The organism is Variovorax sp. 278MFTsu5.1 (assembly GCF_048305045.1).
In the GTDB taxonomy this organism is placed as follows: Bacteria; Pseudomonadota; Gammaproteobacteria; order Burkholderiales; family Burkholderiaceae_C; genus Variovorax; species Variovorax guangxiensis.
In genome coordinates this window covers 5383094-5439291 of the sequence record NZ_CP157622.1, presented here as the reverse complement: position 1 = coordinate 5439291, position 56198 = coordinate 5383094, and the positions used below count along the sequence as shown (strand labels likewise).

The 56198-nt window shown below is 67.0% G+C and carries 54 protein-coding genes and 1 tRNA gene (1 of these 55 cut by a window edge); 38 read left to right on the top strand and 17 right to left on the bottom strand.

All coding sequences use genetic code 11. From position 1 onward, the window contains the following. The first annotated feature begins 60 nt into the window (after positions 1-60). From ABL844_RS25165 to ABL844_RS25155, 3 genes are all read left to right on the top strand, one after another. Positions 61-1401 carry an MFS transporter gene (locus ABL844_RS25165; RefSeq protein ID WP_418117606.1) on the top strand — a complete coding sequence of 447 codons (1341 nt, stop codon included), beginning with the start codon at positions 61-63 and terminating at the stop codon, positions 1399-1401. Between the two features lie 66 nt (positions 1402-1467). Further along, positions 1468-2151: an HAD family hydrolase gene (locus ABL844_RS25160; RefSeq protein WP_418129406.1), complete on the top strand. Its 684-nt coding sequence runs from the start codon at positions 1468-1470 to the stop codon at positions 2149-2151. A gap of 4 nt (positions 2152-2155) precedes the next feature. Further along, positions 2156-2491, top strand: coding sequence for a hypothetical protein (locus ABL844_RS25155; RefSeq protein ID WP_056593793.1), 336 nt, complete (start codon positions 2156-2158; stop codon positions 2489-2491). Here the strand turns inward: ABL844_RS25155 and ABL844_RS25150 are convergent. The 5 genes from ABL844_RS25150 to ABL844_RS25130 form a co-directional block, all read right to left on the bottom strand. Continuing rightward, entirely contained in the window at positions 2434-3435 is a 1002-nt protein-coding gene (locus ABL844_RS25150; RefSeq protein WP_418129405.1) for an isopenicillin N synthase family dioxygenase, read from the bottom strand. The genes ABL844_RS25155 and ABL844_RS25150 overlap by 58 nt on opposite strands. Then, positions 3432-4175, bottom strand: coding sequence for an amino acid ABC transporter ATP-binding protein (locus ABL844_RS25145; protein WP_418129404.1), 744 nt, complete (start codon positions 4173-4175; stop codon positions 3432-3434). Before ABL844_RS25145 ends, ABL844_RS25150 begins: the two co-directional genes overlap by 4 nt. Next, a complete protein-coding gene (locus ABL844_RS25140; protein WP_126023262.1) occupies positions 4172-4882 on the bottom strand; it encodes an amino acid ABC transporter permease in 711 nt (236 codons plus the stop codon). The genes ABL844_RS25145 and ABL844_RS25140 overlap by 4 nt, the downstream gene beginning before the upstream one ends. Positions 4883-4898: 16 nt before the next feature. Beyond that, a complete protein-coding gene (locus ABL844_RS25135; protein WP_184640997.1) occupies positions 4899-5594 on the bottom strand; it encodes an amino acid ABC transporter permease in 696 nt (231 codons plus the stop codon). A 111-nt stretch (positions 5595-5705) separates the two neighbouring features. Beyond that, positions 5706-6536, bottom strand: a complete 831-nt coding sequence (locus ABL844_RS25130) for an ABC transporter substrate-binding protein (RefSeq protein ID WP_369661065.1) — start codon at positions 6534-6536, stop codon at positions 5706-5708. A 194-nt stretch (positions 6537-6730) separates the two neighbouring features. Between ABL844_RS25130 and fabV the strand changes: the two genes are divergently transcribed. From fabV to ABL844_RS25115, 3 genes are read left to right on the top strand one after another with little or no spacing between them, the layout of a single operon-like run. Then, positions 6731-7927: an enoyl-ACP reductase FabV gene (gene fabV / locus ABL844_RS25125; RefSeq protein WP_418129403.1), complete on the top strand. Its 1197-nt coding sequence runs from the start codon at positions 6731-6733 to the stop codon at positions 7925-7927. Positions 7928-7954: 27 nt separating this feature from the next. Next, positions 7955-8374 (top strand): group II truncated hemoglobin, encoded by a 420-nt coding sequence (locus tag ABL844_RS25120; protein WP_126023266.1) that lies wholly within the window; start codon positions 7955-7957, stop codon positions 8372-8374. A gap of 50 nt (positions 8375-8424) precedes the next feature. Then, a complete protein-coding gene (locus tag ABL844_RS25115) occupies positions 8425-9648 on the top strand; it encodes an NAD(P)/FAD-dependent oxidoreductase (protein ID WP_418129402.1) in 1224 nt (407 codons plus the stop codon). Positions 9649-9662: 14 nt separating this feature from the next. Here the strand turns inward: ABL844_RS25115 and ABL844_RS25110 are convergent, their stop codons facing one another. After that, a complete protein-coding gene (locus ABL844_RS25110) occupies positions 9663-10319 on the bottom strand; it encodes a Smr/MutS family protein (RefSeq protein ID WP_126023268.1) in 657 nt (218 codons plus the stop codon). Further along, complete coding sequence (gene radC, locus ABL844_RS25105) at positions 10319-10996, bottom strand: RadC family protein (RefSeq protein WP_126023269.1); 678 nt, start codon at positions 10994-10996, stop codon at positions 10319-10321. The genes ABL844_RS25110 and radC overlap by 1 nt, the downstream gene beginning before the upstream one ends. A 105-nt stretch (positions 10997-11101) precedes the next feature. On the opposite strand from radC, the gene ABL844_RS25100 reads away from it, so the two are divergent. The 6 genes from ABL844_RS25100 (at position 11102) to ABL844_RS25075 (ending at position 15475) form a co-directional block, all read left to right on the top strand. Beyond that, complete coding sequence (locus tag ABL844_RS25100; RefSeq protein ID WP_019656687.1) at positions 11102-11545, top strand: FKBP-type peptidyl-prolyl cis-trans isomerase; 444 nt, start codon at positions 11102-11104, stop codon at positions 11543-11545. Further along, positions 11542-12510 (top strand): 4-hydroxy-3-methylbut-2-enyl diphosphate reductase, encoded by a 969-nt coding sequence (gene ispH / locus ABL844_RS25095; RefSeq protein WP_418129401.1) that lies wholly within the window; start codon positions 11542-11544, stop codon positions 12508-12510. Before ABL844_RS25100 ends, ispH begins: the two co-directional genes overlap by 4 nt. Further along, positions 12507-13472, top strand: coding sequence for a threonine/serine dehydratase (locus ABL844_RS25090; protein ID WP_418129400.1), 966 nt, complete (start codon positions 12507-12509; stop codon positions 13470-13472). The genes ispH and ABL844_RS25090 overlap by 4 nt, the downstream gene beginning before the upstream one ends. Positions 13473-13578: 106 nt before the next feature. After that, positions 13579-14910, top strand: coding sequence for a serine--tRNA ligase (gene serS / locus ABL844_RS25085; RefSeq protein WP_369661071.1), 1332 nt, complete (start codon positions 13579-13581; stop codon positions 14908-14910). Between the two features lie 58 nt (positions 14911-14968). Next, positions 14969-15058 (top strand) — tRNA-Ser (locus ABL844_RS25080). Positions 15059-15160: 102 nt separating this feature from the next. Beyond that, complete coding sequence (locus tag ABL844_RS25075; protein WP_369661072.1) at positions 15161-15475, top strand: I78 family peptidase inhibitor; 315 nt, start codon at positions 15161-15163, stop codon at positions 15473-15475. 17 nt (positions 15476-15492) lie between these two features. On the opposite strand, the gene ABL844_RS25070 is transcribed toward ABL844_RS25075, so the two are convergent. The 8 genes from ABL844_RS25070 to flgA all read right to left on the bottom strand — a co-directional run bounded on the left by ABL844_RS25070 (position 15493) and on the right by flgA (position 24096). Continuing rightward, the gene (locus ABL844_RS25070; RefSeq protein WP_418129399.1) at positions 15493-16404 is read right to left on the bottom strand and encodes a hypothetical protein; all 912 of its coding nucleotides are present in this window, start codon (positions 16402-16404) and stop codon (positions 15493-15495) included. Positions 16405-16476: 72 nt separating this feature from the next. Further along, positions 16477-19797: an EAL domain-containing protein gene (locus ABL844_RS25065; RefSeq protein WP_418129398.1), complete on the bottom strand. Its 3321-nt coding sequence runs from the start codon at positions 19795-19797 to the stop codon at positions 16477-16479. Between the two features lie 367 nt (positions 19798-20164). After that, positions 20165-20959: a 4'-phosphopantetheinyl transferase family protein gene (locus tag ABL844_RS25060; protein WP_418129397.1), complete on the bottom strand. Its 795-nt coding sequence runs from the start codon at positions 20957-20959 to the stop codon at positions 20165-20167. A gap of 186 nt (positions 20960-21145) precedes the next feature. Then, a complete protein-coding gene (locus tag ABL844_RS25055; RefSeq protein ID WP_126023277.1) occupies positions 21146-21973 on the bottom strand; it encodes a winged helix-turn-helix transcriptional regulator in 828 nt (275 codons plus the stop codon). Between the two features lie 54 nt (positions 21974-22027). After that, entirely contained in the window at positions 22028-22450 is a 423-nt protein-coding gene (locus ABL844_RS25050; protein ID WP_418129396.1) for a YadA-like family protein, read from the bottom strand. 4 nt (positions 22451-22454) lie between these two features. Then, on the bottom strand, positions 22455-22922 hold the full coding sequence (locus tag ABL844_RS25045; RefSeq protein WP_184641051.1) for a flagella synthesis protein FlgN: 468 nt from the start codon (positions 22920-22922) through the stop codon (positions 22455-22457). Beyond that, positions 22919-23281, bottom strand: a complete 363-nt coding sequence (gene flgM, locus ABL844_RS25040) for a flagellar biosynthesis anti-sigma factor FlgM (protein ID WP_418129395.1) — start codon at positions 23279-23281, stop codon at positions 22919-22921. Before flgM ends, ABL844_RS25045 begins: the two co-directional genes overlap by 4 nt. Before the next feature lie 86 nt (positions 23282-23367). After that, on the bottom strand, positions 23368-24096 hold the full coding sequence (gene flgA, locus ABL844_RS25035; RefSeq protein WP_418129394.1) for a flagellar basal body P-ring formation chaperone FlgA: 729 nt from the start codon (positions 24094-24096) through the stop codon (positions 23368-23370). Between the two features lie 220 nt (positions 24097-24316). On the opposite strand from flgA, the gene flgB reads away from it, so the two are divergent. The 25 genes from flgB to ABL844_RS24910 all read left to right on the top strand — a co-directional run bounded on the left by flgB (position 24317) and on the right by ABL844_RS24910 (position 53813). Continuing rightward, on the top strand, positions 24317-24724 hold the full coding sequence (gene flgB / locus ABL844_RS25030) for a flagellar basal body rod protein FlgB (RefSeq protein WP_184641054.1): 408 nt from the start codon (positions 24317-24319) through the stop codon (positions 24722-24724). Between the two features lie 18 nt (positions 24725-24742). After that, positions 24743-25165 (top strand): flagellar basal body rod protein FlgC, encoded by a 423-nt coding sequence (gene flgC, locus ABL844_RS25025; RefSeq protein WP_126023283.1) that lies wholly within the window; start codon positions 24743-24745, stop codon positions 25163-25165. A 49-nt stretch (positions 25166-25214) separates the two neighbouring features. After that, a complete protein-coding gene (locus tag ABL844_RS25020; protein WP_184641055.1) occupies positions 25215-25901 on the top strand; it encodes a flagellar hook assembly protein FlgD in 687 nt (228 codons plus the stop codon). Between the two features lie 70 nt (positions 25902-25971). Then, positions 25972-27192 (top strand): flagellar hook protein FlgE, encoded by a 1221-nt coding sequence (gene flgE, locus ABL844_RS25015; protein ID WP_126023285.1) that lies wholly within the window; start codon positions 25972-25974, stop codon positions 27190-27192. 37 nt (positions 27193-27229) lie between these two features. After that, positions 27230-27976, top strand: coding sequence for a flagellar basal-body rod protein FlgF (gene flgF / locus ABL844_RS25010; protein WP_184641056.1), 747 nt, complete (start codon positions 27230-27232; stop codon positions 27974-27976). A gap of 46 nt (positions 27977-28022) precedes the next feature. Beyond that, the gene (gene flgG / locus ABL844_RS25005; RefSeq protein WP_093197930.1) at positions 28023-28805 is read left to right on the top strand and encodes a flagellar basal-body rod protein FlgG; all 783 of its coding nucleotides are present in this window, start codon (positions 28023-28025) and stop codon (positions 28803-28805) included. Positions 28806-28822: 17 nt separating this feature from the next. Next, on the top strand, positions 28823-29542 hold the full coding sequence (locus tag ABL844_RS25000) for a flagellar basal body L-ring protein FlgH (RefSeq protein ID WP_418131951.1): 720 nt from the start codon (positions 28823-28825) through the stop codon (positions 29540-29542). 140 nt (positions 29543-29682) lie between these two features. Further along, complete coding sequence (locus ABL844_RS24995; protein WP_418129393.1) at positions 29683-30753, top strand: flagellar basal body P-ring protein FlgI; 1071 nt, start codon at positions 29683-29685, stop codon at positions 30751-30753. 13 nt (positions 30754-30766) lie between these two features. Then, positions 30767-31747 carry a flagellar assembly peptidoglycan hydrolase FlgJ gene (gene flgJ / locus ABL844_RS24990; RefSeq protein ID WP_418129392.1) on the top strand — a complete coding sequence of 327 codons (981 nt, stop codon included), beginning with the start codon at positions 30767-30769 and terminating at the stop codon, positions 31745-31747. Between the two features lie 34 nt (positions 31748-31781). Beyond that, positions 31782-32300 carry a chemotaxis protein CheW gene (locus tag ABL844_RS24985; RefSeq protein ID WP_126023289.1) on the top strand — a complete coding sequence of 173 codons (519 nt, stop codon included), beginning with the start codon at positions 31782-31784 and terminating at the stop codon, positions 32298-32300. 63 nt (positions 32301-32363) lie between these two features. Further along, the gene (locus ABL844_RS24980) at positions 32364-33929 is read left to right on the top strand and encodes a methyl-accepting chemotaxis protein (RefSeq protein WP_418129391.1); all 1566 of its coding nucleotides are present in this window, start codon (positions 32364-32366) and stop codon (positions 33927-33929) included. A 6-nt stretch (positions 33930-33935) separates the two neighbouring features. Next, positions 33936-34235 carry a hypothetical protein gene (locus ABL844_RS24975; RefSeq protein ID WP_418129389.1) on the top strand — a complete coding sequence of 100 codons (300 nt, stop codon included), beginning with the start codon at positions 33936-33938 and terminating at the stop codon, positions 34233-34235. Then, positions 34232-35950 (top strand): methyl-accepting chemotaxis protein, encoded by a 1719-nt coding sequence (locus ABL844_RS24970; protein ID WP_418129388.1) that lies wholly within the window; start codon positions 34232-34234, stop codon positions 35948-35950. Before ABL844_RS24975 ends, ABL844_RS24970 begins: the two co-directional genes overlap by 4 nt. Before the next feature lie 104 nt (positions 35951-36054). Further along, a complete protein-coding gene (locus ABL844_RS24965) occupies positions 36055-37767 on the top strand; it encodes a methyl-accepting chemotaxis protein (protein ID WP_418129387.1) in 1713 nt (570 codons plus the stop codon). 109 nt (positions 37768-37876) lie between these two features. Next, positions 37877-38029: a hypothetical protein gene (locus tag ABL844_RS24960; RefSeq protein ID WP_165909652.1), complete on the top strand. Its 153-nt coding sequence runs from the start codon at positions 37877-37879 to the stop codon at positions 38027-38029. An 18-nt stretch (positions 38030-38047) separates the two neighbouring features. Next, positions 38048-39664, top strand: coding sequence for a methyl-accepting chemotaxis protein (locus ABL844_RS24955; RefSeq protein ID WP_418129385.1), 1617 nt, complete (start codon positions 38048-38050; stop codon positions 39662-39664). A gap of 61 nt (positions 39665-39725) precedes the next feature. Next, positions 39726-40220: a chemotaxis protein CheW gene (locus ABL844_RS24950; RefSeq protein WP_126023294.1), complete on the top strand. Its 495-nt coding sequence runs from the start codon at positions 39726-39728 to the stop codon at positions 40218-40220. A gap of 70 nt (positions 40221-40290) precedes the next feature. Then, the gene (locus tag ABL844_RS24945) at positions 40291-41892 is read left to right on the top strand and encodes a methyl-accepting chemotaxis protein (RefSeq protein WP_126023295.1); all 1602 of its coding nucleotides are present in this window, start codon (positions 40291-40293) and stop codon (positions 41890-41892) included. Between the two features lie 26 nt (positions 41893-41918). Continuing rightward, a complete protein-coding gene (locus ABL844_RS24940) occupies positions 41919-43616 on the top strand; it encodes a methyl-accepting chemotaxis protein (protein WP_418131950.1) in 1698 nt (565 codons plus the stop codon). Between the two features lie 68 nt (positions 43617-43684). Next, on the top strand, positions 43685-45406 hold the full coding sequence (locus tag ABL844_RS24935; protein WP_418131949.1) for a methyl-accepting chemotaxis protein: 1722 nt from the start codon (positions 43685-43687) through the stop codon (positions 45404-45406). Positions 45407-45426: 20 nt separating this feature from the next. Further along, positions 45427-47142, top strand: coding sequence for a methyl-accepting chemotaxis protein (locus ABL844_RS24930; RefSeq protein ID WP_418117585.1), 1716 nt, complete (start codon positions 45427-45429; stop codon positions 47140-47142). 108 nt (positions 47143-47250) lie between these two features. Beyond that, the gene (gene flgK, locus ABL844_RS24925) at positions 47251-49215 is read left to right on the top strand and encodes a flagellar hook-associated protein FlgK (RefSeq protein WP_418129384.1); all 1965 of its coding nucleotides are present in this window, start codon (positions 47251-47253) and stop codon (positions 49213-49215) included. A 68-nt stretch (positions 49216-49283) separates the two neighbouring features. Next, positions 49284-50495, top strand: a complete 1212-nt coding sequence (gene flgL / locus ABL844_RS24920) for a flagellar hook-associated protein FlgL (RefSeq protein ID WP_418129383.1) — start codon at positions 49284-49286, stop codon at positions 50493-50495. Positions 50496-50702: 207 nt separating this feature from the next. Then, positions 50703-52700, top strand: a complete 1998-nt coding sequence (locus ABL844_RS24915) for an EAL domain-containing protein (protein ID WP_184641068.1) — start codon at positions 50703-50705, stop codon at positions 52698-52700. Positions 52701-52778: 78 nt separating this feature from the next. Next, on the top strand, positions 52779-53813 hold the full coding sequence (locus ABL844_RS24910; RefSeq protein WP_418129382.1) for a GGDEF domain-containing protein: 1035 nt from the start codon (positions 52779-52781) through the stop codon (positions 53811-53813). 11 nt (positions 53814-53824) lie between these two features. On the opposite strand, the gene ABL844_RS24905 is transcribed toward ABL844_RS24910, so the two are convergent. Beyond that, positions 53825-54151: a hypothetical protein gene (locus ABL844_RS24905; protein WP_418122216.1), complete on the bottom strand. Its 327-nt coding sequence runs from the start codon at positions 54149-54151 to the stop codon at positions 53825-53827. A 242-nt stretch (positions 54152-54393) separates the two neighbouring features. Between ABL844_RS24905 and ABL844_RS24900 the strand changes: the two genes are divergently transcribed. Next, complete coding sequence (locus ABL844_RS24900) at positions 54394-55419, top strand: hypothetical protein (RefSeq protein WP_418129381.1); 1026 nt, start codon at positions 54394-54396, stop codon at positions 55417-55419. Between the two features lie 37 nt (positions 55420-55456). Here ABL844_RS24900 and fliR read toward each other — a convergent pair whose 3' ends face one another. Then, on the bottom strand, positions 55457-56198 hold the 3' portion of the coding sequence (gene fliR / locus ABL844_RS24895; protein ID WP_165909663.1) for a flagellar biosynthetic protein FliR. Its footprint extends 44 nt past the window's final position; only the last 742 of its 786 coding nucleotides appear in the window; its start codon lies off the right edge, out of view — the gene reads right to left on this strand; it ends in the stop codon at positions 55457-55459.

Sequence of the window (56198 nt, the reverse complement as noted above, 5' to 3'; positions counted from 1 at the left end):
GGGGTCTCCCATGGTCTTATGGTGTCGCGCCGCGGCGTTACACCTGAATTACAGCAAGCAATGACGACGTCCAGCATCATTTCGCAAGGCGCACAGCCGCTGCCGAACCCGGCCGATCACGGCGGCGCCCGGCAGGGCGACGACCACTCGCACATCGCCCCCGGCGAGATCGCGGTCGGTGTGGTCATCGGCCGCGCCTCCGAATATTTCGACTTCTTCGTCTACGGCATCGCCTCGGTGCTGGTGTTTCCGGCGGTCTTCTTCCCGTTCGAGCAGCACCTCGAGGGTGTTCTCTATTCGTTCCTGGTCTTCTCCTTCGCCTTCATCGCGCGTCCGTTCGGAACTGTCATCTCAATGATGATCCAGCGACGTTTCGGGCGGGAAGCCAAGCTCACGCTGGCGCTCTTCGTGCTCGGCACCTCCACCGCCGGCATCGCCTTCCTGCCGGGCTATGCGAGCCTGGGCTTCACGGCCATCGTGCTGCTGTCCGTGTTCCGCTTCGGCCAGGGCCTGGCGCTGGGCGGCTCCTGGGACGGCCTGCCGTCGCTGCTGGCGCTGAACGCGCCGGCCAACCGCCGCGGCTGGTACGCCATGCTGGGCCAGCTGGGCGCGCCCATCGGCTTCTTCATCGCCAGCGCTCTGTTCGCCTACCTGTATTCCAGCCTGCCGTCGGAAGACTTCCTCGACTGGGGCTGGCGCTACAGCTTCTACGTGGCCTTCGCGATCAACGTGGTGGCGCTCTTCGCCCGCCTGCGCCTGGTGGCCACCGACGAATACTCGCGCCTGCTCGAAGAGCGCGAGCTCGAACCCACCAGCGTCACCGAACTGGTCAGCTCGCAGGGCAGCAACATCCTGATCGGCGCCTTCGCCGCGCTGGCCAGCTACGCGCTGTTCCACCTGATCACGGTGTTCCCGCTGTCGTGGATCACGCTGTATTCCGACCAGTCGGTCACCGAATTCCTGGTGATCCAGATGATCGGCGCGGCCTTCGGCGCCGCCGGCATCGTGGCCTCGGGCCTGCTGGCCGACCGCATCGGCCGCCGCTTCACGCTGGGCGGCCTGGCCGCGGTGATCGCCGCCTTCAGCGGCTTCGCCCCCACGCTGCTCGACGGCGGCCGCATCGGCCAGGACATCTTCATCCTGCTGGGCTTCGTGATCCTGGGCCTGTCGTACGGCCAGGCGGCCGGCGCCGTGACCTCCAACTTCGCGCCCAAATACCGCTACGTCGGTGCTGCGCTCACGGCCGACGTGGCCTGGCTGATCGGCGCGGCCTTCGCTCCGCTGGTGGCCCTGGGGCTCTCGGCCCACTTCGGCCTCGCCTATGTCAGCGTCTACCTGCTGTCGGGCGCCATCGCCACGCTGGCGGCGCTGGGCCTGAACCGGGCACTGGCGCGGGACTGAGACTTTCCGCGCAGCAACGAAAAGGGGCCTTACGGGCCCCTTTTCGTTTTTCATTACGATGCCTCGATGTTCGCCGCTGCAATCTTCGACATGGACGGGCTGCTGATCGATTCGGAGCGCCCCATCATGGCCGCCTGGATCGACGTCGCCCGCACGCTCGGCATCGAGCTTTCACACAGCCAGTACCTGCAGGTGGTGGGGCTGTCCACGGTGGAGTCCGAAGTCGTCCTGGCTTCGCTGCTGGGCGGGCCGGCCGTCTACACCCACGCGGTGGGCCTCGTGCGACAGCGCCTGCAGCTGGAGCGCTCCGACGGTACGCCACTGTTCCCGATCAAGCCCGGCGCGGCTGAATTCCTGGCGGCGCTGCGCGAACGCGGCACGCGCTGCGCCGTGGCCTCTTCATCGACCAGCGTGCAGATCCAGGCCTGCCTCGGCAGCCTCGACGTGCTGCACCACTTCTCGGCCTTCGCGGGCGGCGACGAAGTGGCGCGCGCCAAGCCCGATCCGGCGCTCTACCTGCTCGCGGCCGAACGGCTGGGCGTGGACCCCGCCGACTGCATCGCCTTCGAGGACAGCGAGAACGGCGCCAAGGCGGCACTGGCGGCGGGCCTGCGGGTGGTGGTGGTGCCCGACCTCAAGCATCCGCCCGCATCGATCGTCGAGCGGGCCTTCCACGTGCTCGATTCGCTGCACGACGCACTGGCGCACCTGCCGCGCTGGTTTCCGCAACAGGCCATGCAAAAGGTGTAACGGCATGATCAAGATCGGCACCCTCTGCCACGTGGTCGACAGCTGCCTGGCGTCGCCCTTCACGGAGCGTGCCGTGGGCCGGATCGTGGAGGTGGTGTCCGCGCCCTATGAGGCGCCCAGCGAGCGCTACCTGCCCGGCACTTACTACGACGTGCTGTTCGAGGGCTGGACCTTCTACTGCCGCAGCGACAAGCTCGTGCCCATTTCCGACCCCGATGCCGAGGTCGAGCGCTGGGAGGACGTTTTCCTCGAGGAGCCCGGCCTCCTGCCGGCGCCCGCCCCTCAGAGCACCTCGTCGCGCAGCTGCGGAAAAACCTTCGACACCTTTGCCAGCAGGTAGTCGCCGTAGCGCCCGCTGAAGGCGTGCACGTTGGCGCGGTCCCAGCGCTCGGCGCTGTCGTCGCGCGCTTCGGCGCCCGCGAGGCCCTCTATGCGCTGCACCCGCGCCTCGAAGTTCGGATCGAAGAAGAGCGGAAACGACAGCCGGTCATGCCCCGAGGTGTTGCGCCTCACCCGGTGCGGCGTCGACTTGTAGAGCCCGCCGGTCATGCGGTCGAGCATGTCGCCGATGTTGCAGACGAAGGAGCCCGCAACCGGCGGCGCGTCGATCCAGCCGCCGGGCGTGTGCACCGCCAGGCCGCCGATGTGGTCCTGGTGCAGGATCGTCAGCAGCCCGTAGTCGGTGTGCTCGCCCACGCCCCATTGCACGTCCAGGCCCTCGGGCACTGGCTGCGAGGGGTAGTTGAAGAGCCGGAACAGGATCAGCGGGTCGGCCGTGTAGCGCTTCGCGAAGTAGCCCGCCTCGAGGCCCAGGCTCAGCGCGATGCCTTCCATCAGCCGGTGGCCCAGCTGCGTGACGGCGGCCATGTAGTCGAGGATGGTCTCGCGAAAGCCCGGCACTTCGGGGAACAGGTTGGGCCCGTGCACCGGCGTCTTCGCCTGCACCAGCGGATGCGTGGCGGGCAGCTCCGTGCCCAGGTACAGGCCTTCCTTCCAGTCGGGCCGGCCCGAGGTCAGCTCGCCGCCCAGCGGAAAGTAGCCGCGCCAGGCGCGCCCGCCCAGGGCCATGCGCCAGCGCATCTTGGTTTCCTCGGGCAGCTCGAAGAAGCGGTGGCTGAGTTCTTCGAGCCGCTTCACCAGCGCCGGGTCGACGCCATGGCCGGTCACGTAGAAGAAACCGTGGGCGCGGCAGGCGGCGCCGATCTGCGCGGCGACGGCGTCGCGCCCGGCGGTGCCGGCAATGAGCGCGGAAACATCGATGAGGGGAAGGGCTGCGTCGGTCATGCGTCTCTCGCGAAGGGGGAGCGGATGTCGGCCAGGAACTGCTGCGCGCGCGGATGCTGCGGCCGGTTGAAGAAGTCGTCGGGTGTGGCGCGCTCCAGCACCTTGCCTTCGTCCATGAAGAGCACGCGGTCGGCCACCTCGCGCGCGAAGCCCATCTCGTGCGTCACGCAGACCATGGTCATGCCGTCGCGCGTGAGGTCGCGCATCACCAGCAGCACCTCGCCGACCATCTCGGGGTCGAGCGCGCTGGTGGGCTCGTCGAACAGCATCAGCGGTGGCTGCATCGCGAGCGCGCGGGCGATCGCCACGCGCTGCTGCTGGCCACCCGAGAGCTCGCCGGGCCAGGCGTTGGCCTTGTTCGACAGGCCGACGCGGCTCAGCAGCGCCATCGCGCGCTCGTCGGCCTGCTTGCGCGTGAGGCCGCGCAGCTGCATCGGCGCCATCGTGCAGTTCTGCAGCACCGTGAGGTGCGGGAACAGGTTGAACTGCTGGAACACGAAGCCGATGCGCGAGCGGAATTCGTTCACGTCCAGTCCCGGCGCGTGGATGTCCTGCCCGTTCACCACGATGCGGCCCGACTGGATCGGCTCCAGCCGGTTGAAGGTGCGGATCAGCGTCGACTTGCCCGAGCCCGAGGGCCCGCACACCACGACCACCTCGCCCTTGTGGATGGTTTCGGTCACGTCGACCAGCGCGTGGTAGCTGCCGTACCACTTGTTGACTTTTTCGAGTTCGATCATGCGGACACCTTGGTGGCGGCGGTGGAGATGCCGCGGCGCGCGAGCCGGCGTTCGAGCCAGTAGGCGAAGCGCGAGAGGCCGAAGCAGAGAATGAAGTACGTCCCGCCCAGGATCAGGTAGATCTGCGCGGGCTTGGTGAACACCTGCGTGTTGATCTGCGTCGCGATGAACGACACCTCGGCCAGCCCGATGATGTAGCCCAGCGAGGTTTCCTTGATGGTCGAGACGAACTGGTTCACCAGCGAGGGCAGCATGCTGCGCAGCGCCTGCGGCAGCACCACGAGGCGCATCGCGCTGCCATAACTCAGGCCCAGCGCACGGGCGGTTTCCATCTGCCCGCGCGGCAGGCCCTGGATGCCGGCGCGCACGATCTCGGCGAGGTAGGCGGCGTCGAACACCACCAGCGCGATCAGCATGGTGGTGAACTGGTCGGTCTTCACGCCGGTGACGCTGGGCAGGAAGAAGTAGGCCCAGAAGATCACCATCAGCAGGGGCAGCCCGCGCACCACGAACACGAAGCCCGTGACCGGCCAGCGCAGCCAGCGCCACGGGCTCACCCGTGCCAGCCCCAGCACGATGCCCAGCGGCAGCGCCAGCACCAGGCCGCAGGAGGCCAGCAGCAGCGTGAGCACCAGCCCGCCGAGCGGGCCGTTCGGGTACTGCCCGATGAGAAAGTAGACCCAGTAGTCGTTGATGATCTGAAGCATCGCGCCGTCGCCTTCCTCAGATCGTCCGCACCGGGTAACGGTGGTGGTACCAGGTGGCAAGCCCCGTGATCGCCAGCGACACCGTCAGGTACGCCGCGCTCGCGAACGCGAAGGACTCGAAGCTGCGGAAGGTCGCGCTCTCGACCTGGCCGGCCTGGTACATCAGCTCGGCCACGCCGATCACGGTGGCGATGGAGGTGTTCTTCCACAGGCTCAGCGTCTGCGAGATGAGCGGCGGAATGGTCACGCGCAGCGCCTGCGGCAGCACCACGCGGCGCATGGTGGCGAGGTAGCTGAAGCCCATCGCGCGGCCGGCCTCGAACTGCACTGTGGGAATGGCGCGGATGCCGCTTCGGATGTCCTCCGCCATGAAGGCCGCCGTGTACAGCGCGAGCGCGATGATCGCGCTGTAGGCTTCGATGTGCCCCGCGTAGAGCCATTGCTTGATGTCTTCCGGCAGCAGCTCGGGCGCGCCGAAGTACCAGAAGAGCATGTGCGCCAGCAGCGGAATGTTGCGGATCGACTCCACGTACGCGAAGCCGAGCCAGCGCAGCGGCGCGAAGGGCGACAGCCGCAGCAGCGCCACCACCAGCGCGATGGGCAGCGCCAGCGCCAGCGAGGCCGCGAGCAGCTGCAGCGACAGCAGCAGGCCCGCGACAAGCATGTCGTGGTACTTGCCGGTCAGCAGCAAGGAATAGTCGAACAGGGGCATGGGGGGCGACAGTATCACCGCCGCGGGGAAAGAAGAGCCGGGAGCCCGTCGTCCGGCCTCATCCTGTCGTCTCTCCGGCCTTCCCCGAGGGCGAAGGCCGGGGATTCAGGCTCAGTCGATCTTGTCGCTCTCGAGCTTGAAGTCGCGCGACTGGAAGCCCGAAGCCGTGTTCGGGCCGTACCACTTGATGAAGATCTTCTCGGCGTCGCCCGACTTCTCGAGCTCGCGCAGCGTGTCGTCCACCACTGCCTTCAGGCCGCTCTCGCCCTTCTTGATGCCGATGGCCAGCGCCTCGGTGCTCAGGTTCTGCTTGAGCACCACGTACTGCGCCTTCTGAGGACCAAGCTTGGCGTAGCTGCGCAGCAGCGCGGCCTCGTCGTCGACGTAGCCCACGCCCTTGCCCTGCTGCAGGGCCTGGAAGGCCTGCTGGCTGGTGTCGAAGGTCACGACCTCCACGTTGGGCACGGCCTTGCGGATGTTGGGCTCCTGCGTGCCGCCACGGATGGTCAGCACCTTCTTGCCGGCGAGCTGCGGCACCTCGGTGATGCCGCTGTCCTTCTTCACGATGGCCTTCTGGCCGGTGACGAAGGTGGTGAGCGAGAAGTCGATCTGCGCCTCGCGCTCCTTGTTGTGCGTGAGGCCGGCGGCCACCAGGTCGACGTGGCCCTGCTGCAGCTCCGGAATGCGCGCGGCCACCGCGATCTGCTTGAGCACCGGCTTCACGCCGATCTTCTTCGCGATGGCGTTCACCAGGTCCACCTCGTAACCGACGATCTGGCGGGTCTTGGGGTCGACGAAGGTCGCGGGCTCGTCCGTGCCGAGCACGCCGACGACCAGCTCGCCCTTCTTCTTGATGTCGGCCAGCTGGTCGGCATGGGCGACGGTGCCGAACAGGAAGGTGGAGGCGGCGAGGGCCGCGGCTGCAATCAGTTTCATGCGCATGTTCTTCTCCTTGATGGAAAGCGTAAGGGGCGGGACCATATCAATAAAACCGCTGATTATTAAATCGTCAATCGACATATGCATATGGTCAGGCTGAAGGCCGCTTTTGCGGGCTGGGTTAAATTCGCGGCGCAAAAACGCGCTTCCGGCGTCTTTCCTCCGCCTCCCTCCGCATCTCTTCGAGCGAGATCCTCATGATCATCAAACCCCGCGTGCGCGGCTTCATCTGCGTCACCACCCATCCCGCCGGCTGCGAAGCCAACGTCCGCCAGCAGATCGAATACGTCAAGGCCAGGCCCGCCATCGAGGGCGGCCCGAAGAAGGTGCTGGTGATCGGCGCATCGACCGGCTACGGCCTCGCCGCGCGCATCACCGCCGCCTTCGGCTGCGGCGCCGGCACGCTGGGCGTCTTCTTCGAACGCCCGGGCAGCGAGACCAAGCCCGGTTCGCCCGGCTGGTACAACACCGCCGCCTTCGAGCGCGCCGCGCACGCCGAGGGCCTCTATGCGAAGAGCATCAACGGCGACGGTTTTTCCGACGCGATGAAGCAGCAGGTCATCGATACCATTCGCGCCGACCTGGGGCAGGTCGACCTCGTCGTCTACAGCCTGGCCGCACCGCGGCGCACGCATCCGAAGACCGGCCAGGTCTTCAACTCGGTGCTCAAGCCCGTGGGCAAGGCGGTGAACCTGCGCGGCCTCGACACCGACAACGAGACCGTGAAGGAATCGGTGCTCGAGCCCGCCACGCAGGAGGAAATCGACAACACCGTGGCCGTGATGGGCGGCGAGGACTGGCAGATGTGGATCGACGCACTGCAGCAGGCCGGCGTGCTGGCCGACGGCGCCAAGACCACGGCCTTCACCTACCTGGGCGAGAAGATCACGCACGACATCTACTGGAACGGCTCCATCGGCGCGGCCAAGAAGGACCTCGACCAGAAGGTGCTGGGCATCCGCGCGCAGCTCGCGGCCAAGGGCGGCGACGCGCGCGTGTCGGTGCTGAAGGCGGTGGTCACGCAGGCCAGCTCGGCCATTCCGATGATGCCGCTGTATCTGTCGCTGCTGTTCAAGGTGATGAAGGAGCAGGGCGTGCACGAGGGCTGCATCGAGCAGGTGCAAGGGCTCTACGCCGAGAGCCTCTACGGCAGCGCGCCGCACATCGATGCCGAAGGCCGCCTGCGCGCCGACTACAAGGAACTGGCGCCGCAGGTGCAGTCGCGCGTGCTCGAGCTGTGGCCGCAGGTGACCAAAGAGAACCTCTACGAGCTGACCGATTTCGCGGGCTACAAGACCGAGTTTTTGCGGCTCTTCGGCTTCGCGGTGGAGGGCGTGGACTACGAGGCCGACGTGAACCCCGATGTGGGCATTCCGGGCATCGTGCAGCTCTAGCAGGCCCCTCAAGGGATACTCCCGCCCATGCAGATACAAGAAAAGCCGCCCGCCGGCACGCCCTTCGACTGGATCGGCGGCGAACCGAAAGTGGAGGCGCTGGTCGAGCGCTTCTACGACCTGATGGACCTCGAACCCGCCTACGCGCAGCTGCGCGCGGTGCACGGAACCAGCCTCGACAACGCGCGCCAGCGCCTGTTCTGGTTCCTCTGCGGCTGGCTGGGCGGGCCTCAGTACTACACCGACCGCTTCGGCCACCCGATGCTGCGCGCGCGCCACCTGCCGCAAAGCATCGGCGGCCACACCATCGGCATCAAGGAGCGCGACCAGTGGCTGGCCTGCATGGACCAGGCGATGGGCGAGACGGGCGTGCCCGAGGACTTGCGCGCGCGCCTTCGCGACTCCTTCTTCAAGACCGCTGACTGGATGCGCAATAGAGGCGAATGATCGCCGGCCAGACACACGAGCAACGATTTCCGAAAGACGCTTCTTCCATCATGAATTCCATCGTCATCATCGGCGGCGGCCACGCCGCGGCCCAGCTCTGTGCGGGGCTTGCGGAAGCCGGGCAGGGCGCGCGCGTGCATCTGGTCTGCGAGGAGGCCTGCGAGCCCTATCACCGGCCGCCGCTGTCCAAGGCCTTCCTGAAGAGCGCGGAAGAAACCACGCAGCCGCACAAGGCCGCCGACTGGTATCGCGAAGCCGGCATCACGCTGCACCTGGGCGATGCGGCCGTGGCCATCGACCGCGAGGCGCACACCGTCACGCTGCGTTCGGGCGCGGTGCTGCCGTGGCAGCAGCTGGTGCTGGCCACCGGCACGCGCGCTCGCCAGATGCCCGACCTGAAGCCGGGCCTGGAGAACGTCGCCAGCCTGCGCGCGGCCGACGAGGCGCATCGCCTGCGCACGCGCCTCGCGGCGGCAGAGAAGGTGACGGTGCTCGGCGGCGGCTTCATCGGGCTCGAAGTGGCGGCCACTGCCAAGGCGCTGGGCAAGACGGTGCAGGTCATCGAGAGCGCGCCGCGCCTGCTGGGCCGCGCCGTGTCGCCCGAACTCTCGGCGCACGTGCTGGCCACGCATCGCGCGGCGGGCATCGACATCGTGCTCGGCGCGCAGACCGGTGCCTTCGAGGTCGAGGGCGACCGGCTGGTTTCGCTGCAGGTCAATGGCGTGAAGCAGCCTGTCGACCTGCTGCTGCTGGGCATCGGCGCGGTGCCGGAGACCGCGCTCGCGCAGGCAGCCGGCATCGAGTGCGCGGACGGCATCGTGGTCGACGGCCACATGCGCACCAGCGCGGCCGACGTGCTCGCGGTGGGCGACTGCACGCGCTTCCCCGATCGCCGCGCGGGCCGCGCGCTGCGGCTCGAATCGGTGCAGAACGCCAACGACCAGGCGCGCACGGCCGTTGCCACGCTCACCGGCGAGCCACGCGCGCACGACGCAGTCGCGTGGTTCTGGTCCGACCAGGGCGGCATGCGCCTGCAGATGGTGGGCCTGATGCCCGCCGAAGGAACTCCCGGCCTGAGCAGCGTGCGCCGCGCGGGCCCGAAGCCCGATGCGTTCTCGTTGTTCCACTACGTCGACGGCCAGCTCGTGTGCGTGGAATCGGTGAACGCGCCGGTCGACCACATGATGAGCCGCAAGCTGCTCGAAGCGGGCCGCAATCCCGATGCGGCGTCGGTGGCGGATGCCTCGGTGCCGCTGAAGAACCTGCTGGCCTGAGCCGAAGAAGGTGCTCAGCGCCGCGCGGGCGCCAGCAGCACCACCAGCGCGCCGGCGCCGCCTTCGGCCGGCTTCGCCTGCACGAAGGCGATCACCTCGTTCTTCTGGATCAGCCAGCGCTGCGTCTTGGTCTTGAGCACCGGCTGCTTGCCCGGCGAGCCCAGGCCCTTGCCGTGCACCACGCGCACGCAGCGCAGGCCCTGCTTGTAGGCGTTGCGGATGAAGCCGCCCAGGGTTTCGCGCGCCTCGTCGCTGCGCAGCCCGTGCAGGTCGACCTGTGCCTGGATGGCCCAGTCGCCCTTGCGCAGCCGCGCGGTGACGTCGGTGCCGATGCCGGGGCGGCGGAAGCTCATGGCGTCGTCCACGTCGAGCAGCGTGGTCACGTCGAACTCGTCCGAGAGCGATTCGCGCAGCACGCGCTGCTCGTCGAGCTGGTGCTGCACCGGGATGGGCGCGGGCGGCTCCGGCGCGAGCGGCACCACGGCCTTGCGGCGCAGCGGCTCGGTGGCGCCGATGGCGCGGGTGAACAGGTCTTTCTCGGCCGCGCGCTTGCGCTCGGCCTGCGCCTTGGCCGCGGCCTCGGCGGCTTCGCGCTCGCGGGTTTCGGCGAGTACGCGCTGCACCTGCTTGAGGTCGGCGAGGTTCTTGATCGAGGGCGCGCGCGCGGGCATCAGAGCAGTCCTTTCTCGGCCATGGAGAAACTCTGCCCGGGGCTCACGATGATGTGGTCGAGCACCCGCACGTCCACCAGCGCCAGCGCGGCGCGCAGCGTCTGCGTGAGCGATTCGTCGGCGCGCGAGGGCTCGATGCTGCCGCTCGGGTGGTTGTGCGCCAGCACCACGGCAGCGGCGTGATGATGGATGGCGCGCGTGACCACTTCGCGCGGGTAGACGCTGGTCTGCGTGAGCGTGCCGCGGAACATTTCCTCCAGCGCGAGCATGCGGTGCTGCACGTCGAGGAACACCACCGCGAACACTTCGTAGGGGCGCGGGCCGATGTGCAGCTGCAGATACTGCTTGACCGCGTCGGGCGAGTCGAACACTGCGCGCTCGCGCAGCTTCTCGCCCATGGCGCGGCGCGCCAGCTCGAGCACCGCGATCAGCTCGGAGCGCTTGGCGCTGCCGCCCAGTCCCTTGACCGATTTGAGGTCGTCGGCGCCGGTGTGCAGCAGTCCCGAGAGCCCGCCGAAGCGCTCGAGCAGTTGCTGCGCGAGCTGCAGCACGTTCTTGCCCGCCACGCCGGTGCGCAGCAGCAGGGCCAGCAGTTCGGCGTCGGCCAGCGCAGCCGCGCCGCGCGCGATGAGCTTTTCGCGCGGACGGGCATCGAGAGGGAGATCCTTGAAAGACATGAAACCCCGGGTGAAACCTTGGCGGAGCCGGGTGGAAGCCCCGGTCCTTAAAATGAGGCCAGTTTATCGGGACACCTCCCTGTCTCCGCACACCTCCGCTGCACCATGTCCCAAGTCGTGAATTCCGGCTCCTTTCTCACCCTGCACTACCGGCTGGCCGGTCCGGCGGGCGACATCATCAACACCTTCGCCGACAAGCCAGCCACGCTTTCGCTGGGCACCGGCGAGCTTTCTCCCGCCATGGAGCAGCGCCTGATGGGCCTGGAGGAGGGCACGCACGCCACCTTCGAGCTGCCCGCCGGCGAGGCCTTCGGCGAGCGCAATCCCGACATGCAGCAGTGGGTGGCCAGGAAGCTGCTCGCGCAGATGGGCGACCCCGACGAGCAGTACGCCGTCGGCGACGTGGTGCAGTTCCCCACGCCCGACGGCACGGGCAGCTACGCGGGCGCGGTCATCGAATCGAACGACACCGCGGTGCGCTTCGACTTCAACCATCCGCTCGCGGGCCAGCCCGTGACCTTCGAAGTGAAGCTCATCGGCGTGCTATGAACCCCGGAATCTCCGAAGTCATCCTGGCCGAGCCGCGCGGATTCTGCGCGGGCGTGGACCGTGCCATCGAGATCGTCGAGCGCGCCATCGCGAAGTTCGGCGCGCCCATCTACGTGCGCCACGAGATCGTGCACAACACCTACGTGGTGAACGAGCTCAAGGCCAAGGGCGCGATCTTCATCGAGGAGCTCTCCGACGTGCCGTCCGGCGCCACGCTGGTATTCAGCGCGCACGGCGTGAGCAAGGCGGTGGAGCAGGAGGCGCGCGACCGCGGCTTCTCGATCTTCGACGCCACCTGCCCGCTGGTCACCAAGGTGCACGTCGAGGTCGCCAAGCTCGCGAAGGAAGGCTACGAGTTCATCATGATCGGCCACAAGGGGCACCCCGAGGTCGAGGGCACGATGGGCCAGCTCTCCAGCGGCATCCACCTGGTTGAAGACGTGGAAGACGTCGCCAGGGTCTCGCCGTCGCAGACCGACAGGCTCGCCGTGGTCACGCAGACCACGCTGAGCGTGGACGACGCCGCCGACATCGCCGCCGCCGTGCGCGAGCGCTTTCCCAAGGTGCGCGAACCCAAGCAGCAGGACATCTGCTACGCCACGCAGAACCGCCAGGACGCGGTGAAGATCATGAGCCCGCAGGTCGACCTCGTGATCGTGGTCGGCAGCCCCACCAGTTCCAACAGCAACCGGCTGCGCGAACTGGCGCAGCGCCTGGGCACCCAGAGCTACATGGTCGATTCGGCCGCCGAGCTCAAGCCCGAGTGGTTCGAGGGCAAGGCGCGCATCGGCATCACGGCCGGCGCCTCGGCGCCCGAAGTGCTGGTGCGCGAGGTGATCGACCGCGTGCGCGCCCTCGGCGCGGTGTCGGTGCGCAAGATGGACGGCATCGAGGAAACCATCAAGTTTCCGCTGCCCAAGGGCCTCAAGCTCGACGACATTCCTCCCCCTGGACACATCTCTTGAACACCACGCAGACCGCTGGCTGGCGCTCCGAAATAGATAGCGCATCGCAACGCCTGGCCGAGCGTGCCGGCCACTTTCTGCGCCAGACCCCGCTGTGGAAGCTGCCGGCGTCGGCCTTCGGCATCGACGCGAGCGGCGCGGAAATCTGGCTCAAGCTGGAGCACATGCAGGTCAGCGGCAGCTTCAAGGCGCGCGGCATGATGAACCGGCTGCTGGCCAATGAGATTCCGCCAGGCGGCGTGATCGTGGCCTCGGGCGGCAATGCGGGCATCGCCACGGCTGCGGCGGCGCGCGCGCTGGGCGTGCCCTGCCAGGTGTTCCTGCCGGGCGTGTCGCCCGAAGCCAAGCGCGCGCGGCTGCGTGCGCTGGGCGCCGAGGTCGTGGTGGTCGGCGAGCTGTACCCCGACGCGCTGGCCGCCTGCCTGACACGCCAGAAGGAATCGGGCGCCTTGCTCACCCACGCCTACGACCAGCCCGAAGTGGTGGCCGGCGCCGGCACGCTGGGCCGCGAGATCGAAGAGCAGGGCGGCCTGCCCGACGCCGTGCTGGTGAGCGTGGGCGGCGGTGGGCTGATCGGCGGCCTCGCCGGCTGGTTCGAGAAGCGCTCCCGCGTGGTCGCGCTCGAACCCGATAAGGCGCCGACGCTGTTCCGCGCCCGCGAGGCCGGCGAGCCGGTCGACGTGGAGGTGGGCGGCATCGCGGCCGATTCGCTGGGCGCGCGCCGCATCGGCGCCATCGCCTGGGAAATCACGCAGCAGCAGGTGCAGGACGCGCTGCTGCTGTCAGACGAGTCCATCCGCGCGGCCCAGCAGTGGCTGTGGAAGGAACTGAAGCTGGCCGTGGAACCCGCCGCCGCGCTGCCGCTGGCGGCGCTGCAGACCGGTGCCTACAAGCCGCGCGCGGGCGAGAAGGTCTGCCTGATCGTCTGCGGGGCGAATGTCGATCCCGCTACGGTCGCCTGACGGCTTCCGGCTTCTCGCAGTTCACCCTCCGGGCCACGCCGACCCTGTCGGCGGGCATCGTCAGCCTGCCGCCTTCGGCCAGCGTACGCCCACCTAAAATCCCCCCATGCTCGACATCACCCTGCTCCGCAAAGACCTGGCCTCCGCAGTGGCCGGCCTCGAAAAACGCAAGAAGAACCAGCCGTACCTCGACGTTTCGGCATTCACCGCGCTCGAAGCCGAACGCAAGACGCTGCAGACCCGCACCGAGGAAATCCAGGCCCGCCGCAACGCGCTGAACAAGCAGATCGGCCCGCTCAAGGCCAAGGGCGAATCGACCGATGCGCTGATGGCCGAAGTGAATGCGCTGAAGGCCGAGCAGGAATCGCAATCCAAGCGCCTCGACGAGATCCAGCCCGAGCTGCACGCGCTGCTGCTGGCCGTGCCCAACCTGCCGCACGCCAGCGTGCCGGTGGGCGAGGACGAGACCGGCAACGTCGAGATGCGCCGCTGGGCTCCGAAGGGCGGTGCGGGCGCCAACGCCACGCCGCTGGGCTTCGCGCCCAAGGACCACGTCGACCTCGGCGCGCCGCTGGGCCTGGATTTCGAAACGGGCGCCAAGCTCGCTGGCTCGCGCTTCACCGTCATGAAGGGCCCGATCGCCCGCCTGCATCGCGCGCTCGCGCAGTTCATGCTCGACATCCAGACCGAGAAGCACGGCTACAGCGAGTGCTACGTGCCCTACATCGTCAACGCCGCCACCCTGAGCGGCACCGGCCAGCTGCCCAAGTTCGAGGGCGACCTGTTCGCCGCGAAGAAGGGCGGCCAGGACGGCGAGCCCGCGCCCGACCACTCGGCGCTGTACCTCATCCCGACCAGCGAGGTGCCGCTGACCAATTTCGTGCGCGACGAGGTGGTGCCCGAGTCGCAGTTGCCGATCAAGCTCACCGCCCATACTCCGTGCTTCCGCTCCGAAGCGGGCAGCGCTGGCCGCGACACGCGCGGCATGATCCGCCAGCACCAGTTCGACAAGGTCGAGATGGTGCAGATCGTGCACCCCGAGAAGAGCTACGACGCGCTCGAGCAGATGACCGGCCACGCCGAAGCCGTGCTGCAGGCCCTGGAGCTGCCGTATCGCGTCGTGCTGCTGTGCACCGGCGACATGGGCTTCGGCTCCACCAAGACCTACGACCTCGAAGTCTGGCTGCCCGCGCAGGACACCTACCGCGAGATCAGCTCGGTCTCGAACTGCGAAGCCTTCCAGGCGCGCCGCCTGCAGGCCCGCTTCAAGAACGCGCAGGGCAAGAACGAACTCGTGCACACCCTCAACGGCTCGGGCCTGGCAGTGGGCCGCACGCTCGTGGCCGTGCTCGAGAACCACCAGAACGAAGACGGCTCGATCAACGTGCCCACGGCGCTGCGTCCGTACCTCGGCGGGCTCGAAGTTTTGAAGGCTTGATGGCGAGGGCTTCAAAAGCCCCGTTTTTGTCTGCTAGAATCGCAGGCTCGACAGCACCGGAGAGGTGGCAGAGTGGTCGAATGTACCTGACTCGAAATCAGGCGTACTAGCGATAGTACCGAGGGTTCGAATCCCTCCCTCTCCTCCAAAAAATGACGGCCTGATCCATGTAGAACGTGGATCAGGCCGTTTTCTTTTGGATCGACGGTCTGCCCGCAAGACTCTGCGTACTCCCAGGAAAGGATCCGCCATGAAGCTCCATCCCAGGTTGATTTCCAGCGCCGCTGCGGCGTTGGCGATCCTGTCGATCGCCGCCTGCTCGGTGCCGCAGGCGAAGGATGCCGCCGCGGCACCCACAGCGCCCGCAGCGTGTCGCCAGGACGCCGCAGCCGCCCTGACGGGCAAGAGCCGCATCAGCGACGCCGATGCCCGGCAGGCGACAGGCGCGTCCATCGTGCGCCAGATCCAGCCGGGACAGCCCGTGACGATGGACTATCGCCGCGAGCGCGTGACCATCGAGACGGACGCGGCCAGCGGCAAGATCGTCCGCGCCTACTGCGGATAGTCCGGCTCCTGCCGGTCTCAGCCGTTCGCCGCAGCGCCCGTGCCGGCCTGCGCCGAAGGGCGGGCGGTGGCGACCGTGCCTTCCTTGTCGAGCGAGCACCACGCGGCCTGAGGCTGAGCCTTGCCCGCTTCGAGCGAGCACCATGCGGCCGAGGTCCTGGTGGCCTCCGCCGAACACCATGCGGCCGAGGTCCTGGTGGCCTCCGCCGAACACCATGCGGCCGAGGTCTTGGCGGCCTCCGCCGAGCACCATGCAGCCGAGGTCCTGGCGGCCTCCGCCGAGCACCATGCGGCCGAGGTCTTGGTGGCCTCCGCCGAACACCATGCAGCCGAGGTCTTGGCGGCCTCCGCCGAACACCATGCGGCCGAGGTCTTGGCGGCCTCCGCCGAGCACCATGCAGCCGAGGTCTTGGCGGCCTCCGCCGAGCACCATGCGGCCGAGGTCTTGGCGGCCTCCGCCGAGCACCATGCAGCCGAGGTCTTGGCGGCCTCCGCCGAGCACCATGCGGCCGAATCCTTCGCAGCCGCCGGCGTCGGCTCGCCGAACTCCTCGGCAAGCAGGCGCTGCATCTGCTGGAAGGCCGCTTCGAGGGCCTTCGCGTCGTCCTCGCCGCGCAGGCCAAGGTATGGGAAGTGATGCAGGAAATATCCGAAGGTGGCTTCGCAATCGGCGGCGTATTTCCTCGTGTCGAGGATGTGCATGTGCCAGAAGCGGTCGACGTCCTGTTCGGGCGCGAGGGTCAGCTCGGGGTGCTTCGCGTGCAGGATCAGGTAGCGCTTGTATGCCACTTCCATCTGGTCCGCGTAGCTTGCCGACCAGCCGTAGCCGTCCTCCTTGCGGGTGGCCTTGAACTTGATCGGCGTCAGGTCGAGCGCGTGGATCGCCGCGATCGTCTGTTCCAGCGGCTTGTTCTGGGTTGAATCGGTCATGAATGCTCCTGTGAAGTTTCGGGGAAGCCCGAGCGAACGTGCCCGGTAACGATTGCCGCGAAGGCGCGGCCTTCAGGCCAGCGCCGACGGGGCAAATTGGGTGCGCAGGTGACGCGCCATGAAATCGCGTGCCTCGTCGGCCGGCACAGGCTTGCACAGCCAGTAGCCCTGGGCTTCGTCGCATCCGTGGCTGTGCAGGTAGTTGAACTGGACGGGCGTCTCCACCCCTTCGGCCACCACCTTCATCCGCAGCCCGTGGGCCAGCGTGATGATTCCGTCGATGAGAGCGCGCGCGTCCGCGTCCTGCGAAAGGTCGTTGATGAAGGAGCGGTCGATCTTGACCGTGGAGAGCGGAAAGTGCTTCAGGTACGACAGCGACGAGTACCCCGTGCCGAAGTCGTCGATGGCCAGGCCTACGCCCATGTCGCGGATGGTCCGCAGCAGTTTTGCCGCGTGCTCGGGGTTCGCCATCATCGCGCTCTCGGTGATCTCCAGCTCGAGCAGCGAAGGATCGAGGCCCGACGACTCCAGGATGGCCTTGACGTCGGCCACCAGCGTGCGGCTCTCGAACTGGCGCGGCGACAGGTTGACGCTGGTCAGCACCTCCGGCAAGCCGTGCTTCTGCCATGCGAGCGCGTCGGCACAGGCTCTTTCCAGCGCCCACTTGCCCATCGACACGATCAGGCCGAGCTCCTCGGCGATCGGAATGAACTGCACCGGCGGGATCATGCCCAGCACCGGATGGCGCCAGCGCATCAGCGCCTCCACGCCGACGATGCGCTGCGTCTGCAGGTTCATCTTCGGCTGGTAGTGCATTTCCAGTTCGCCGCGCTCCAGGGCGTGGCGCAGGGCGCTTTCCAGCATGAGCTGCTCGGTGCTCTGTGCGTTCATCTTCGCCGCGTAGAAGCGGTAGGTGTTGCGGCCCTTTTCCTTGGCGCGGTACATGGCGGTGTCGGCGTTCTTCAGCAGCGTCTCGGCATCGCCGCCGTTCTCCGGGTAGATGCTCACGCCCACGCTGGCGCTCACATGCAGCTCGCGGCCCTCGATGATGAAGGGCTCGGCGCAGCGGTCCAGCACCTTCTCGGCCAGCACCGCGGCGTCGTTCGCGCTGTCGAGGTTTTCCATCAGCAGCACGAATTCGTCGCCGCCGAAGCGCGCCACCACGTCGCTGTCGTGCAGCAGCTTCCTCAGGCGCTTGCCGCAGGTCTTGATCATCTCGTCGCCCACGCCGTGGCCGAGCGTGTCGTTGATGTGCTTGAAGCGGTCCAGGTCGACGAACATCACGGCGAACTGCTTCTGCTGGCGGTTGCTGCGCCTGATGGCCCGGGCCAGTTCGTGCTGCAGCGCCGAGCGGTTGAGCAGCCCCGTCAGCTCGTCGTGGCTGGCCATGAAGCGCAGGGTCTTCTCGGCCTGCTTGCGCTGCCGGTACTGGACGATCTGCAGTGCGATGACGCGCAGCGACTCCAGCGTCTCGGCGTCCGCGACGTACGGACTGGCGCCGAAGAGTTCCAGCGCCGTGGTCGCCTCGGGCGCGACCATGGGTACCACCAGGCCGGTGGTCAGCCCCGCCTCGCGCGCCATCGCGTCGCGGGTGAAGTGGCTCGGCGATGCCTGCGTGTCGATGCGCACGACGCTGCCGATTCCCCACGCGCGGCCCAGCGAGCCTTCGCCGGAGCGGTAGGTGAGCAGGCGGCTGGCCTCGACGAAGCCCCGCACCGCCGGGTCGTTGTCCACATGCCAGGCCACGGCGCAATGGGCCAGGCCGTCCTCGCCGACGCTCCACAGCGCGCCGCAGTCCCAGCGCAGGTCGGTGCATATCGCTTCAAGGGCCAGCGCGATCACCGTCTCGGTCCTGCCGTCACCGGCCAGCAGGCGCGCGATCTTGTATTCGAGCTTCTGGCGCAGCGCATCCTTGCGCGGCCGCGTGGCGTCGCGCACCGTGCCGCGCACCAGCCTCCTGCCCGCGTCTTCGCCCGACTGCGCGATGACATGCAGCCAGCGTTCGGTGCCGTCGGGCAGGCAGAGCCTGTGCTCGAACTCGCTGCGCTCGGTGGACTGGGACGCCAGCGCGATCTGCCGCTCGACCGTGCCGCGCTCCATGTTCGGCACGCGCGAGAGCAGGGCGTGCAGGTCCAGCGGCAAGGGGTCGTCGGCAAAGCCCAGGATGCGCCGCGCCTCCTCGGAGCATTGCAGCGCGCCGGTTTCGGGGTCGAGCGTCCAGCTGCCCAGGCTGGCCAGGTGCTGCGCGTCCTCGAGCTGCCGCTCGCTCGCGCGCAGGTGGCTGGTCATCTCGTCCGCCAGGACCTGGGCCCGGCTGCCCGTGGTGGCCAGCGACAGCATGATGCCGGCCAGCAGCGTGCTGGTGGCGAGGCCGCCAACGAACACGAGCCACGGTATGGTCTTGTCCAGCGGGCCGAGGATCTGGCTCTCGTCCTGCTTCACCTCGACCACCCAGGAGCGGCCGCCCAGCTCGAAGCCGAGCGTGCGCTCCAGGCTGTTCGCGGGTTCGGCAACGGGCTTGGCGAGGGCGGCACTGTCGAACAGCAGCTGCCGGTCGCCGAACGCGATCGGCGTCACGAACCTGGTTTCGATGCGCGTTCCGATCGGTCCCCGGCCCGGACCGGCGTCGGCCAGGCGCAGGCGCAGCGTCTTCGCGGCCTCGATGCTGATCACGTCGCGCAGCATGCCCGTGATGCTGAAGCCCGCGCCCACCGAGCCCATGTAGGCCTGGCGCCGCTGCTCCAGCGTATCGACCGGCATCTTCGGGCGGTACACCGGCAGCCGCATCGCCAGCCCGACGTCCGAGCCGCGGCCCGCGATGCGGATCTTGCGGCCGGAGGTGACGAGCCCGCCGGTGTCGCGCCCCTGTTCGAGTGCGTCGCCGCGGTCGGGCATGGCGCCCAGGTCGTTGCCCAGCAGTTTCTCGTTGCCCGCCAGAGGCTCGATGAAGGCCAGCGGGTAATAGATATCCCGCGTGCCGCCCGGCTTGATGGCGAAGCTGGAGCTGACGGCCGCGTCGAGGCTGTCGTCGCCGCGAACCTGCTCCTCGAAGAGCTGCTTGTCCTCCGGCATGACGCGAGGCGCGTAGTTGACTGCCTGGAAGCCGGGGTAGGCGCTCGGCAGGTTCAGGCCCGAGACGTAGTCCCGGAAGTCGCTGCGGGTCACTCCCTCCGAGGTATTGAAGCGCGCGCGCAGGCCGATCAGGACGGCGATGTAGTCGTCGAACCGGCTTTCGACCTTCCGCGCCAGATCGAGGGCGGTAGCGTCGAAGCGCGTCCGCGCGCTGCGCCCGATTTCCTGATGGGCATAAATTCCGAGGGCGATCGACAGCGCCGTGCCGAGTATGAAGATCACAACCGGCAGGCGAATCCTGGCCCAGATGGACAAAGACATGGTTCGATCCTGTCGCTAGTGCAAGCCGGATGGCTCCGAGTGCCCCACAGTGTGGCACGGGAGCGGACGCAACGGTTTCAATTGGGAACAATTCACTCGTAATTCTGTAATGTTGGGTAAGGAGTTCTTAATTGTTAATTCTTAAGAATTAAATTTGTTTGACCCCAAAGCTTTTGACCCGGGTCAAAAGACCGCTCTGGGTACCTCGGAAAGCGGCCTCCTGCCTGGAATGCCTGCGACGGCACCGCAACGGCGCGACGAAGCATCCGCCCGGCCTTCAATGGTCGGAGGTGCTGTATTTCGGTCTGTGGAACCGCGCCGAATCCGAGGCGAACAAGGATCAGCAGTAGCAGCCGGCGGGCAGGCTTCAGGCGGCCGCCGATCGGCGCGTCACCGTGCCCGGGAATTCCTCCACCGACGCGAGCAGCGGCGTCGCCTTCAGGCACAGGATCCGCGCCTCGCGGCCGTCGCGTGCCCGCTCGAGGCAGAGCGCGACAGCATGGGCGTCGTCGGGCTGCAGCCGCCAGAACTGCCAGCTGGTGGCGTCGTCGTCCTCCAGGGCGTGCCCGAATCCGATGGCCTGGCTGCCGCTTCCGTCCAAGTCGAAGGAAAAGCGGTCCAGCGGAATCGAAAGGCCCATGCCGCGCGCCTTGATGTAGCTTTCCTTGAGCGTCCACAGATCCCAGAAGCGCGATGGCTGCTGCGCGGCCGGAAGCTGCTGCAGCGCCTGCGCCTCCTTCGCCGAGAAGAAATGCCCGGCGACCTCCAGCGGCGCGTTCCTTGCCGTGTGCTCGACGTCCACGCCCACTTCGCGCTCCACCGCCAGCGCTGCCACCACGAGCGACGCGCTGTGCGAAATGTTGAAGCGGATGCGCTGCGCCTGCGGCAGCGCATTGGCGATCCGCGGGCGACCGTATTCGTTGTTCTCGAAGCGCCAGTCCGCTGGAGCGACCTGGGGAACGTAGCGCGAGAGCAGCGAGCGGATCAGCCCTCGTGTCATCAGATGGCGGCGCCTGTCCCGGGCGAAATGAAAACGCCCGTGCTTCTCCCGCTCCTCGGTCGTCAGGAGGGCCATGATGGCCGCGTCGCCGGCGGGGTCGTCCTGTTCGGGCACGTAAAGGTGCCAGAGGTGGACCTGGTGCGCATCGATCTGCAATTGCATGCGCAGGATTCTGGCCTGCCCCGGCGGCGTCCGGCCCGCGCCCGATTCAGCCCGGCTTAAGTTTGCAGTTCCATACTGGAGTCGACGGTCCGCTGGCGTTGGTAGAGGTTGCCACTGGCACCCGCGCCGCTTGATGCGGGCGGTTCCTCGAGGCCGGCGATCGTCACGTCTTCCTTGCCGCCTGCGCTAAGCGCGGGCGGCTTCCCCCAGCCAGTTCGGCTCGTTGGACGTATCCGGAAAGCCCGAGTCGTCCACGGTCCCGGTGCCAGCCATCGGCTGCACGGCCGCGTGCCGCAGCTCGTAGCCCCGGCCGTACACCGAGTGCAGCACGAACTCGTTCGCCTTGTGCAGCGAGAGCTTGCGGCGGATGTTCGCCACGCAGCAGTCGAGCACCCGGCTCTTGCGCTCGACGCGCGAATCCGGCCACAGCGAACCCAGCAGCCAATCGCGCTCCAGCAGCTGTCCGGCGTTGCGGAACAGCAGCAGCGCCAGTTCGAACTCGCGCGGCTTCAGGCGGATTTCCTCGCCCTTGCGCACCACCACCTTGCGGTTGCCGATGAAGCGGTAGTCGCCGAACAGCGCGCTCGTCGCCTGCGGATGCAGCAGCGTGTCGTTGCGCCGCAGCGCCTCGCGAACGCGCAATTCCACCTCGAAATCGTCGACCGGCAGCACCGCGAAATCGATGCCCGGACCCTTCGACTCGGGCTCGGCGGCCGACAGCACCTCGGCCAGCAGCTCGCGCTGCAGCGCATTGGCGACCAGGAAGATCGGCACCCGCAGCGCCTGGCACATCGAGGTCAGCACCGGCCACGCGCCTTCGTCCTTCAGCACCACCAGCAACAGGTCGAAGTGGTTGGTGCCGTGCGTCGCCGCATGCAGGAAGTCGGCGCTGTTGTCGAATGAAACCGGCGTGCAGCCCATCAGGCGCAGCTTCTGGCCCCACGCGCGCGTCTGGGCTTCGTCGCAACCCACCATGGCCACCTGCCGCGCGTCGCCGCGAGCATCGTTGTTCATGTCGAAAGCTTCCATGTGTTGGTGGCGGCGGTGGGTGATGAGGGTTGCCCGCGTTCAGCGCTCGCTGGCGCGTGGCAGCTTCCAGCCGATGCCGGCGTTGAATCCCCAGTCCCGCCCCGCGCTGGCGAGGGTCATGCCCCAGGCAGTCCGCCCGTCATCCGAAAGAGTCCTGAAGCCCAGGCTCACCGCCGTGTAGCCCCTGTAGCTGCCGAAGGCGAGGCCCACGGTCTTCTCGCCAGGCTGGAGAGCGGGCACGTAGGCGGCCGTCATCGCCACGGCCATGGCGGTGCCCGAATAAGCGACGCGCTCAACGTCGCGCAGCACCGCGCCCGTCTGGCTCAGCTGGCCGACGTTGACCGCGTCTGCCGGCTGCACGCCCGGCGCCAGGTTGGAGATCGCCACGCCCCCTGCAGCGCCCGCCGTGCCGTGCCCGGCGGCGGCGCACAGCCACAGCGCGACCAGCAGCGCCGTCCGCACGCGCTCAGCCCGCCGCGAGGCGGTTGCCCGAGCCCGCCTGCGTCTTGCGCACGCCGTCCGGTCCGTAGAACAGCTGCGCACTGGCCTGCAGGAAGTGCAGTGCCTGTTGGGTGAAATCGAGATGCGCGTAGACCATCGAGCCGTTGCGCAGGTTGTGGCCGCGCGCCTGCCCGGCCAGTTCCAGCAGTTCCTCCCAGGCCTGCCGCGCCTGCGGGCCGGCAGCGGCGGCGGCCGCATCGGCGCCCTCGCGGCCGGGCCCGAAGCCCAGTGCCGCCTGCAGCGCCTCGCGCTGCGCGTCGAGTTCGGCCATGCGGTCCAGCAGCACGGTCTTTTCCGCGGCGATGGCCGCCAGGTCGGTGAAGCTGCCGCCCGACATGGCCTCGGCCTCGCGGTCGAGCACCGATACGAATTCCTCGATGCAGGCGGCCTCGGTGCGCAGGTGGGCCAGCAGGTCGGACTGCTGCTTTCTCATTCGCCTTCGCCCTTCTTCACGTCCTGACCGTTGCCCGCGGGCGCATCGGGCGCGCCGGGCGTGAGCAGGTCGCGCACGCTGGCCAGCAGGCCGTCGGCGATGCGTTCGGGGCGGATCTGGTAGCGCCCCGCGCGGATGTCCTCGCGGATCGCCGCCACGCGGGCCGCGTCGAAATCGCTGGCGGCGCCCGCGGCGCTGGGCAGCGAGTGGACGTGCGCCGACGGGGCCGGTGCCGCCGCCTTCGCGGTGCGCTGGGCGGCGTCGGCGCCGGCCGAAGCGGTCGTGCCTGCCGTCCCGGCGGTGGCTGGCGTCGTTCGGTGAAGGGGCGTGGCCGAGGGGGCGGGTTGATCGATTTTCAAGGTGATTCCTCAGGGGCTGACCCGTATATCGGCAGCCTGCGCAAGAACTTTAGGAATGGCGTTCGTGACAGTTTTTGTGCGCTGCGTCATTGCGCCAGCTGTATCTGCCCCTCTTCGTCTGCCACGCCGCTGACCAGCCGCCCGTCGCGGGTCTTGGCCTGCACCACGGCGCCCACGGTCGCCCCGGTCATGGCCTTGGCCTCGGTGCTGACGACGAAGCCCTGGCCTTGCGCCACCACCTTCACCGCCTGCCCCTGCTGGATGACGGTGACGCCGCGCAGCAGCTCCTTGCGCAGCGGCGCGCCGGGCGCCACGCGGTTGGCCGTGACCACGCCGGCCAGCTCGGCCGCGCTGGTGACGATGGAGCGCGGCAGTCGCGTGAGGTCGCCGGTGCGCTCCGCGACGTCGCCCGCGCCCAGCGGCCGGCCCGCGTCGATCGCGCGCGCGGCCACGAAATAGCTGCCTTCCACCGACACGTGCGCCTGCACGAAGCGCGTCCAGGGCCGCTGCGCCTGGCAGCGAACGCCCACCGAGACGCGGCCCCATGGCTTCGCGCCCGGCGGCAGGAAGGCCTCGGGCGCGTCGCATGCGGGCAGGGCCGAGGTGCCGCGGCCTTCCAGGCTGATCGTCACCTTGCCCGGCAGCCCGGCCGATTGCGCCTGCAGGTATTTCTCGATGACCGCGTCGGCGGAAGCAGCGCCTTCGGCTGCGCCTGCTGCGCTGGCCGCGCAGCAGCACGACAGCGCCAATGCCGCTGCGGGCAGCACGGTGCGCAGTGCGTGGTCGCGAAGCTCGGCAAGCGTTGGAAGGGTCATCGGATATGTGTGGGTGGTGGCTTCGGCGGCGATGCGTCACACAGGAGCAACGCATGCCGCCGCACGGAAATTCTAGAAATCCGTGCGGCTATCGAAGTTGCGAGCAGCAGGCGAAAACCCCCTTTGTTCGGGCGATTGCAAAAGCGGCTCGTGCATAGACTCGCTTTCCATCTGTCGCTGCGCCCCGCGCACTGGCGACGCCTCAACGGATGGAACAAACATGCTCGACAAGCTGGATGCGGCGCTTCGCTTCAACCGCGAAGCCCTCAACCTCCGCGCGGAACGCCAGGAGGTTCTCGCGGCCAACATCGCCCATGCGGACACGCCCAACTACAAGGCGCGCGACTTCGACTTCAGCGCACGCCTGAGCGAAGCCGTGGAGCGCGGCCGCGCGTCGCAGTCGATGTCGCTGGCCACCACCTCGTCGCGCCATCTCGCGGGACAGGCGCAGGCCATGCCCGACAAGGACCTGCTCTACCGCGTGCCCAACCAGTCCAGCCTCGACGGCAACACCGTCGAGATGGACGTCGAGCGCATCGCCTTCGCCGACAACGCGCTGCGCTACGAATCGAACCTCACCGTCATCAACGCGAAGATCAAGTCGCTGCTCTCTGCGGTGCAGCAGTAAGCAGCCAGAGCCCGTTCCATGCCCTTCAACAGCACCTCCATGAACATCTTCAACGTGGCCGGCTCGGCCCTGACCGCGCAGTCGCAGCGCATGAACGTGACCGCGAGCAACATGGCCAACGCCGAGAGCGTGGCCGGCCCCGACGGCATGCCTTACCGCGCGAAGCAGGTCGTGTTCCAGGTCGCTCCCTCGTCGTACGGCGCCGGGGACATCGGCGGCGTCAAGGTGGCCGGCGTGGTGGAAGACCCGTCCCCGCCGAAGCTCGTGTTCGACCCGAAGAGCCCGCACGCCAACGCCGAAGGCTACGTGGCGATGCCCAACGTCAACGTGGTCGAGGAGATGACCAACATGATCTCCGCCTCGCGCAGCTACCAGGCCAACGTCGAAGTGCTCAACACCGCCAAGACGCTGATGGTCAAGACGCTGACCCTCGGCCAGTAACTCCCCAAGTCCCGCAAGACGCACAAGAAAGAACAGGCACGAACGCGCCATGGCCATTTCCGATACCTCGTCCATCACCGGACAGAACGCCGCCTCCGCGGTTGGCGGCAACAGCAGCACCTCGAACGTCGACAGCGAGCAGCGCTTCCTGAAGCTGCTGGTCACGCAGCTGAACAACCAGGACCCGCTCAACCCGATGCAGAACGCCGAGCTCACCTCGCAGCTGGCGCAGATGAGTACCGTCAGCGGCATCGAGAAGCTCAACAGCACGCTCTCGGGCCTGGTGAACCAGACCAGCTCCAACCAGCTGCTGCAGGCCACTTCGCTGATCGGCTACAACGTGCTGTCGCCGGGCGATTCGCTCACCACCAAGGAGCCCGAGGCGGGCAAGGAGCCCGCGTCGCAGGCCTTCGCCGTCGAACTGCCGGGCACGGCCTCCGACGTCGACATCAAGATCGTCGATTCCACCGGCAAGGTCGTGCGCACCATCAACGCCGGCTCCATGACCGAAGGCGTCAACGCCGTCACCTGGGATGGCAAGGACGACACGGGCGCCGTGGTGCCCGCGGGCGCCTACCGCTTCACCGTGGACGCAAGCAACAGCGGAACCACCGTGAAGGCCACGGCGCTCACTTTCTCGCAGGTGGCGGCGGTCAAACAGGGCGCTGCCGGCGTCACGCTCGAACTGATGACGGGCAACAACATCAGCCTGTCCGACGTGCGCCTGTTCCTCTGAGCGTCTTCTTTCCCTTCCTCTTCGCATCCAACGCAAACGCGCCGCATCCAACGGCAGACAAGGAACCATCATGGCTTTTTCCCAGGGCATCAGCGGACTCGGCGTGGCCGCGGCCAACCTCGACGTCATCGGCAACAACATCGCCAACTCGGGCACCGTCGGCTTCAAGTCGGCCGCCGCAACCTTCCAGGACGTGTACGCCGGCTCGCGCGTCGGCCTGGGCGCTTCGGTCTCCGGCGTGACGCAGAACTTCTCGCAGGGCGTGACCCAGTCGAGCAGCCGCCCGCTGGACGTGGCCATCCTCAATGGCGACGGCTTCTTCCGCCTGACCAGCGCCACCGGCGAAGTCATGTACTCGCGCAACGGCCAGTTCACGCGCGACAAGGACGGCTACATCGTCAACGCCTCGGGCCTGCGCCTCACAGGCTTCGGCGCGAACGCCAACGGCGGCATCAGCGGCGGCACGCCGGCGGCCATCCAGATCCCGACCACGCCCATGACGCCCAAGGCCACGACCGGGATCGACGCCGAGTTCAACCTCGACGCGCGCAAGACCGCGCCCACCAAGACGCCCTTCAACGCGGCCGATTCCGACACCTTCAACTACTCGAACGCCGTCGGCCCCATCTACGACTCGCTGGGCAACCCGCATGACGTGTCCGTCTACTTCGTGAAGAACGCGACGCCTGCCAACACCTGGAGCGTGTACGGCACGGCCGACGGTGCGGCGCTGAACGCCGGCGCCGCGCTCGGCACCCTGACCTTCGACTCCGCCGGCAAGATGACCGCGCCGGCCAGCGGCCAGCTGAGCCTGGGCACGCTCAACCTCACCAACGGCGCCGCGGCACTCACTCCTACGCTCGACATCTCGGGCACCACGCAGTTCGGCGCCGCCAACGCGATGAGCAAGCTCGCGCAGGACGGCTACCGCTCGGGCGAGCTCACCTCCTTCTCGATCAACGCCGACGGCACCATCACCGGCAAGTTCTCCAACGAGCAGACCAAGCTGCTGGGCCAGGTGGTGCTGTCCTCCTTCGCCAACCCGAACGGCCTGGAGCCCAAGGGCAACAACGTGTGGGCCGAGACGCAGGCCTCGGGCAACCCGCTGACCGGCACGCCGGGCGAGGGCACCAAGCTGGGCTCGCTGCAGTCGGGCGCGCTGGAGGCATCCAACGTCGACCTCACCTCCGAGCTGGTCAACCTCATCGTCGCGCAGCGCAACTACCAGGCCAATGCGCAGACCGTGAAGACGCAGGACCAGGTCATGCAGACGCTCATGAACATCCGCTAAGGCGGCGCCCCAGAAAGACCGACATCAGGAGCACCCAGTGGATCGCATGTTGTACGTCGCCATGAGCGGCGCCAAGCAGGTCATGGAACAGCAGGCCGCCGTCGCCAACAACATGGCGAACGTCTCGACGCCGGGCTTCCGCGCGCAGATCGCCAACTTCCGCGCGGTGCCCGTGGTCGGCGATGAGGCGCCCACGCGCGCCTTCGTGGCTGCCACCACGCCCGGCGCCGACTTCACCCACGGCCCGCTCACCGAGACCGGCCGCGCGCTCGACGTGGCCGTGAGCGGCCAGGGCTGGCTGGTGGTGCAGACGCCCGACGGCGGCGAGGCCTACACCCGCGTGGGCAACCTGCAGATCGGCGCCGACGGCCAGCTCACCACCATGGGCGGGCGCCCGGTGGTGGGCGACAACGGCGCGCTGACAGTGCCGCCGGGCTCCACGGTGAGCATCGCCGCCAACGGCCTGGTGGGCGCGCGCGACGCGGCCTCCACCACGCTCACGGGCATTGCCGAAGTCGGCCGCCTGAAGCTGGTCAATCCGCCGGTCGCCGAACTGGAGCGCGGCGAGGACGGCCTGTTCCGCATGCGCGCCGGCCAGCCGCCGGCCGAGGCCGACGAGGCCGTCACGCTGGTCAGCGGCGTGGTGGAAGGCAGCAACGTCAACCCGGTCGAGACCATGGTGGCCATGATCGCCAACGCACGCAGCTTCGAGATGCAGATGAAGTCGCTGCAGACGGCCGACACCAACGCGCAGTCCGCCAACAAGCTGCTGGCCTACGGCTGACGCGCGCTCTCCTTCTCGCAACCTCTTCCGCAGGACTCCCAGAAAAATGATCCGCTCCCTCTACATCGCCAAGACCGGCCTCGACGCGCAGCAGACGCAGCTCGACGTGGTCTCCAACAACCTCGCCAACGTCGGCACCACCGGCTTCAAGCGCAGCCGCGCCGTGTTCGAGGACCTCGTCTACCAGAACCTGCGCCAGGTCGGCGGCCAGTCGTCGGACCAGACGCGCCTGCCCTCGGGCCTGCAGGTCGGCACCGGCGTGCACGTGGTCGCCACCGAGCGCATCCACTCGCAGGGCAACCTCACCAAGACCGACAAGCCCACCGACGTGGCCATCAGCGGCGGCGGCTTCTTCCAGGTGCTGATGCCCGACGGCACCACCTCGTATACCCGCGACGGTTCGTTCCAGACCGACCGCGACGGCCAGCTGGTCACCGCCAGCGGCTTTCCCGTGCAGCCGGCCATCACCGTGCCGGCCAATGCCACCAGCATCACCGTGGGCCGCGACGGCATCGTCTCGGTGGTGCAGGCGGGCAGCACCAACACTGTTCAGATCGGCCAGTTGCAGCTCGCCACCTTCGTCAACCCCACCGGCCTGCAGAGCCTGGGCGAGAACCTGTATGCCGAGACCGACGCATCGGGCGCTCCCAACCAGGTGAACCCCGGCGTCGACGGCGCCGGCACGCTGAGCCAGGGCTATGTCGAGGCCTCCAACGTGAACGTGGTGGAAGAGCTGGTCAACATGATCGCCACCCAGCGCTCGTACGAGATCAACAGCAAGGCGGTCCAGACCTCGGACCAGATGCTGCAGCGCCTGGCCCAGTTGTGAGCGTGATGGTGGTGACGATGTTGCAGGCGTTGCGTCTTCTTTGCCGCAGTGCGGCCGACGCGAGGACGCGGCTGCTGCCGCTGCTCGCCGCCGCCGTGCTGGCCACCGGCTGCGCGCAGGTTCCGCGCGAGCCGCTGGTGCACCAGCCGATGACGGCGCGCTCCGACAACTACGCGGCGGTGCAGACGCGGCGATCGCCCGGCGCGATCTTCCAGGACGGCCCCGGCGCGAATGCGCTCTTCGAAGACCGCCGCCCGCGCAACGTCGGCGACATCCTCACCATCGTCATCAGCGAGAAGGTCAACGCCACCAAGAACTCGGGCGCCAACGCGAGCCGCACCGGCAGCACCGCCAGCGTGTTCGCAGTCATTCCCAAGCTCATCGGCGGCCTGCTCGACGGGCAGGACGCCAAGCTCTCGGGCACCAACTCGCTCAACGCCAAGGGCGGCGCCAACGCCAACAACACCTTCAACGGCGTGATCACGGTCACCGTGACCGACGTGATGAGCAACGGCAACCTGCTGGTCAGCGGCGAGAAGCAGATGGGCATCAACCAGGGCACGGAATACATCCGCTTCTCGGGCGTGGTGAACCCGCGCACCGTATCGGGCAACAACACCGTGCCCTCCACATTGGTGGCCGATGCACGCATCGAGTACTCGGCCAAAGGCTATATCGACGAGGCGCAGCACATGGGCTGGATGCAGCGCTTCTTCCTCAACGTCATGCCGTTCTGAACATGGAAAACCCCCAGGCTTCGCGCACTTCGTGTCGCTTCTCCAACCCCCTTGCAGGGGGCGATGCCTGCGGCCCGGCAAAGCCGGTTCCGCGGCATCCCGCGAATTTTCGGGCTCGCTTGCGCGTCGCGGCGGTTGCAATGGTCGCGTCCTTGTTCCTTGCTCCTGTGCATGCGGAGCGGCTCAAGGAGCTGGCGAGCATTCAGGGCGTGCGCGACAACCCGCTGATCGGCTATGGGCTGATGGTGGGTCTCGACGGCACGGGCGACCAGACGATGCAGACGCCGTTCACCACGCAGAGCCTGAACAACATGCTGCAGCAGCTGGGCATCACGATTCCGCAGGGCGTGAACATGCAGCTGAAGAACGTGGCGGCGGTGATGGTCACGGCCACGCTGCCTTCGTTCGCGCGGCCGGGGCAGAACATCGACGTGACGGTGTCTTCCATGGGCAATGCGAAGAGCCTGCGCGGGGGCACGCTGCTGATGACGCCGCTGAAGGGCGTGGACGGCATGACGTATGCCGTGGCGCAGGGGAACATGGTGGTGGGCGGCGCGGGTGCGTCGGCCAACGGCAGCAAGGTGCAGGTCAACCAGCTCAGCTCGGGGCGCATTCCCGGCGGAGCGCTGGTGGAGCGCACGGTGGAGTCGCCCGTGGGCGCGGAGGGCACGTTCTCGATCGAGCTGAACCGCTCCGACTTCGGCACCACGCAGCGCGCGGTGGATGCGATCAACCGGCAGTTCGGCTCGGGCACGGCCGAGGCCATCGATGCGCGCTCCATCCGCGTGCGCGCGCCGGAGCCGCAGCAGCGTGTGGGTTTCCTCGCGCGGCTCGAAGATCTCGAGGTGACGCCGACGCAGGCCGGTGCCCGCGTGGTGGTGAACGCCCGCACGGGCTCCGTGGTGATGAACCAGGCCGTCCGCGTGAAGGACTGCGCCATCGCGCACGGCAACCTGTCGGTGGTCATCAACACCGAGCCTGTCATCAGCCAGCCGGGCGCGTTCTCCGGCGGCAGCACCGTGGCGGCTCAGACCTCCCAGATCTCTGTCAACCAGGGCGGCGGCGCGATCCAGATGGTGCGCGGCGGCGCCTCGCTGTCGGACGTGGTCAAGGGGCTCAACAGCCTGGGCGCGAATCCGCAGGACCTGGTGTCCATTCTCCAGGCCATGAAGACGGCCGGCGCCCTGAGCGCCGAGCTCGAGATCATCTGACGGGGCGGCGGCGATGACGGTATCGGCTTCCGATCGCAGTGGCGCGCTCGACCAGCGTTTCGCGCTCGACGTGCAGGGCGTCGATGCCTTGCGGCGCACGGTGCGCAGCTCGCCTGAAGAAGGGCTGCAGCAGGTCTCGCGGCAGTTCGAGGCGCTGTTCATGAACATGGTGCTCAAGAGCATGCGCGAGGCGACGCCGTCGAGCGGCCTCTTCGACAGCCAGGACCAGAAGGTATACCTGTCGATGTTCGACCAGCAGCTCACGCAGAACCTCTCGGGGCGCGGCGTGGGGCTGGCCGAGGCGATGCTTGCGCAGCTGCGCCGCAGCATGCCGTCGGGCCCGCCCGACGCGCAGGCCGATGCGGAGATCGGCGTGAGGCCGATGCAGCTGGAGCCGCTCGCGCCAGGTTTTCCCCTGGGTGCGCGCGCGGGCATTCCGATCGGTTCGGCGCCCGTCGCCTCGACCGCGCGCACCGCGGACCTCGGCATCTACCAGTTCAACAGCGACCGGCGCGCGCAGGGCACGAGCGCCGGTTCGCTGCAGGGGCAGGTCGACGAGTTCGTGGGCCGCATGGGCGCATCGGCGCAGGCCGCGAGCACGGCCAGCGGCGTGCCCGCGCCGCTGATCCTCGCGCAGGCCGCGCTCGAGTCGGGCTGGGGCAAGCGCGAGATCCGCGCCGACGACGGCACGCAGAGCTTCAACCTGTTCGGCATCAAGGCAGACCGCGGCTGGAAAGGCGCGACGGTCGAGACCACGACCACCGAGTATGTCGACGGCGAGCCGCAGAAGGTGCGCGCGAAGTTCCGCGCCTACGGCTCGTACGAGGAAGCCTTCACCGACTACGCACGCTTCATCACCCGCAACCCGCGCTACGCGAACGTGCTGGCGACCGACGACCCGAACGAGGCGGCCCACGGCCTGCAGCGCGCGGGCTACGCGACCGACCCGCGCTACGGCGAGAAGCTGGTTCGCATCATGCAGAAATTCGGCTGAGCCGCCAGAGCGCTCGCCGCACCAAGGAAAAGCCATGGCAGAGACCGCAGCAGCAACCGCAATCCGGCACGCACAGGCGCCGCAACCTCAGGGCGCGGGCACGCGCCTGGAGGTGGTGACCTTCAAGCTTGGCGAAGAGGAATACGGCATAGACATCCAGAAGGTGCAGGAGCTGCGCGGGTACGACGCGGTGACGCGGATCGCGAACGCGCCGGAGTACATCAAGGGGGTGGTGAACCTGCGCGGGATCATCGTTCCGATCATCGACATGCGCATCAAGTTCAAGCTGGGCGAGCCGACGTACGACCAGTTCACGGTGGTGATCGTGCTGAACATCGGAGGTCGTGTGGTGGGGATGGTGGTGGACAGCGTGTCGGACGTGATCACGCTGACGGGAGAGCAGATCAAGCCGGCGCCGGAGATGGGATCGGTGCTGGATGCGGACTACCTGATCGGGCTGGGCACGCTGGAGGAGCGGATGCTGATCCTGGTGGACATCGACCGGCTCATGTCCAGCGAGGAGATGGGCTTGGTCGAGAAGATGGCCGCCTGAGCGTCCGATCCGGGCCCGAACCCACACAACCACGAGACAGAGGTTCCGACAGGAGACACGGACATGATGAAGAACTGGACGGTCGGACGGCGCATGGGCGTCGTCTTCGCATGCGTGCTGGCGCTGGTGGTGCTCATCGCGGGCATCGGCGTGCTCCGGCTGCAGGCCGTGGGTGATGCGACCCAGGCGATGGCCGGCGCCTCGCTGGCCAAGGAGCGGCTTGCGGCCGCATGGCAGCTGGCCACCAACACCAACAGCGTGCGCACCTTCTCGCTGCTCAAGAGCGAAGACCCGGCCGTGCAGGCCTATCTGCAGAAGAACATCTCGGCCACCAGCGCCGTCATCACCGAGACGCAGAAGAAGCTCGAAGCCGTGCTGGCCTCGCCCGAAGAACTGGCGCTGAGCGCCGACATCAAGAAGAAGCGCGGCGAATACGTGGAACTGCGCAACCAGATCCTCAAGCTCAAGGCCGACGGCCGCAAGGACGAGGCGGCGAAGCTGACCGACGCGCAGCTCATGCCCGCGCTCGACGCCTACGACGCGAGCATCCGGGCCATGGTGAGTCTCCAGCAGCAGGAGATCGACAGGACCGCCGCCGCCATCGACGCGAAGTACCGTTCGGGCCGCAGCTGGATCGTGGTGCTCGCCTGTCTGGCACTGGTTGCCGGCACGGCGACCGCATGGCTGCTGACGCGAAGCATCGTGCAACCCATCGGCGAAGCGCTGCTGATCGCCGAGACCGTGGCTTCGGGCGACCTGAGCCAGGAATTCGAAACCGAGCGTGGCGGCGACTTCGGCCGGCTGCTGCGCGGCATGGGCGAGATGGAAGACACGCTGACCGACCTGGTGACGCGCATCAAGGCCTCCACGGACTCTATCGCGGTCGCTTCGCGGCAGATCGCTGCGGGGAATCAGGATCTTTCGTCGCGTACGGAAGAGCAGGCGAGCTCGCTGGAGCAGACGGCGGCGTCGATGGAAGAACTGACCTCGACGGTCAAGCAGAACGCGGACAACGCGCGACAGGCGAACCAGCTCGCTGTGTCGGCCTCGGAAGTGGCGGTGAAGGGCGGCAGTGTCGTGTCCCAGGTGGTCGACACCATGGGCTCGATCAATGCCTCGTCCAGGAAGATCGTCGACATCATCGGCGTGATCGACGGAATCGCCTTCCAGACCAACATCCTCGCGCTGAACGCTGCCGTTGAAGCCGCACGTGCAGGTGAGCAAGGCCGGGGTTTCGCTGTCGTGGCTTCCGAGGTTCGCAGCCTTGCACAACGTTCTGCCGCTGCAGCCAAGGAGATCAAGACCCTCATCGGCGACTCGGTCGAGAAGGTCGAAGAGGGCAGCAAGCAGGTGGAAGAAGCGGGCCGCACGATGGAAGAGATCGTGGGCAGCGTCAAGCGCGTGACCGACATCATGGGCGAGATCACCGCGGCGAGCCAGGAGCAGACCTCGGGCATCGAGCAGATCAACCAGGCCATCACGCAGATGGACCAGGTGACGCAGCAGAACGCCGCGCTGGTCGAGGAAGCCTCCGCAGCCGCTCAATCGCTGCAGGAGCAGGCCGACAGCCTCGTGCGCGCGGTCAGCACTTTCAAGCTCGACGCGCAAGAGGAAGCCCTGCCGGCCTGAAGACCCATGCGCACGCGTATCAGTCCCAGGCGAGCCCTGCGCATCGGCGCGCGCTTCGCCATCCTGCTGCTCCTGCTCGCGATCGCCCTGAGTCTCGGCTTCCAGGCCGGCGCGGGCTACGAGTGGGCGCAGCAGACAGTGTTCGTGCTCGGCGTGGCGGCCTTGTTGACGGCCGTCGCCGTCGTCTGGCTCGTCATGCGATCGGTCACGAGTTCCACCCATGACGCAGCCAAGGTGTCCGACCGGCTGGACCGGCTGCTCGAGCACGTCAACACGAAGATTTCCGAAAAAAACCTTTCCCCATGAATTCGCTTCTCAATCTCAAGATCGGCACCCGCCTCGGCGCGGGCTTTGCCGCCGTCCTTCTGCTGCTGGCAGGCATTGCCGGCCTCGGCCTCAGCGCGATGACCGACATCCAGTCGCGGCTCAACGGCATCGTCACCGGCAACAACGTCAAGGTGGTTCTGGTGAACAGGATGCTGGACGCGATCCGCGACATTGCGATCCTCGACGGCAACATGATTCTCCTGACCGACGACGCGGCCATGCGGGCGGAGTCGAAGAAGGTCGCCGCTGCGCGCGAGCGCTTCACCGAAAGCCGGGGCGCGCTGGCCAAGCTGCTCGCCACGCCGGAGGGCAAGGCGCTGCTCGCGCGCATCGACGAGAAGGTGGCAGTGCTCGTGCCCCTGAATGCGCAGATCAGCGAGGCGGCGCTGCAGAACAGGAACGAAGAGGCGACAGCGCTCTTCATCTCCAAGTTCCAGCCCGCCGTAAGGGCCGCGCTCGCGGAACTCGAGGCGATGGCCGAGCACCAGGAGCGGCGCTCCATGGAGGCCAACCAGGAGGCAGGCGAAGGCTATGCGTGGTCGCGCAACCTGATGCTGGCGCTGGCCAGCTTCGCCGTGCTCATCGGCGCAGGCATCGCATGGCTCATCACGCGCTCCATCACCCGGCCCATCGGCCAGGCCGTGCAGGTGGCCGAAAAGGTCGCCGCAGGCGACATCAGCTCGCGCATCGAGGTGGCGTCGAAGGACGAAACCGGCCGGCTGATGCATGCCCTCAGGGAAATGAACGAAAGCCTCGCCAGGATCGTCAGCGAGGTCCGCACGGGCACCGACACGATCGCGACGGCTTCGGCGCAGATCGCTTCGGGCAACCAGGATCTTTCGTCTCGTACGGAAGAGCAGGCGAGCTCCCTGGAGCAGACGGCAGCTTCGATGGAAGAGCTGACCTCGACGGTCAAGCAGAACGCGGACAACGCACGGCAGGCGAACCAGCTCGCTGTGTCGGCCTCCGAAGTCGCGGTCAAGGGCGGCAGTGTCGTTTCACAGGTTGTCGACACCATGGGTTCGATCAATGCATCGTCCAAGAAGATCGTGGACATCATCGGCGTGATCGACGGCATCGCGTTCCAGACCAACATCCTCGCGCTGAATGCTGCCGTTGAAGCCGCACGTGCGGGCGAGCAAGGCCGTGGCTTCGCTGTCGTCGCTTCCGAGGTTCGCAGCCTTGCACAACGCTCTGCCGCTGCAGCCAAGGAAATCAAGACCCTGATCGGCGATTCCGTCGAGAAGGTCGAGGAGGGCAGCAAGCAGGTGGAAGAGGCCGGCCGCACCATGGAAGAGATCGTGGGCAGCGTCAAGCGTGTGACCGACATCATGGGCGAGATCACCGCGGCGAGCCAGGAACAGACCTCGGGCATCGAGCAGATCAATCAAGTCATCACGCAGATGGACCAGGTGACGCAGCAGAACGCGGCACTGGTGGAAGAAGCCTCCGCAGCGGCTCAATCGCTGCAGGAGCAGGCGGGCAACCTCGTCAAGTCCGTGAGCATCTTCAAGCTCGACGCGAACGCGGTGGCCACCGTGCGTCCCGGGTTCACGCACATCGTCCCGATCCCCAAGCCCGCCAGGCCGGCGCCGAAGCGTCCCGCCAAGGCCTTGCCCTCGCGCAAGGAGCCCTCGGCCGCCCCGCAACTCGCCATGACCGGCGACGCCAAGGGTGACTGGACCGAGTTCTGAGTTAACAAATTGAAGGTCCGAGATTCCGATGCCGATAGCGGGGTGACGGTGTTGCGCATGTCGCGCAAGCATGGGTGCCGTCCCCTGTCATCGGAGGAGGAAGTATGAGATTCAAGGACCTGAGAATCAGCACACGCCTGGGGCTGGGCTTTGCGGTGATGCTGTTGCTTGTGGCCTGCATGGCCGGCATCGGGCTATGGAGGCTGGCCAACGTGAGCCAGGCCACGGAGAGGATGATGACCCAGGCGCTGGCAAAGGAACGCCTGGCCGGCGAATGGCAGAGCAATCTCAGGTCGACCTCGGTCGCCACCATTGCCATGATCAAGGCGCCGGATGCCACGCTCGAAGCCTATTTCGCCAAGCTCCAGTCGACCGGCATGGAGCGTATCTCCTCGGTCCAGAAAGAGTTCCAGTCGAGGCTGAGCACGCCGGAGGAGAAAGAGCTCTACGAAAAGATCATGGTCGCGCGAACCAGGGTGCGCGAGATTGTGACGAACCTGACAACGCTCAAGGACCGGGGGCGGATCGAAGAAGCGCAGAAGATGGTCGACACCACCTTCTCCGAGGCGCTGGCAGCTTATGGCATCGCAGTCGACAGGCTGGACCAGCACCAGCACGACGAGATCGACGCTGCCGCCCGCGACATCGCGGAAGACCATGCCGCAGGCCGGATCATGCTGCTGTCGCTGGCTGCCGTTGCCGTCGTGCTGGGTGCGCTGTTCGCGTGGCGCCTGAGCTCGGGCATCGTGCGGCCGCTGGGCCATGCAGTCGAAGTGGCAGAGACCGTGGCTGCCGGCGACCTGCGCGTGGACATCCGCGTTGAAAGCCGCGACGAGGCCGGCCAGCTGATGCAGGCGCTGAAGCACATGAACATGAGCCTTGCCAAGGTGGTCGGCGAAGTCCGCCTCGGCACGGACACGATCGCCACGGCATCGAGCCAGATCGCATCCGGCAACCAGGATCTTTCTTCCCGCACCGAAGAGCAGGCGAGTTCGCTGGAGCAGACGGCGGCGTCGATGGAACAGTTGACCTCCACCGTCAAGCAGAACGCGGACAACGCGCGGCAGGCAAACCAGCTGGCGGTCTCGGCGTCCGAAGTCGCGACCAGGGGCGGCATGGTGGTGTCGCAGGTGGTGGACACCATGGAGTCCATCAATGCGTCGTCCAGGAAGGTCGTCGACATCATCGGCGTGATCGACGGCATCGCGTTCCAGACGAACATCCTGGCGCTCAATGCGGCCGTCGAGGCAGCCCGGGCAGGTGAGCAGGGCCGGGGCTTCGCTGTCGTGGCGTCGGAGGTTCGCAGCCTGGCTCAACGCTCTGCAGCAGCCAAGGAAATCAAGACCCTGATCGGCGACTCGGTGGAGAAAGTCGAAGAGGGCAGCAGGCAGGTGGAAGAAGCCGGCCGCACGATGGACGAGATCGTCGGCAGCGTGAAGCGTGTGACGGACATCATGGGCGAGATCACGGCGGCGAGCCAGGAGCAGACCTCGGGCATCGAGCAGATCAACCAGGCGATCACGCAGATGGACCAGGTGACGCAGCAGAACGCCGCGCTGGTCGAGGAAGCCTCCGCCGCCGCGCAGTCGCTGCAGGAGCAGGCCGGAAGCCTCGTGCAGACCGTGGGCATCTTCAAGCTGGATCAGGGCGCGGGCATCAGTGCCGCGCAGCGTCCGGGTCCCAGCCGCATCACCCCTGTAGCGAAGCCGGTGAATGCTCTTTACGCGCGCGGACCGGAAGGCAGCGAGAAAGGCGGCGAGCCCGTGCGCCAGCCGGCCATGGCCGGCGCCGACGCTAACGAATGGACCACTTTCTGATAACAAAGGGCTCAACTCTGGCGCGCATGTGCCGATAACAGGACGACGGTGCTGGTGCACCCATCGAATGCGGCGGCCCGGTCTCACGCTGGAGAAGGAAGAAAGAGGTATGAGCTTGAAGGATCTGACAAACGGCACTCGGCCCGGCCCGGGTTTCGCGGCGGCACCGACGCCGATGGCCCTGACCATGGACTCCGGGTGGATCAATCAGGCGATCGTGCGGATGAGCCTGGTCGCGCGGCTGCGCCTGATCCCGGCCTGAGGGGAGGACGAACGGACCATGCGCGTCAATCTTCCCGTCACCGGCATCGAGTACGAACTGTCGCCGGACGCCGCCCTGGTGTCCCGCACCGACATGAAGGGTCGCATCACCTACGTCAACCCCGCTTTCGTCGAGGCCAGCGGCTTCACCGCGGCCGAGCTCATGGGCAAGGCGCACAACATCGTGCGCCACCCCGACGTGCCTCCCGAAGCATTTGCCGACCTGTGGCAGACGCTGGGGCAGGGACTTCCCTGGACCGGCCTCATCAAGAACCGCCGCAAGAACGGCGACTTCTACTGGGTGCTCGCCAACGTCACGCCCATCCGGCGCGACGGCCGTACGCAGGGCTACATGTCCGTGCGCAGCAAGCCGGGGCGCGCCGAAGTGGACGAGGCCGAAGCGCTGTATGCGCGCATCCGCGAAGGCCGGGCGAAGGACATCGAACTGCTGCAGGGCGAAGTGGTCTCGCGCGGCTGGAAGGACCCGCTGGCCCGGCTGCGCCGCATTCCCGTGCGCCAGCGCGTCTTCGGCGCGACCGGCATGGGGGCGCTGCTGTCGCTGGGGCTGGGCGTCTTCGGCTGGATGGAAGCGTCGCGGCTGGTTGCCTCCGCCGGTGCGCAGAGCTGGCTGCCGGGCGCCATGGCCGCCGCAGGCGCGGGTTTCGCGCTGTCCTGGCTGGGCCTGGGCCAGTTCCTGGTGCGCACTGTGTTCCGGCCGCTCGACGAGGCGGTGCACGTGGCGCGTGCCATCGCGGGCGGCGATCTCGTGCGCTTCGACGTGCGGCGCGGAGACGAAATCACCGGCCTGCTGCGCGCGCTCAACCAGATGAGCGCGAACCTGTTCGCCATCGTCGCGGACGTGGGCGCCAACGTGACGGGCGTGATGTCGGCGTCGAGCCAGATCGCTTCGGGCAACCAGGACCTGTCTTCGCGTACGGAGCAGCAGGCGAGTTCGCTGGAGCAGACGGCGGCATCGATGGAAGAACTGACCTCGACGGTCAAGCAGAACGCGGACAACGCGCGGCAGGCCAATCAGCTAGCTGTGTCGGCCTCTGAAGTGGCAGTGAAGGGCGGCAGTGTGGTCTCCCAAGTCGTCGACACCATGGGTTCGATCAATGCGTCGTCCAGGAAGATCGTGGACATCATCGGTGTGATCGACGGCATCGCGTTCCAGACCAACATCCTCGCGCTGAACGCGGCCGTTGAAGCGGCCCGAGCCGGTGAGCAGGGCCGCGGCTTTGCCGTCGTCGCTTCGGAAGTCCGCAGCCTGGCCCAAAGATCCGCAACAGCAGCCAAGGAGATCAAGACCCTGATCGGCGACTCGGTCGAGAAGGTCGAGGAGGGCAGCAAGCAGGTCGAAGAGGCCGGCCGCACCATGGAAGAGATCGTGGGCAGCGTCAAGCGCGTGACCGACATCATGGGCGAGATCACCGCGGCGAGCCAGGAGCAGACCTCGGGCATCGAGCAGATCAACCAGGCCATCACGCAGATGGACCAGGTGACGCAGCAGAACGCCGCGCTGGTCGAGGAAGCCTCCGCCGCAGCCCAGTCATTGCAGGAACAGGCCGATGGCCTCGTGAAAGCCGTGCGCGTCTTCAGGGCCGAGGCCGCAGAGGCCGTCGCGGAACCCGCCTGAAGAACCACGCAACCCCAATCAAACCGGAGAAGAAAAGATGCTGAACAAGGCAAGAGATCCCATGCAACAAGCCGCCTCGGGCTCTTCCGCCACCGGCGTGAGCCGCCTGGAGGTGGTGACCTTCAAGCTGGGCGAAGAGGAATACGGCATAGACATCCAGAAGGTGCAGGAACTGCGCGGGTACGACGCGGTGACGCGGATCGCGAACGCGCCGGAGTACATCAAGGGGGTGGTGAACCTGCGCGGGATCATCGTTCCGATCATCGACATGCGCATCAAGTTCAAGCTGGGCGAGCCGACGTACGACCAGTTCACGGTGGTGATCGTGCTGAACATCGGCGGCCGTGTGGTGGGGATGGTGGTGGACAGCGTGTCGGACGTGATCACGCTGACGGGAGAGCAGATCAAGCCGGCGCCGGAGATGGGATCGGTGCTGGACGCGGACTACCTGATCGGGCTGGGCACGCTGGAGGAGCGGATGCTGATCCTGGTGGACATCGACCGGCTCATGTCCAGCGAGGAGATGGGCCTGGTCGAAGCAGCCGCCACCGCCTGAGCCAGGACCACGGCCGGAGCACTGCAGGGTCGGCCCGGTTTTCAACCTTCCACTCTTGAATGTCCGCATCATGAACTTCCTCTCCAACCTTCGCATCGGCAACCGGCTGGCGCTGGCTTTCGCCATCGTCCTGGGCCTGACCGTGGTCTCGACCGCCATCGCGCTGGTCTCGTCGCGCAACAACGCGGAAGCCACGCGGATCATGATGCGCAGTCCGCTCGCGAAGGAGCGGCTCATCTCCGACTGGTACGTACTGACCTACTCGGCCATCGCGCGCACCTCGATGATCGCCCGCACCACCGACGAGAGCCTGCCGGTGGTCTTCGCCGACGTCATCTCCGACAGCGTGAAGAAGGGCAGCGAGACCATCGCCAAGGTCGAGAAGCTGCTGGTGACGGAGGAGGAAAAAGCGATCCTCAAGTCCATCCTCGAACTGCGGGCGAAGTACCAGACGGCGAAGGACGACGTGGGCAAGGCCAAGGCCGGCGGCGACACGGTGGCGACAGCGCGCGTCTTCAAGGAAATCTTCCAGCCGGCCGCCAAGGCCTATGAGACCCGCGTGCTGGACCTGCTGTCGCTGGAGCGCAAGGCCATCGACGACATGAGCGAGGCCATCGACGCGGCCAACACCCGCAGCTTCAACCTGCAGCTGCTGCTGACCGTGCTGGTCGTGATCAGCGGCGGCGTCTTCGCGTTCTTCATCTCGCGCAGCATCGTGCGCCCGCTGGCGCAGGCCGTGCAGGTGGCCGAGACGGTGGCCGCGGGCGACCTGAGCGCGAACATCGAAGTGCGAAGCCGCGACGAGGCGGGGCAGCTGATGGAAGCGCTTCGGAAGATGAACACGAACCTGGCGAAGGTGGTGGGCGAGGTGCGCTCGGGCACGGAAACCATCGCGACGGCTTCGGGCCAGATCGCCTCGGGCAACCAGGACCTGTCTTCGCGCACCGAGCAGCAGGCGAGTTCGCTCGAGCAGACGGCGGCCTCGATGGAAGAACTGACCTCGACGGTCAAGCAGAACGCGGACAACGCGCGGCAGGCGAACCAGCTGGCCGTGTCCGCATCCGAAGTCGCGGTCAAGGGTGGCGGCGTCGTCTCGCAGGTGGTCGACACGATGGGGTCGATCAATGCATCGTCCAAGAAGATCGTGGACATCATCGGTGTGATCGACGGCATCGCGTTCCAGACCAACATCCTGGCGTTGAACGCTGCCGTTGAAGCCGCACGTGCGGGCGAGCAAGGCCGAGGCTTCGCAGTCGTGGCCTCGGAAGTGCGCAGCCTGGCCCAGCGCTCCGCCGCAGCGGCCAAGGAGATCAAGACCCTCATCGGCGATTCCGTCGAGAAGGTCGAGGAGGGCAGCAAGCAGGTGGAAGAGGCCGGCCGCACGATGGAAGAGATCGTGAGCAGCGTCAAGCGCGTGACAGACATCATGGGCGAGATCACGGCGGCGAGCCAGGAGCAGACCTCGGGCATCGAGCAGATCAACCAGGCGATCACGCAGATGGACCAGGTGACGCAGCAGAACGCCGCACTGGTCGAGGAGGCCTCCGCAGCGGCCCAGTCGCTGCGTGAGCAGGCCGGAAGCCTGTCGCAGGTGGTGGGCGTGTTCCGCCTCGGTGGCAGCCACGCTGCCGGTCCGGCCCATCGGCTGGCGTTCTCGGCACCGGCGGCATGAGGCAGAAGAAGATGGCAAACAAGACAATGCAGTGGTTCCAGAACCTTCGCGTCACGGTCCGGCTGATCCTGAGCTTCCTCGTGGTCGCGGCAATCGGTGCCGCCGTGAGTGCGCTCGGCATCTTCCACATGGGGCGCATCAGCGCATCGACCGAAGCGCTCTACGCCAACGAGCTTCGCGCCCTGCAGGGCGTACAGGACGCCAACATCCGCCTGCTGTATGCCAGCCGCGCGCAGATGACGCTGCTGTCGGCCGGCACGCTCGGCGAGCGCAATGCGGGCGCGAACGAGATCAAGGCGTCCATCGAGAATCTCACGGCACGCGCCGCCGAGGTGAAATCCTTCTTCAGCGAGACCGAAGAAGGCGCGAAGCTGTTCGGCCAGTTCGAAGGACTGATCGGGCCGCTGACGACGCGCATGAATGACTTCGTGACGCTGCTGAAGAAGCAGCCGCTGGACAGCACCCAGTTCGACAGCCAGGTGAGCGAGGACAGCACGCGCCTGCTGAAGGAATCGCGCGGCCTGGAAGAGGTGCTCCAGCGCATGGTCGCCTACAGCAAGGACCATGCACGCGAGCGCGCCGAGCAGGCCGACGGAACCTACAAGGCCTCCAGGCTGACGATGCTGGGTCTGGCGCTGGCCGGCATCGTGGCCAGCGTCGGGCTGGGTGTGCTGGTGGCGCGCCTGATGGGGCGGCAGCTCGGTGGCGAGCCGCAATACGCCGCCGACGTGGTCGGCCGCATCGCCGACGGCGACCTGTCGCTGGCTGTCAGCGCCGACGCCGCGCACGACGGCAGCCTGCTGCACTCCATCCGCAAGATGCAGTCGCAGCTGACGTCGATCGTCGTGGAGATCAAGGATTCGAGCGACACCATCGCCAGGGCTTCGGAGCAGATTGCGGCAGGAAACCAGGACCTGTCTTCCCGCACGGAGCAGCAGGCGAGTTCGCTGGAGCAGACGGCGGCGTCGATGGAGGAACTGACCTCGACGGTCAAGCAGAACGCGGACAACGCGCGGCAGGCGAACCAGCTCGCGGTGTCGGCCTCCGAAGTGGCGGTGAAGGGCGGCAGTGTCGTTTCACAGGTCGTCGACACCATGGGCTCGATCAATGCCTCGTCCAAGAAGATCGTCGACATCATCGGCGTGATCGACGGCATCGCCTTCCAGACCAACATCCTCGCGCTGAACGCTGCCGTTGAAGCCGCACGTGCGGGCGAGCAAGGCCGTGGCTTCGCCGTCGTCGCTTCCGAGGTTCGCAGCCTTGCACAACGTTCTGCCGCTGCAGCCAAGGAAATCAAGACTCTCATCGGCGATTCCGTGGAGAAGGTCGAGGAAGGTAGCAAGCAGGTGGAAGAAGCAGGCCGCACGATGGAAGAGATCGTGGGCAGCGTGAAGCGCGTGACCGACATCATGGGCGAGATCACCGCAGCGAGCCAGGAGCAGACCTCGGGCATCGAGCAGATCAATCAGGCGATCACGCAGATGGACCAGGTGACGCAGCAGAACGCCGCACTGGTCGAGGAAGCCTCCGCCGCCGCGCAGTCGCTGCAGGAGCAGGCCGGAAACCTCGTGCGCTCGGTAAGCATCTTCAAGCTCGACGCAAGCGGCAGCCATGCCGCGCCCCGGGCGCAAGCCGGAAAGCCACCCTTGGCCCATGTCGAACCGTCGCTGCCGACCCCGCAGCAGCTGGCCGTGGCTGGCGACGGCGACTGGCGAGAGTTCTGAACGCGGGCCTGGACCGCAAAGAAAACCGGAACACCGAATCGGCCCTTCAGGCCTCCAAGGAAAAGATCATCAAAGCTTTCTACAACCTCAAGATCGCGACCAAGCTGCTCGTGTCGTTCGTCGCGGTCCTCGTGCTCACGGCCTGCCTGGGCGTGATCTCGATGCTGCAGCTTTCCAAGGTGCACGAGACCTCCACGGAGCTCTCGACCAACTGGCTGCCCGCCACGCGCGCCCTGCTCGAGCTCAAGGGCATGGTGGCGAACTACCGTTCGCAGGAAATGGCGCATGCCCTGTCGGGTTCGTTCAACGAGATGGCCGCGTACGAGAAGGCGATGGACGAATCGTGGGCCGCGCTGCAGAAGATGCGTGCCGAGTACGCGGGCTTCATATCGGAACCCGAGGAGCGCGAGATCTTCCCGGCATTCGAGAAGCTTCTTGCGCAATACGAGCTGGAGCACCGGAAGATCGTCGCCATCTCGCACACGCAGGACACCGACCAGGCCAGCGCGATGATCCGCGGCAAGTCGCAGCAGCTCAGCCGCGAGATGAATTCCGCGCTCGACAGGCTGACGCAGGTGAACCTTGCGGGCGCGGTCCGCGCCGGCGAGACCGCCAACGCCGTGCACCAGCAGGCCAGGCTCTGGGTGCTGGGCCTGCTGCTGGGCGCCGTGGTGCTGGGCCTCGGGCTGGCGCTGTGGATCGCGCGCATCGTCGCCCGTCCGCTGGAGGAGGCGGTGAAGGTCGCGCAGTCGGTGGCCGGCGGGGACCTCACCAGCCGCATCGAGGCGCGGACGACCGACGAGACCGGGCAGCTGCTCGAAGCGCTGAAGGGCATGAACGACAGCCTCGTGAAGATCGTGAGTGAGGTTCGCACAGGCACCGACACGATCGCGACGGCTTCGGCGCAGATCGCTTCGGGCAACCAGGATCTTTCGTCGCGTACGGAAGAGCAGGCGAGTTCGCTGGAGCAGACGGCGGCGTCGATGGAAGAACTGACCTCGACGGTCAAGCAGAACGCGGACAACGCCCGTCAGGCCAATCAGCTGGCTGTGTCGGCCTCCGAAGTGGCGGTGAAGGGCGGCAGTGTCGTTTCCCAGGTGGTCGACACCATGGGCTCGATCAATGCCTCGTCCAGGAAGATCGTGGACATCATCGGTGTGATCGACGGCATCGCGTTCCAGACCAACATCCTGGCGCTGAATGCCGCTGTCGAGGCTGCTCGTGCCGGGGAGCAAGGGCGGGGCTTCGCCGTCGTCGCTTCCGAAGTCCGCAGCCTTGCGCAACGTTCTGCCGCAGCAGCCAAGGAGATCAAGACCCTGATCGGCGACTCGGTGGAGAAAGTCGAAGAGGGCAGCAAGCAAGTGGAAGAAGCCGGCCGCACGATGGAAGAGATCGTGGGCAGCGTGAAGCGCGTGACCGGCATCATGGGAGAGATCACTGCAGCGAGCCAGGAACAGACCTCGGGCATCGAGCAGGTCAACCAGGCCATCACGCAGATGGACCAGGTCACGCAGCAGAACGCGGCACTGGTGGAAGAGGCCTCCGCCGCCGCGCAGTCGCTGCAGGAGCAGGCCGGCAGCCTCGTCCAGTCCGTGAGCATCTTCAAGCTCGACGCGAACGCGGTGGCCACCGCGCGCCCCGGCTTCACGCGCATCACACCGATTCCCAAAACCGCCAAGCCTGCATCGAAGCGCCCCGTCAAGGGCCTGCTGCCCACCCGTCAACAACCCGCAGCAGCCCCGCAGCTCGCCATGGCCGGCGATGCCAAGGGCGACTGGACCGAATTCTGAATAGAGCAAGAGGAAGTCAAATGAACCTGAAGGATCTGAGAATCGGAACCCGCCTGGGCCTCGGCTTTGCAGCCGTTCTGCTCCTGATGGCGGTCATCGCGGCCACTGGCATGCTGCGGCTGGCGAGCGTGGGCAAGGCCACGGAAGACATGATGCAGCGCGCGCTGGTCAAGGAGCGGCTGGCCAACCAGTGGGCCGTGCTGCTCGGGCCCGCGGTCGCGAACTCCTTCGCGATGGTCAAGGCGACCGACCCCAAGTCGATCGCCTATTTCGAGAAGGCGCGGGCCGACAAGTCGGCGCAGATCAACCCGGTGCAGAAGAAGCTCGAGGAGCTGCTGACCTCGCCCGAGGAGAAGAAGCTGTACTCCGCCATCGCCGATCCGCGCAGCGTGGTGCTGACGGTGATCGGGAACATCAACAAGCTCAAGGCCGAAGGCAAGGACGAGGAGGCCATGGTGATGGCGGACACCCAGTTCGCGTCCGCGCTCGCCGTCTACGAGGAGGCCGTGGGCAAGCTCGCCGCGTACCAGCGCGATCGCATCGACGAGTTGGCCAAGGGCATCGAAGCCGATCACACGACCGGCGAGCAGACGCTGCTGGTGCTGTCGGTGATCGCGCTGGCGCTGGGCGCGCTGTTCGCATGGCGCCTGACGGTGGGCATCGTGCGCCCGCTGGGACACGCCGTGGAGGTCGCGCAGACGGTCGCCGCGGGCGACCTGAGCTCGAACATCACTGTGGAAAGCCGCGATGAGACGGGCAAGCTGATGCATGCGCTGCGCGAGATGAATGCGAGCCTTGCGAAGGTGGTGGGCGAGGTGCGCACAGGCACCGAGACCATCGCGACGGCTTCGAGCGAGATCGCTTCGGGCAACCAGGACCTGTCTTCGCGCACCGAGCAGCAGGCGAGTTCGCTGGAACAGACGGCGGCGTCGATGGAAGAGCTGACCTCGACGGTCAAGCAGAACGCGGACAACGCACGGCAGGCCAATCAGCTGGCTGTGTCGGCCTCCGAAGTGGCAGTGAAGGGCGGCAGTGTCGTTTCCCAGGTGGTCGACACCATGGGCTCGATCAATGCCTCGTCCAAGAAGATCGTCGACATCATCGGCGTGATCGACGGCATCGCCTTCCAGACCAACATCCTGGCGCTGAATGCGGCCGTCGAGGCAGCCCGAGCCGGCGAGCAAGGCCGGGGCTTCGCTGTCGTGGCTTCGGAAGTCCGGAGTTTGGCTCAGCGCTCGGCCGCTGCAGCCAAGGAGATCAAGACCCTGATCGGCGATTCCGTGGAGAAGGTCGAGGAAGGTAGCAAGCAGGTGGAAGAAGCAGGCCGCACGATGGAAGAGATCGTGGGCAGCGTGAAGCGCGTGACCGACATCATGGGAGAGATCACTGCAGCGAGCCAGGAGCAGACCTCGGGCATCGAGCAGATCAATCAAGCCATCACGCAGATGGACCAGGTCACTCAGCAGAATGCCGCGCTGGTGGAAGAAGCCTCCGCCGCCGCGCAGTCGCTGCAGGAGCAGGCCAGCAGTCTCGTGCAAGCCGTCAGCATCTTCAAGCTCGACGCCAACGCCGTCGCCACCGTGCGGCCCGGCTTCACGCGCATCACGCCGATTCCCAAGCCGGCCAGGCCGGCACCGAAGCGTCCCGCCAAGGCCCTGCCGACGCGCAAGGAGCCCGCGGGTGCACCGCAGCTGGCCATGGCTGGCGACGGCAAGGGCGACTGGACCGAGTTCTGAGCGGCAGGGCCCTCAACTTTCGGCGGCGGTTGCCGATATAGACGCTGAGGCACCGACGCGATCGGTGCCAATCCAACTCACACACACCTCATCGACAGGTAAAGCCATATGTCCGGAAGTTTGTTCTACACGGGTCTGAGCGGTCTGGGCGTCGCCCGTACCGCGCTGATGACCACGGCCCACAACACAGCCAACGTGTACACCGCGGGCTACAGCCGCCAGGTGGCGGAGATCGCCACCGGCAGCGCCATCTCCAGCGGCTCTGGCTTCATCGGCTCGGGCGCCAACGTCTCGACCATCTCGCGCAGCTACGACCGCTACCTCACGGCGCAGCTCTCCTCGGCGCAGTCGGCCTCGGCCGCGCTCGCCGCCAACAGCACGCAGATCAACCGCATCGACACCTTGCTGGCCGACAAGACCTCGGGCATCGCACCGCTGATGCAGAGCTTCTTCACCAGCGTCCAGGGCGTGGCCAACACGCCGGCCGACCCGGCCGCGCGCCAGCAGATGATCAGCTCGGCGCAGGCGCTGGCCAGCAAGTTCCGCGCGACCGACCAGTACCTGTCGGACCTGAACTCCTCGGTCAATGACCAGATCGTGGGCAGCGTCGACCAGATCAACACCTACGCCAGCAAGATCGCCGGCCTCAACCAGCAGATCAGCCAGATCAGCGCAATGGCCGGCGGCCAGCCGCCCAACGACCTGCTCGACCAGCGCGACCAGCTGGTGAGCCAGCTGAGCCAGATCGTGGACGTGAAAGTGCTGCAGCAGGACAACGGCAAGTACAACGTGTTCATCGCCACCGGCCAGTCGCTGGTGGTCGGCGACTATGCCGCCAGCATGGCGGCGGTGAACTCCGCCGCCGACCCGACGCGCAAGGCCATCGCCCTGCAGGGCTTCGCCGGCAACACCGCCGAGCTGCCCGACGGCGCCATCACCGGCGGTTCGCTCGGCGGCCTGCTGTCCTTCCGCAGCGATACCCTCATTCCCACGCAGAACGCGATCGGCCGGCTGGCCATGTCGGTGTCCGACGCGGTGAACGCGCAGCACAAGCTGGGCGTGGACCTCAACGGCGCGCTGGGCAAGGACTTCTTCACGCAGTCCGTGCCGGGCGCGATCTCCAACGCGAACAACGCGGGCAATCTCGAACTCGACGCCACGCTGACGAATGCCTCGCAGCTCACGGCCAGCGACTACAGCGTGAGCGTCACCGACGTGGCGGGCACGCTCACCTACACGGTCACCCGCCTTTCGGACAAGACCTCGATGGGCAGCTTCACCACCTTCCCCATCAGCTTCGACGGCGTGAGCCTCTCGGCCGGCACCGGTACGGCGCAGGCGGGCGATTCGTTCCTGATCCAGCCCACGCGCACCGGCGCGCGCGATCTCGACGTGCTGACACGCGACCCCGCCAAGGTGGCCGCCGCCTCGCCCATCGTCACCGGCAACACCGCCGGCAACAAGGGCAGCGGCGCACTCGGCGCGGCCACGGTGAACGCGAGCTATCCCGCCACCCCGCTGGCCGGCACGGTCACGCTGAGCTTCGACGCCACCACCGGCAACCTCACCGGCTTTCCCGCGACCTCCGCCGTGACGGTCACGCTGGCCAATGGCTCCACCACCACATATGCGGCCGGCGCGCCCGTGCCCTACACCGCCGGCGCGAAGATGAGCTTCGACGGCGTCACCGTCAGCATGACCGGCGCGCCCTCGCAGGGCGATACCTTCACCATCGGCAAGAACACGGGCGGCGTGTCCGACGGCAGCAACGCGCTGCTGCTGGGCGCGCTGCAGCGCAAGACCACCATGGCCAACGGCACCGCGACCTTCAACGGCGCGTACTCGCAGATCGTGAGCGAGGTGGGCAACCGCGCGATGGCCATCAAGGTGGCGGCCACCACGCAGGACAGCGTCACGAGCCAGATCAAGGCCAGCCAGCAGGCGATCTCTGGCGTGAACCAGGACGAGGAAACCGCCAACCTGCTGATGTTCCAGCAGATGTACCAGGCCAACGCGAAGGTGATCCAGACCGCGTCGACCATCTTCGACGCCATCCTCGGCATCCGGGGCTGAGCCCGATAGCGGATTCTCCCGGCTTCCCCAAAGGCAAAGATTCAAGGCAAGGCAAGGCAGGCAAAGCGATGCGCATCAGCACCCAATCCTTCTACGAGCAGAACGTCCTGGCCATGGGCCAGCAGCAGCAGAAGCTGTTCAGGGTCCAGCAACAGCTGGCGACCAACTCCAGGTTTCTCTCGGCCGGCGACGACCCGGTGGGCGCGGCGCGCGCGCTGGGCACCAGCCAGTCGCTGTCGGAGATCTCGCAGTACGCCACCAGCCGCCAGCGCGCGTCGCTGGCGCTGTCGACCGAGGAGAACGCGCTCGACTCGGTCACCTCGATCCTGCAGAACATCAAGACGCTCACCGTGGCGGCCGGCAACGGCACGATCTCGGATGCCGACCGCGCATCGCTCGCCACCGCCATCCAGAGCGCCTACGACCAGCTCGTGGGCGTGGCCAACACCGACGACGGCAACGGCCAGTACCTGTTCGCGGGCTTCAAGAGCGGCTCGCCGCCCTTCGTGGCCACGGCCGGCGGCGGCGTGCAATACGTGGGCGACCAGGGCCAGCGGCTGATGCAGGTCGACGTGGCGCGCCAGATGCCGACCTCGGACGACGGCCGCGCCATCTTCCAGTCGGTGCAGGGCAGCGCGGGCTACGTGGCCTCGGCCGCCGCGAGCAACACCGGCACCGGCGTGTTCGGGCCGGTGAGCGTGACCAACGCCACCGCGCCCAACTACGGCAAGGACTTCACCATCACCTTCAGCGCCACCGACTACACGGTGACGACCAAGGACACGCCGCCCGTGGTCGCGGCCACCGGCCCGATCACGCCGGACACGCCCATCTCCTTCGGCGGCGTGCAGATCAAGTTCACCGGCACGCCGGCGGCGGGCGACAGCTTCGACGTATCCACCGCGCAGAACGCCGGCACCGACGTGTTCGCCGCCATCGGCGAACTGGTGACCGCGCTGCGCACCCCGCTGGCCGGCGGCGGCGCGGCAGCGCAGGCCAAACTGCAGAACGCGCTTGCCACTGCCAACGTGAAGGTGACGAACGCGCACGACAACGTGCTCACGGTGCTGTCGTCGGTCGGTTCGCGCCGGAGCGAGATCGACGCGCTGGATTCCGGCGGCGCGGCGCGCAAGCTGCAGGAGGAGGCGTACCTGTCCTCCATCGAGGACCTCGACCCGTACAGCGCGATCGCGGAGTTCTATCAGCGCCAGTCCTCGCTGCAGGCGACACAGATGACCTTCGCCAAGCTGAACAGCATCTCGTTGTTCAATTACCTGTAGCGTGGAAAAAGGGCGCCGCGGGATCCGGCCGACGGCTTTTGAAGAAACAACAAACAAGTAAAAAGAGAACAAAAAAAGTCCTTGAGCGCCGGGTCCGAAGGCGTAAGACGGGTGCCGCGTCGCAGGGCTGCAAGCGCAGGCACGACGAGCAGGTGAGGTGTCCGCGAAGGCGCGGGCAGCGTGGCAAGAAAACCAGGGAGCACGGGCATGTGGGAATTCGTTCTTTCCGCGTGGAAGGCCGAACTGGCCAACTATCCCATTCTGCTGATGCAGTCGGCGGCGATGCTGGGCGTCTTCAGCTTGGTGCTGATGCTGTCGAACGTGTCGAAGGGGGGCGAGGCGGTGCTGAACGCGCGCGCCAGCTTCTATGGCTGGACGCTGGGCCTCACCGGCTTCGTGCTGCTCGCGATGGCGTTCCAGCTGATGAACCTGCCGTCCAAGCCGTACATCGGCTCCGACCTGCTCTTCATGGCGGGCATGCTGGGCGGCTGGCGCGGCGGGGGCATCTGCTGGGCGCTGCTCGTGGGCGGCCGGTTTCTCTTCGGAGGAGCGCACCAGGCGCCTGCCTTCGTGCTCGACATGTCCATGCTGGTCCTCGGCGGCATCGTCATGCACTACCGCATCGGCTACAAGCCGATCACCTCCTTCGGCTGGCGCGACGTACGCAACGCATGGCTGGTGCGGGTGGCGTTCTCCATGCTCGCCACCGGGCTGATCCAGGTGCTCGCGCTGGTTCCTTCGCACATCAACGCGCGCGTTTTCGCGCTTCGCATCCTCGGCTGCGCGCTGTCGCTGCTGATCATCGGCTGCATGCTCGCCCTGCTTCGCAGGGAAGCGAGGGAACGCGAGTCTCATGCCCGTGCGCTCTCCATGTCGCACACCAACCTGCTGACCGGGCTTCCGAACCGGCTTGCGCTCGGGGAATTCCTCGAAGAGTTGCTGGCGGCCGGCGACAGGCAGCATGTGCTGATGACCTTCCAGGTCGCGAATCTCAAGGAAATGGTGCGCGCCCTCGGCCACGACTGGACGGACCACTTCTGGGGCGAGCTTTCCTCGAGTCTGACCCAAGGGCAGGCCGGCCGGACGCTGGAAGCCTTCAAGCCCCGGATCTATCAGTTCAGTGATCTTTCGCTGATCGTCGTGCTGCAGGGCGTGTCGCTGGAGTGGATGGAGCAGGAGCAGATGGCGCTGAGGGTGCAGGCGGAAGCGATGGCGGCGCTGCGCAACACCCATGTCGCCTACATGCAGCTGCAGCTGCGCATCGGTGTCTCGAACGCGCGGATGGGGCCGCAGGTCAACGTCGCCTCGATACTGCGCGACCTGAGCCTCGCCCTGCAGAGCAACGAACAGATGGTCCGCTACTTCCATTCGTCCTTCGCGGAGCAGTCCGATAAGGACGAAGACGTGCGCCGCCAGCTGATCGAATGGATCCACACGGCGAACCCGCCAATGCAGTACCAGCCCAAGTTCCACCTGATGACGCGCCACGTGTGCGGGGCAGAAGCCCTGCTGCGGGCGCAGTCGGTGAAGCAGCAGCCACTGCCGCCGCCCTACGTGATCGAGATCGCGACCCGCCACCAGCTGCTGTCGCAATTCGAGTGGTGCACCCTGGAGGTGGTCGCGCGCGACATCAAGCGCTGCCTCGCGGCAGGCTACCCGATACCGCTGGCCGTCAACATCTCCGCGACTACGCTGACGCTTCCGCGCTTCGGCGATCGCGTGCTGGCTTTTCTCGACCTGCTGAGCGTTCCGCCGCAGCTTCTCTTCATCGAGATCACCGAAAGCGGCCACGTGCCCGACGTGGAAACGGTACGCGCCAACATCGTCGTGCTGCAGCGCGCGGGCGTGGGCCTGTCGCTCGACGACTTCGGCACCGGCTATTCCGCGCTGACCACACTGGCGACCATTCCGTTCACCGAAGTGAAGATCGACCACAGCATGATCGCGCGCATTGACCAGCCGCGCATGCGCGAGGCCGTCGCGCTCGCGCTGGAGAGCGCGACCCGCTACAACGCGGCGCTCGTCGCGGAGGGCGTGGAGACCGAGGCCCAGTCCGCGCTACTGCTGGAGATGGGCGTGCTCTTCGGTCAAGGGTACCTTTTCTCCAGGGCGGTTCCGATGGACGAGCTGATCCAGATGGCCCGCCGCAAGGGCGCGTTCTGCGCGGACGGAACGCTCAGGAGCCCGAGGCCGATACGGGTCTGAGAGCGAAGAGCTGCCGTCCTCCCAGTGTCCATCCGACCGCGCGAGCGGCGTGAACCACCAGGTTGCAGGTCTCCGATCATGATCCTTCGCCATTCATCCATCGACGAGCGGGCCCGGCTGGAAGACTATCTCCGGCTCATCAAGCCGATCTCACTGGGCACGCAGCTGATGGGGCTCGTGTTCTGGGCGGCCGCATGGTGGCTTGCGGATCCGAGCTACCACTACGCGACCTGGCAGCTGGCGCTGCTCGCATGCTGCGTGGTCGTGTCGATCGCCGCAAGCTGCGCGACCCGATTCCTTTCGTTCTTCTCGATCATCTCCGTCTGGCTGCTCTGCCTGGGCTTTTCCATGCTCATGTCGGAAAGCCCCGATCGAGAGGTGTGGGCGATCTCCATGAGCGTGATCGTCTCGGTGGTGGGCGCGCCGCTTTTCTCCCGGCTGAGCCTGTCGGCGCTGGCGAGCGCAGGGGCATGGCTGATCATGGGGCGCGGCGACTGGGTGGGCACTCCCCATGGCCTGGATTCCGGCTGGACCCTGCTGATGCCTTGCGGAACCATCATGATGGGGCTGCTGCTGAACGTCATCTTCACGACGCTGCACCGCGAGAGCCTGCGGCTGCGCCAGGAGCTCGAAGCGCTCGCCTACAAGGACGTGCTCACGGGCATTCCCAACCGCCGCAAGCTCCTGGCCGACGTCCAGCATCTTCACGAGCAGGGGCGGCTCGGCGACGGATGCTTCCTGATGATCGACGTGGACGACTTCAAGAAAATCAACGACGACTTCGGCCATGCGGCCGGCGACCTGGCGCTGCAGCGCGTCGCGGCCGTGCTCAGGGAGGCCGCGCTCGGCCATGCCTTGGGCAGGCTCGGCGGCGAGGAGTTCGGCGTCGTGCTGACGGGCGGCGGCACGGCGCATGCGCAGTCGATGGCCGCGCGCATCATCGAGCAGGTGCGCGGCATCCGCATCGAAGGCCGTCTCGTCACTGTAAGCGTGGGCATCTCCGGCGTGGCCGGCCATCGCATTCCGGCGGAGCTGATGCGGGAGGCCGATGTTGCGCTGTACGAGGCGAAGCGAATGGGCAAGGACAGGTTCGCCTTGCACGGCGCGGATTGAGCCCGCTGCATTCACCGCGGACCGCCCGCATCCAAGGCAATGCGCAACGACTGAAGCGCGGAGTCGGCCGTTTCGATCCTTCGTTTCAACTCCTCATTCACCACCCGCACCAGCGCTCCGAGTTCGGTACGGGTCGGATGGATCTCTTCCGTGTCGTTCACGGTCTGCGAAACGATGAGCTTTTCAAGGCCCGCATATGCATGCTGCAGCTCGTGGAGGCTGTCGATGTCATCGCTTGCCTGCAGCGCAAGCGATTCGACGATGGCGGTTTCGGATGATTCGGGAGAGGAAGAGGCGCGCGCGGATGCGCGGGCAGATGCGCGAGCAGATGCAGCCATGAAAGGCCTCCAAGGGTTTCGGTTTGCTGAAACAGCCGCACTCAACGCCAATTGAGGGCGGCGGCTCGACGAGTTGGCGTACCGGGAAACCACTTGCGTGAAACCGGCCGGGCTCGCGCCCGCCCGTCGAGCCGCCAAAACTGGAGGCACGAACGACGAAGCCGCAGACCCTGCGGGGTGACTGCGGCTTGCGTCGCAGTGATTTCAGCGGGACGCCAATCCCGATCACGCCTGTTTTTGACGTGACAGCGGCCAGTATATCTACGCAGCTATCCACGACGCTGGAACAATCCCCCGGTCCGCGCGAATGGCGAAATCTGCCGCGCGAGGCCCCAACATCGAAACCACAGGACCTGATGAACACCGAAGACCTGACCCCTCTGCTGCTCGACGCCCTCGGCAAACGCATCGACGACCCCGCCGCCATCCGGCTTGCGGAAGCCCTCGGCAAGAAGCCCTTCAAGAACGCGACGCCGGGCAACCGCTGCGACATCGGCAATCGCAGGCTCGGCATCGAAGTCATCGCAGAGATGAACCTGGCCACGCGCTCGCATTTCCCGCCGCGCAAGGACGGCCGCAAGTGGGTCACCTGGGTGTCGGCCGCCTTCATCTATCCGAATTACCGCGGTTCGCTGCCCGCGGGCTTCGACTGGAAGATGGACGACGCGGCGCTGGGCGAGCGCTTCAGGCGGCGGGTCGAAGGCGCGGTGGAGGAAGTGCGCTTCACGCTGCCGGCTCCCGGGGAGGGCCTGCGGGCGAAGGTCTCCATGAACTCCGATGGCTTGCCCAAGCACATGCTGCTGGGCGTGGACGAGGAGGAGACCTACGCCACCATCTATCCCGGCAGCAAGCCGGAGCATTCCGTGGAAGAAGGCTTTTTCGCGAGCTGGTGCGCGCTCAACGGCATCCTGCGGGAAGACCGGCTGGCCGCCGGCCAGCTCGATGCGCTGCGCCAGCGGGAGCTGTCTCCGCTGGCCTTCCTGTCTTCCAGCCTGGGCGGATTGCTGTGGCGAAACGACGTGCGCCCCGAGCATGAGGCCTTCTGCCACGCCTACATGAACCGCCTGATGGAGCCCGAGAAGGCGTCGGCGCTGTTCGACACGGAGGAAGTGTTCGGCGACAGCAACAGCTGGCGCAAGCCGGGCGAAGCGATGACGCAGGACGGCTGGGAGAACTTCGACCGGATTGCGCCGCGCTATACCCAGCGCCTTGAGCAGTGGCGCAGGCGCGAGATCCGTTCCATGGTCGACAGACCGGACGAAGCCTAGGCGACGCTGCAAGCCGGGGATTCGCGGAAGCCTTGGATCAGGGCCGCAGCCCCTGCGTGAACCGCAGCATGCCCGCGATGCCCTGCGCGAAGCGCGGCTCCAGGAAGGCGCCCAGGTTCGGCATCAGCAACTGCAGCATGAAGATGCCCGCCAGCAGCGTCAGCGGAAAGCCCACCGCGAAGATGCTGAACTGCGGCGAGGCGCGGTTCAGGATGCCCATGGCCAGGTTCAGCGTGAGCAGCGCGGTGATGAGCGGCAGCGACAGCATCAGCCCGCTGGAAAAGATCTCGCCCCCGCCCAGCACCAGGAACATCCAGCCACCGGAAGCCAGCGGCGCATCGGCCACGGGCAGGGTGTGGAAGCTCTCGGCCAGGGCGTTGAGCATCAGCAGGTGCCCGTCGAGCGCCAGGAAGATCAGCATCGCGAGCATGTTCAGCAACCGTGCCACCACCATGGTGCTGCCATGGCTCATCGGATCGAAGAAGGACGCGAAGGACAGGCCCATCTGCAGGCCGATGTATTCGCCCGCCGCCAGCACTGCCGCGAACACCAGCCGCATGCTGAAGCCCATGGCCGCGCCGATCAGCACCTGCTGCAGGATGATCCAGATGCCTCCCGCCGACACCACCGGCACGGCGGGCATCGGTCCGATGGTGGGCGAGACCACGAAGGCCAGCATGGCGGCCATGGCCACCTTTACCTGGCGCGGCACCCAAGGCTCGCCGAAGACGGGCGCGGTGCTCACGAGCGCAAGCATGCGCACGAAGGGCCAGAGGAAA

What these genes read in the sequence shown, in the direction of transcription:
- ABL844_RS24960 (WP_165909652.1), top strand. Translation starts at nt 37,877, where the DNA reads ATGAGCTTGAAGGATCTGACAAACGGCACTCGGCCCGGCCCGGGTTTC.
- ABL844_RS25155 (WP_056593793.1), top strand. Translation starts at nt 2,156, where the DNA reads ATGATCAAGATCGGCACCCTCTGCCACGTGGTCGACAGCTGCCTGGCG.
- ABL844_RS24945 (WP_126023295.1), top strand. Translation starts at nt 40,291, where the DNA reads ATGAACTTCCTCTCCAACCTTCGCATCGGCAACCGGCTGGCGCTGGCT.
- ABL844_RS25120 (WP_126023266.1), top strand. Translation starts at nt 7,955, where the DNA reads ATGCAGATACAAGAAAAGCCGCCCGCCGGCACGCCCTTCGACTGGATC.
- flgE (WP_126023285.1), top strand. Translation starts at nt 25,972, where the DNA reads ATGGCTTTTTCCCAGGGCATCAGCGGACTCGGCGTGGCCGCGGCCAAC.
- ABL844_RS25110 (WP_126023268.1), bottom strand. Translation starts at nt 10,319, where the DNA reads ATGCCCGCGCGCGCGCCCTCGATCAAGAACCTCGCCGACCTCAAGCAG.
- flgL (WP_418129383.1), top strand. Translation starts at nt 49,284, where the DNA reads ATGCGCATCAGCACCCAATCCTTCTACGAGCAGAACGTCCTGGCCATG.
- flgG (WP_093197930.1), top strand. Translation starts at nt 28,023, where the DNA reads ATGATCCGCTCCCTCTACATCGCCAAGACCGGCCTCGACGCGCAGCAG.
- ABL844_RS24950 (WP_126023294.1), top strand. Translation starts at nt 39,726, where the DNA reads ATGCAACAAGCCGCCTCGGGCTCTTCCGCCACCGGCGTGAGCCGCCTG.
- ABL844_RS25055 (WP_126023277.1), bottom strand. Translation starts at nt 21,973, where the DNA reads ATGAACAACGATGCTCGCGGCGACGCGCGGCAGGTGGCCATGGTGGGT.
- ABL844_RS24985 (WP_126023289.1), top strand. Translation starts at nt 31,782, where the DNA reads ATGGCAGAGACCGCAGCAGCAACCGCAATCCGGCACGCACAGGCGCCG.
- ABL844_RS25045 (WP_184641051.1), bottom strand. Translation starts at nt 22,922, where the DNA reads ATGAGAAAGCAGCAGTCCGACCTGCTGGCCCACCTGCGCACCGAGGCC.
- ABL844_RS25075 (WP_369661072.1), top strand. Translation starts at nt 15,161, where the DNA reads ATGAAGCTCCATCCCAGGTTGATTTCCAGCGCCGCTGCGGCGTTGGCG.
- ABL844_RS25160 (WP_418129406.1), top strand. Translation starts at nt 1,468, where the DNA reads ATGTTCGCCGCTGCAATCTTCGACATGGACGGGCTGCTGATCGATTCG.
- ABL844_RS25115 (WP_418129402.1), top strand. Translation starts at nt 8,425, where the DNA reads ATGAATTCCATCGTCATCATCGGCGGCGGCCACGCCGCGGCCCAGCTC.
- serS (WP_369661071.1), top strand. Translation starts at nt 13,579, where the DNA reads ATGCTCGACATCACCCTGCTCCGCAAAGACCTGGCCTCCGCAGTGGCC.
- ABL844_RS24995 (WP_418129393.1), top strand. Translation starts at nt 29,683, where the DNA reads ATGGTCGCGTCCTTGTTCCTTGCTCCTGTGCATGCGGAGCGGCTCAAG.
- ABL844_RS24965 (WP_418129387.1), top strand. Translation starts at nt 36,055, where the DNA reads ATGAGATTCAAGGACCTGAGAATCAGCACACGCCTGGGGCTGGGCTTT.
- ABL844_RS25070 (WP_418129399.1), bottom strand. Translation starts at nt 16,404, where the DNA reads ATGACCGATTCAACCCAGAACAAGCCGCTGGAACAGACGATCGCGGCG.
- fabV (WP_418129403.1), top strand. Translation starts at nt 6,731, where the DNA reads ATGATCATCAAACCCCGCGTGCGCGGCTTCATCTGCGTCACCACCCAT.
- flgK (WP_418129384.1), top strand. Translation starts at nt 47,251, where the DNA reads ATGTCCGGAAGTTTGTTCTACACGGGTCTGAGCGGTCTGGGCGTCGCC.
- ABL844_RS25065 (WP_418129398.1), bottom strand. Translation starts at nt 19,797, where the DNA reads ATGTCTTTGTCCATCTGGGCCAGGATTCGCCTGCCGGTTGTGATCTTC.
- flgA (WP_418129394.1), bottom strand. Translation starts at nt 24,096, where the DNA reads ATGACCCTTCCAACGCTTGCCGAGCTTCGCGACCACGCACTGCGCACC.
- ABL844_RS24955 (WP_418129385.1), top strand. Translation starts at nt 38,048, where the DNA reads ATGCGCGTCAATCTTCCCGTCACCGGCATCGAGTACGAACTGTCGCCG.
- ispH (WP_418129401.1), top strand. Translation starts at nt 11,542, where the DNA reads ATGAACCCCGGAATCTCCGAAGTCATCCTGGCCGAGCCGCGCGGATTC.
- flgC (WP_126023283.1), top strand. Translation starts at nt 24,743, where the DNA reads ATGCCCTTCAACAGCACCTCCATGAACATCTTCAACGTGGCCGGCTCG.
- ABL844_RS25145 (WP_418129404.1), bottom strand. Translation starts at nt 4,175, where the DNA reads ATGATCGAACTCGAAAAAGTCAACAAGTGGTACGGCAGCTACCACGCG.
- flgJ (WP_418129392.1), top strand. Translation starts at nt 30,767, where the DNA reads ATGACGGTATCGGCTTCCGATCGCAGTGGCGCGCTCGACCAGCGTTTC.
- radC (WP_126023269.1), bottom strand. Translation starts at nt 10,996, where the DNA reads ATGTCTTTCAAGGATCTCCCTCTCGATGCCCGTCCGCGCGAAAAGCTC.
- ABL844_RS24940 (WP_418131950.1), top strand. Translation starts at nt 41,919, where the DNA reads ATGCAGTGGTTCCAGAACCTTCGCGTCACGGTCCGGCTGATCCTGAGC.
- ABL844_RS25165 (WP_418117606.1), top strand. Translation starts at nt 61, where the DNA reads ATGACGACGTCCAGCATCATTTCGCAAGGCGCACAGCCGCTGCCGAAC.
- ABL844_RS24905 (WP_418122216.1), bottom strand. Translation starts at nt 54,151, where the DNA reads ATGGCTGCATCTGCTCGCGCATCTGCCCGCGCATCCGCGCGCGCCTCT.
- ABL844_RS25130 (WP_369661065.1), bottom strand. Translation starts at nt 6,536, where the DNA reads ATGCGCATGAAACTGATTGCAGCCGCGGCCCTCGCCGCCTCCACCTTC.
- ABL844_RS25140 (WP_126023262.1), bottom strand. Translation starts at nt 4,882, where the DNA reads ATGCTTCAGATCATCAACGACTACTGGGTCTACTTTCTCATCGGGCAG.
- ABL844_RS24970 (WP_418129388.1), top strand. Translation starts at nt 34,232, where the DNA reads ATGAATTCGCTTCTCAATCTCAAGATCGGCACCCGCCTCGGCGCGGGC.
- ABL844_RS25000 (WP_418131951.1), top strand. Translation starts at nt 28,823, where the DNA reads ATGTTGCAGGCGTTGCGTCTTCTTTGCCGCAGTGCGGCCGACGCGAGG.
- ABL844_RS24915 (WP_184641068.1), top strand. Translation starts at nt 50,703, where the DNA reads ATGTGGGAATTCGTTCTTTCCGCGTGGAAGGCCGAACTGGCCAACTAT.
- ABL844_RS24980 (WP_418129391.1), top strand. Translation starts at nt 32,364, where the DNA reads ATGATGAAGAACTGGACGGTCGGACGGCGCATGGGCGTCGTCTTCGCA.
- ABL844_RS25100 (WP_019656687.1), top strand. Translation starts at nt 11,102, where the DNA reads ATGTCCCAAGTCGTGAATTCCGGCTCCTTTCTCACCCTGCACTACCGG.
- ABL844_RS25020 (WP_184641055.1), top strand. Translation starts at nt 25,215, where the DNA reads ATGGCCATTTCCGATACCTCGTCCATCACCGGACAGAACGCCGCCTCC.
- ABL844_RS25060 (WP_418129397.1), bottom strand. Translation starts at nt 20,959, where the DNA reads ATGCAATTGCAGATCGATGCGCACCAGGTCCACCTCTGGCACCTTTAC.
- ABL844_RS25135 (WP_184640997.1), bottom strand. Translation starts at nt 5,594, where the DNA reads ATGCCCCTGTTCGACTATTCCTTGCTGCTGACCGGCAAGTACCACGAC.
- ABL844_RS24975 (WP_418129389.1), top strand. Translation starts at nt 33,936, where the DNA reads ATGCGCACGCGTATCAGTCCCAGGCGAGCCCTGCGCATCGGCGCGCGC.
- ABL844_RS25150 (WP_418129405.1), bottom strand. Translation starts at nt 3,435, where the DNA reads ATGACCGACGCAGCCCTTCCCCTCATCGATGTTTCCGCGCTCATTGCC.
- flgB (WP_184641054.1), top strand. Translation starts at nt 24,317, where the DNA reads ATGCTCGACAAGCTGGATGCGGCGCTTCGCTTCAACCGCGAAGCCCTC.
- ABL844_RS24930 (WP_418117585.1), top strand. Translation starts at nt 45,427, where the DNA reads ATGAACCTGAAGGATCTGAGAATCGGAACCCGCCTGGGCCTCGGCTTT.
- ABL844_RS24910 (WP_418129382.1), top strand. Translation starts at nt 52,779, where the DNA reads ATGATCCTTCGCCATTCATCCATCGACGAGCGGGCCCGGCTGGAAGAC.